This is a genomic window from Rhizobium croatiense (genome assembly GCF_019793465.1).
Classification (GTDB): domain Bacteria; phylum Pseudomonadota; class Alphaproteobacteria; order Rhizobiales; family Rhizobiaceae; genus Rhizobium; species Rhizobium croatiense.
In genome coordinates, this window is record NZ_JAILYJ010000001.1 from 115,344 (window position 1) to 172,336 (window position 56,993).

Here is a 56,993-nt window from a genome sequence, read left to right on the forward strand (position 1 = left end):
CCGATGGCCACACCGTCAGGCCCGATGCTGGTCTTCAGGCAGATGCCGTCGTCGGCCGTCGATATGCTGCAATCCTCGATGACGGCGCCGCGGCAGGCGTCGAGCACGATGCCATCGGTATTGGGAAGACGGCGATCGTTTTCGATCGTGACGTTGCGGACCGAAAGATCGGTGCAGCCGACGAAGTGCAGCGTCCACATCGGCGAGCGGCTGATGGTGATGGAACTGATCTCGACCTCGTCGCAGTCTTCGAAGACGACGACGCGCGGACGGAATTCGGCGGGGATGAAGGTGCCGACGCTCTCGTCATCTCCGATGATGAAGCTCTCGCAGCCGGCCTCGATGCGCCCTTCCCCGGTCAGCCTGATCCGTCGTGCGCCCTTGGCGACGATCATGCCGCGATCGGATTTTTCGGCGATCACCGAAACCGTGGTATGCGTGTAGGCCGCATAGTCGGGGACGGGACGCAGGACGGCGCCGGCTCCAAGATGCAGATCGACGCCCGAACGGAGCTGGAGCCCCCGGCAGAGGTGGATGCCCGCCAGGAGCTTCAGGCGTCCGCCGCCGGAGGCTGAAAGAGTGTTGATTGCCGCCTGCAGGCGATCGGTATTATCGCCGTCGAATGCCTCGATCGCGACGCGGGAGGTGGCACTCATTGGCGTCGGCCGCTCTCGATAAGGACTTCGGTCAGCAGCAGCATGGTCAGCGCCTGGCCATAAGGGGTCGGCAGGTTCGGAATGCGCCGATAGAAGTCGAGGTCATGGCCCATCGGCGTGCCGTCCGAAACGCCGTGGACGACGCCCTCCTCGTCGATCTGGGCGAGCACGGCCTTCAGCGCGCGCTCCGCATGGACCTTGTCGCTCTCGCCGAGAATACCGGCATCGATAGCGCGCAAGATGCCGTAGGCAATGCCCGCCGTGGCCGAGGTTTCCAGCGGCGAAGAGGGATCGTCGAGCAGCGTCGTGAACATGCCGTCGGGCCGCTGATATGCTTTCAGGGAACGCACCTGGCCGACGAGGACGTTCGACAGGAACCGCCGGTCCTTCTCGCCGAGCGTCGGCACGAGATCGAAGAGTTCGGGAATGGCGACGGTGATCCAGGCATTGCCGCGCGCCCAGAAAGCATTGGCGAAATTGTGCCGGCCGTTGAAGGTCCAGCCGTGATACCAGAGCCCGCTCACCGGATCGGAGAGATAGCGGGTGTGGATGACGAACTGATAAACGGCCTCGTCGATCCAGTCGTTGCGCTTGCAGAGCACGCCGGCGCGCGCCAGGAACAGGCAGGCCATGAACAGCGTGTCGTCCCACAATTCGCCGTCGTTGAGGCGTTCCTTGACGACGTGCTGGAAGCCGCCCTCTTCGGTCTTCGGCAGCTCCTTGACGAGCCACTCGGCCCAGTCCTCGACGAGGGCGCGGAAATCCGGGCGGTCGACATGCTCGACGAGGATCGCAAGCGGCAGCATCGGCGCCGTGCTGTTGATCTGGCGCGGCGGCAGGCCGCGGTCGATCTGGGCGCTGTACCAGACGACGAGCTCCTGCAGCGCCTTCTGGTCGTTGGCGGAGATCGCACGGCGCAGGAAGCCGTAAAGGCCGACGCCGACTTCCCAGTCCCATTCGTCGAACTGGATTCCCGAGGCGGCATTGTCGGTCACGAGGCCTTCCTTGATGCCCCTGAGCCGGCTGAAAGCCGTCGCCACGCGATCGATCGTCGTCAGGAGAGCGGCGTTGTCGACAGATGCTGTGTTCATGCTGAAATCCTATATTCTCAGGAGTAAAACGGCCCGTCAGCAGCGGCGCCGGAGGTCGCGCTGTCGTGGGTGAGGATCGGGTGCGGCTGATCATGCGTGAACGGCCGTGGCTTGCCGGCGATGGAAAGACCGTCGGCATAAGAGAGGGAGAGCGCCGGACCGCCCGGGGGCGTCAGGGAAAGACGCCGAAGTGCGGGATCGAAGGAAACCGCCGTCTGGGACAGGCGCTCGAGGAAGGCCTTGAAGTCATCGCCATTGCCGCAGGCTGCGATGGCCGCCCAGCCGCAAAGAGGTCCGTAGGAGCGCGCCTCGCGGCCGGCCGTCGGACCGTCGGTGACGAGCTCCAGGCCGTTCGATGCCCAGAGGGCGGCAAATCCCCGGCCCGACTGGGCAATCAGCCACTTGTCTTCGACGATCAGATCGTCGAGGCCGTCGCGGCCGATATAGGCATGCGTCCAAGCGTGCCGTGCGTCCCCAGTGTCCTCGATCAGCAGGGCGACATCGCGATGCTGGGCGACGCGCGGCAGGATGCCGTTTCCGGCCCAGTAGGACGGTCTTTGATTGCCCCACGGATCGTCTTCGCCGGGATGGTTGACCCACAGCCTCGCCATCGGATGGCCGGTCAGCCGGATATCCAGAACATGCTGCTGGTGCCCTTTCCGGCCGGTCTTGTGATCGACGACCGTCGAAAGCTGCGCGGCCTCGTTCTTGAAAAGCACGAGCTTTCCGCTCTCCAGCCCCTGGCTGTAACGCGCCTCGACGCTCCTTCCCCGCGACAGCGAAGCCAGCTCAACGAGATCGGCCGGCGGCTCATAATCGCCGGCGCAGAACATCGTCAGCGCCGCAACGCCGTTGTTCAGCCAGCCGGTGCCGAAGGCGACCTGGGCGAAGGGTGCAAGCTCGGTCAGCGGACCGGCGCGCAGCTCCTTGTCGTAAGCGCGCCCCTGGGAGCCGGCGGGAACGCCTGCTAGCGTGTGGAGCGCGATCATGCGGAAGATGAGGTCGATCTGGCCGCGGGCGCGATCGGCGATCCCGCTCTCCGCCCAGCGCTCCAGCGCCAGGAGTCCGATGAAATCGATCGGGTAATAGGCGGCCGAATTCCACTCCGCCAGGCCATGCGCCTCGACGCTGTCGAACCAGCGCCCGAGCCGCTCGACGGCGAGTTCCGCCTGCTGCCGTCCCGTGCGGCCCGAGGCCGAAAAGATCGCGTCCGGCAAGAGAAGCCCGGCCAAAAGCTGGCTCGTATGGAAGCAGAGCACATGGTTCTCGCTCCAGAACCACATCGCGTCATTGCCCGGCTCGTCGACCCAGTAGCGGTAGGAAAGGACGGAATGGCGGATGCGTTCGACCGTCGCCTCCGGCATCCGTTTGCCATAGGCGCCGAGGAGCCACAGGAGCGGCACCATGATGAAATCGGAGCAATCCTCGCGCGCATCGATGGAGGCGAGCGTCGCGTCGATGATGCGGTCGAAGCTTTCCTGGTCGAGATGGCCGGTTTCCATCATCGCGATCAGCCGCCCGGCGCGGTTGGCGCCGAAGCGGGCGCTATATTCCAGCGCCTGGCGCTTGCGGGCGGCAAGCGATGCCTCTTCAGGCAATGGCGAGATGCTGCTCATGAAGGCGGCATCGATGACGCGGGTGACGGAGCCAGGACCGGAGCCGATCGTCATGTGGATGCCATGATAACCGTCGGCAATGCCGCAGACATCCTCGGCGATCAGACGGCTCTGATGGGCACGCAGCGTTAGTTTCGCATGGGCGAGAACCGGCCGCTCGTGGCCGTGGCCGACGACCTTGATCTCCACCGGCAGATCCCGCTCGGGCGCCGTGTCGAAGATGATCTCCAGCGGCTGCTCCACGAAGACGTCGCGGGCCGGGCGCACGCCGCGCGAAAGCGCTTCCAGTTCGCGCACCTCGTCCTGATCGAGTGCTACCGGCAGCAGGACCGAGAGCGGCTCCTTGTCCAGCATTTCGAGTTCGAAGAACCAGGTCGTATCGCGTTCGGCGAGATCTTCGGTATGGACGAGAATCTCGTTGTCGCCGGCGTCGAGCGACAGCGCGATCTCGGTTGCGCTCTCAGTGTTGCGCTTGAACGGCTCGAAACGCACAGCCTCCTGGCCGTTGACCCATATGCGAACGCCGCCGCAGGTCTTGAGCGCGAGATTGAGCCGGCGCGGCGCGTCCGTCCTGAATGTGCCCTTCAGCCATCGGCTGACATGCGTCGGCACATGCCAGAAGCTGGTGAATTCGACACGGCGGTTCGAGCCGGGAAGATAGAGGCTTTCGGTCGGCCAGGAAGTGTCGGGGGCTAGTTCGCGGCCGACCATGGTGGACCAGAAGGCCTTGCGGCACGGCAGGTCGCCGACATCGACGAAACCGTTGATGAAACGATAGTTCACGCGATCATCTTCGGCCGGGGCCGGTTCGCCGGGAAAATAGCGCTCGATGAGGGCGGAGACGGCCCATGCCGTGATCGTCTGCCCCTCGGCGACGCTGTAGGCTGGCGCCGTGTCGTCCGGCTGCTTGATACTTTCCGTTTTCACAGATCGCCTCCTCCGCAATCCTATGAAAATATTTTCATTAGGTGATTTTGGCGCGTTATTTCTGAAAATTGCTCAAAAACATCGCTATTCGCTTAGAAAATAGCTTGACGGCACGAATGTCAAGTATATGAAATTCACTTATCGATGGCTGATGCCGCGATTGATGAAAATGTTTTCATGGGAGGATGAAAATGAAAACCTATCTCTCAGGGGCTTTCGCACTGGCGCTGGCCACAGTTTCTTTCGCCTGGTCCAGCGTGGCCATGGCTGAAACCCAGACGATCACCTTTCTCTTCACCGACGACGACCAGGCTTACGTCGAGCGGATGGAAGCGTTGAGCAAGGAATTCGAGACTGCGCATCCCGACATCAAGGTGAACTTCGTCTCCTCAGGTTATGATGCCGTCGCCAAGCAGCTGCCGGTGCAGCTCGCCATCGGCGAAGGTCCCGACATCGCCAAGATCACCGACTGGCAGCTGGCGCCCTATTACCTCGACATGCGCCCGCTGATGAAAGACCCGGACGGTTTCGCCAAGCTGCACGGCGATAGCCTGAACACGCTTCGTTTCCCCGGCGTCAACGATCCGAACTCGATCAACGGCTATGTCGCCTCGCAGACCTTCAATTTGCCCTTCGTCAACAAGACGCTCTTCGAACAGGCGAAAGAACCGCTTCCGAAGCCGACCGCCACGCTGAAGGAGATCGTCGAAGCCTCCGCGCGTGTTGCCAAGGCGACCGGCGCCCAGATCCCCTTCACGATGGACCGCTCGGGCCACCGCTTCTCCGGCGCTGCCTTCTCCTACGGCTCGAACTACGTCAAGGACGGCAAGTTCTCCTTCCCGGACGATGCCGCCAAGCGCTACATCACCGATCTCTACAACTGGACAAAGGACGGCTCTTTCCCGAAGGAAATGTGGGGGGCTGCCGGCGGAACCCAGTACAAAAACATGGGTGACGAGTTCGTCAACGGCAACGTCGTGACCTATCTCGCCGGCAACTGGATGGTCAATCCGTTCCAGAAGAAGATCGGCGACGCCTTCGACTGGACGGCGATCAGCGCGCCCTGCGGCGATGCGGGCTGCTATGCGATGCCTGGTGGTACCGCGATCGTCGGCTTCAAGCGCACCAAGCATCCTGAGGCAGTCGCCGCTTTCATCGAGTTCCTCGGTTCGGAAAAGATCCAGCGTGAAATCGCCGAAAACTACGTCATCCTGACCGGCGCCGACATCAAGGATCCGCAGTACAAGCTCGAGAGCCAGAATGCCAAGGACGCCATGGCCGTCTTCCTTTCGGCCCGCAACAGCGCGCCGAAGGCAGCCCGCGACCTCGAACGCCTGAAGGGCTCGTCCGCCATCTATCAGCTCATCGTCCAGCGGATGAGCCAGCTGATCGTCGGCGAACTTTCCCTAGAAGACACGTTCAAGGCGATAAGCGCGGACGTCGACAAGGTCAACGTGGCGCTCGCCGCTAACAAGTAACCGGCCGCGCCTGTCTCCCACAGATTGCGCGCTGCATCAGCCACGGCCTCGCAACAGGCCGTGGCTGATCGTTTTTGCCCCTCTGACGATCAGGTACCCGCCGCGGCAGATCGGCGCGGATAGGAGGGATGGTTCTTTGCCGTCGTGACACGGACTTCGCGAGCGGCTATAGCCGTGTCGGCCTGCGCGGCGCGCCGGCGTCAGGCTCAACTTACTGAAGCTGGCAAACCGGCGGCAGTCCAGCCCATTGAGGTGCATCTCCATGCCACTCGGCTCCGAGCATCCGCTGCGAAGGGAACTTCACAACGAGCTCCATGCGCGCCCGTCGCTTTATTTCGATGGCGATACCGATGTCTGGCACATCGCCATCGTCGGCGAGAACGGCCCTCCTTCGCTGCCGGATTCCCTGCCGGGACTGGAAGATGTGACCACAACCGGCGAGGGCAACCACGGCATCGGCCGCGTCGGCGACGGCCGGCTGAAATGGGAAGCCCATACCGAGTTCCTCACCCTCACTTTCGTCGTGCCGGCATCGGCCGAACCCGGCAGCAACCCGCCGGAAGCCTTTCGAGCCTGCTGCAGCCGGATTGGCGGCAAGATCATCGCCGCCGTGCGCGTGCTGGTGCGTGACGAAAAGGACGGGCGCATCCTGGAAAAACCCAAGCTCGACTATGTCGCTTCGCGGGTCGGCGGCGGCGACGCCGAGGTGCATTCGAACTTTCGACTGACCGATGGCGGGTTCCTCGAGTTCCTGTTCTTCAACCGCAACCTCAACGCCTATCGCACCGGCCGCATGGTCCGGCGTTTCCTGGAAATCGAGACATATCGGATGATGGCGCTGCTTGCGTTGCCGATGGCGCGCGAGACCGTGTCGAAGCTTTCCGCCTTCGACCAGCGCCTCGATCTCCTGATCGTCCATATGCAGAGCGCTGTCAAAGTCGACAAGGCGCTGCTGTCCGAGGTGACCAGGCTCTCCTCCGATGTGCTCAACTTCTCGGCGCTTGCCCGCCACCGCTTCGGCGCGACGAAAGCCTACGCCGAGATCGTGGCGAGCAGGCTGTCGGAGCTTCGTGAAGAGCGGGTCGAGCAAAGACAAAGGCTGGGTACGTTCATCGACCGGCGCTTCCAACCGGCTGTCCGCTCGGTCTATGCGGCAGAACGGCGCCTCGACGAACTGGCCGAACGCGTCAGCCTGGCCGGAGACCTGCTCAGAACCACCGTGCAGGTTCAGCTCGAAGATCAGAACGCCTCACTGCTGACCTCGATGGAAGAGCGGGCGCGCATCCAGGTGCATATCCAGCAGGCGGTCGAAGGCTTCTCGGTCATCGCCATCACCTATTATACCGTCGGCCTGGCGAAGATATGCCTCGAGAGCATCTCCGCACTGGGTGTCGATCCGCATGTGACGAAGCTCGCCGTTCTCGGAGCCATCCCGCTCGTGCTCTTCGCCGTCTGGACCGCGGTTCGCCATGTCCGCAAAAGCATCACGGGCACGCCGCACGTTCCGACAGCCGCAAGCCACTGAGACGACCGCCGCCTTTCGAGGCGGCGGCGTTCTCTTTGCTGCGTTAGAGCCTTTCCTGGTTAGATTGAAGCATTCTTGCGACGGCACCCCGTCTTTGTTTTCGAGGTATTAGCGCCCGCCGAAGCCGGAGCCGACGGTGATGCCCTTGTAAATCACCCGCTGCAGCACGATCGCGAGAATAACGCCCGGCACCATCGATATTGTCGCGCCGGCCATGATGTAGTTCCAGGAGGTGCCCTGCTGCGTCTGGAACAGAGTGAGGCCGAGCGGCAGGGTGGCTTTGTCGAGGCCGCTGGTGGCGATCAGCGGCCAGAGGAAACTCTTCCACTGGGCGATGAAGGTGAAGAGCGACAAGAGGCCGATCGCCGGCATGGCGAGCGGCACGATGACGGTGACCAGGATGCGCAGGCGCGACGCCCCGTCCATCATCGCCGCCTCGTCGAGGTCCTTGGGAATGCCGAGGATGAACTGCCGCAGCAGGAAGGTGCCGAAGGACGAGAAGGCGACCGGCAGAATCATGCCGTGATAGGTGTTGATCCAGCCGAGCTGGCTGACGAGGAGGAAGAGCGGGATGACCAGCATCACCTGCGGAATCATCAGCGCGCTGAGATAGGCGAGCAGCAGCCCTTCCCGTCCGGGAAACCGCAGGCGGGCGAAAGCATAGGCCGAGAGGCAGGAGACCACGAGTACGATCGCGGTCACACCGCAGGCGACGATGAAGGAATTCATCAGGAACGTGCCGAAGGGCAGCGAAACCAGCGCCTCGACGAAATTGCCCCACTGATATTCCTCCGGCAGGATGCGCACTGGCACGGCCAGCACTTCGTTATTGGAGCGCACCGCATTCGACACCATCCAGAAGAACGGAAAGAGGAAGAGCACCGCAATCAGCGAAAGGCCCGCATAGCTGATAAAGGTGCCGATCCGCCGCAGGATGCGGTGCCGGTTCCGGGACGGGGAATACGGATGCCGTGAGCTCGCGTCAGTCGTCATAATGCACCCATTTGCGCTGCATGTGGAACTGCAGGATGGTGAGGCCCATGATCATGACGAACATCACCCAGGCAAGCGCCGAGGCATAACCCATCTGGAAATTGGTGAAGCCCTTCTGGTAGATCGCAAAGCCGAGGGTGGCCGTTGCCGAGCCTGGACCGCCGCGCGTCATGGCGAAGATTTCGTCGAAAACCTGCAGCGAGGTGATGGCCGTCATGACGGTGGCGAAGAAAACCGTAGGCGAGATGAGCGGCAGGCGGATGCGCCAGAAGCGCCGCCAGGGCCCTGCCCCATCGATCATCGCCGCCTCGAGATAGTGCTTCGGCACTAGGTCGAGCGCGGCGTTGAACATCACGACGTTGTAGCCGACATTGGCCCAGAGCGTGACGAGCACGACCGCCTGCATGGCCCAGCTCGAACTCAGCAGGAAATTCGGCAGGCCGAGGCCGAGCCAGCGGATGACGTTGTCGGCGAGGCCGTCCGGCGTGAAGATCAGCAGCCAAACCACGGAGGCTGCGATCGTCGGGGTGAAGGTCGGCAGGAAGAAGATCACCCGGAAGATCGCCTTGCCGTGCTTGAGGCTCGATATCCAAGCAGCGAGCGTCAGCGAAACGATGATGTTCAGTGCCAGATATTCGACGGCGAAGAACAGCGTATTGCCGAGGATGGTGTAGAAAGCGGGATCGACGGTGAAGAGCTTGATATAATTCTGGAAGCCGACGAAGGACGGCGCCTTCAGCAGCTGCCAGTTGGTGAAGGACAGCGCCAGCGACGCCAGGATCGGCAGCGCCATGAAGATCATGAAGCCGAGGAAACTCGGCAGCAGGAACAGCATGGCCGTCTGCGTCTCCGGCTTCAGGAAGCGCCGTGACTGACCGGGCTGCAGGGTAATTTCGGCAACGGCGCTTTCCGACATGCCTTCCTCCATACGCGGCAACTTGTGCCGCCGCACTCTATTGCTGCGCGAGGCTCTGGATCGACTCCATCGTCTGCTTGGCGTCGGCGCTGCCGCCGAAGGCTGGCGGGAAATACTGGTTGAACAGGTTTTCCACCGCCGCCCAATTGTTGGTGATCACATAGGGCACCGAATGCGCCAAAGAATAATCGAGCGCTTCGCCGCCATTGGTGATGTCCTTGGCCGCCACCTTGTACCAGGAGGATTGCGAGGCCGTTCGTGCCGGCAGCGCGCGGCCCTGTTCGGCGAGATATTGCAATGCCTCCGGACTGGTCAGCACCTGGATGGCCTTCCAGGCCGCATCCTTGTTCTTGCTCGTCGTGGCGATGCCGAAGCCGGAACCGGCCGTGACCGCGGCGAGCTCCTTGGCATCATCGCGCGGCAGGGTGGTGAGGCCGATCTTGAATTTCGCCTTGTCCTTCATGCCGATGATCGACCAGGGTCCATCGACATACATGGCGACGTTACCCGAATTGAACCGGCCCTGGATAAATGTGCCGACATCGGCGCTCGACGGCACCAGCGGCGCGATCTTGTCCTTGGCGGGAAAGCCGATCACCCTGTCGGCGGCGGCGATGGCGCTGGGATTGGTAAGATCGAGCTCTCCGGCATCGTTGACATATTTATCACCCCAAGCCGCCGCCAGGACGGAATAGTTCTGCGGAGTGATCCCGAAGCCGTACTTGCCGTCTTTCGTCAGCTTCTTGGCAGCGTCGGTAAATTCGGCGAGCGTCCAGCCCGGCTTCGGCAGCGGGATACCTGCAGCTTCAAGCGCATCCTGGTTATAATAGACGACCCAGGGACCAACGTCATAGGGTAGACCATAAAGCTGCTTATCAACCGACATGCCGCCGATGATCGATGGCGTAAAGGCGCCGATGTCGAATTTGTCCGCCTCGATCCGTTCGTTCAGAGGTTCGAGCAAGGAATAGAAATTCGGCATGCGCAGCGACTGCATGGAAACGATGTCGGCGAGCTGGCCTGACGCCGCCAGCACCGGCAGCCGCGTCCAGTAATCGACCCAGCCCGTCGTCGTCAGCGTCACTTTGATATCGGGGTATTTGGCGGTCACCATGTCGGCCAGGTGCTGCCAGCCCTTGGTATCGGCCTCGGACCCGGTCCACATCTGCCAAGTCAGATTGATCTGTTCGGCCGACGCTGTTGTGGCAAAGAGGCTGCCGCCGACTGCGGCAAGCAAAAGCGTTTTCTTCAGAACCTTCATGGGTTTCTCCTCCCTCCATGACGCAATGAACACGCGAATGCGACCGAGTTCACGCCTTGAGGACGATCTCGATCACCGGGACGGTAACGTCAGGTCGCCGGACCGGCAGTTCGAGCGTGATCATGCCCTCCGGCACCATCACGCCGATATTGGAATCCACGTCTTTCGTCTGGCTGAGCCAACGCACTTCGCTGGCATCGTGCAGGAACTGCGCATAGGCGATCCTGTCGGCGAGGCCTTCGATATGAATGTGGCGGTAGGGCCAGTTGTAGACGTGCAGGTAGAGGCGGCTGCCGCGCTGGGTGTAGCGGCAACCGGCCGGCACCGGAAATTCGGACGGACCGGCGCCGTAGATCGAGCGTCCATTGACCTCCATCCAGTTCTGGTAAACCTCGAGCGCGGCGATGGCGCGGGCGTCGAAGGTGCCGCGGCCGGTCGGGCCGACATTCATGAGGAGGTTGCCGCCGAGCGCGACGGAATCGATCAGCAGCTGAATGATCTGCTCCGGGCTCTTCCAGCTTTCCTCGTCGCGGTGATAACCCCAAGAGCCGCTAAAGGTGTGGCAGGCTTCCCAGAGTACCCCCTGGCTGGCGATGGCAGGCGCCACGCGCGGCGTGTACTGCTCCGGCGTCGTCATGTCTGGCAGCTTGCCCGGCGGCAGGTCGAGTCGGTTGTTGACGATGATTTCGGGCTGCAACTCACGCACCAGCTCCAGCAGCCGCTCGCTCTCCCAGTCCGCGCGCCCCTTACCGGGCAGACCGCGATATTCGCGGCCGGGATAGCTGAAATCGAACCAGATGATGTCGATGCGACCGAAACCGGTCAGAAGCTCGCGCACCTGTTCACGCATATAGGCGGCGTAATTGGCGATGTTGCGCCCTGAATTAAGCGCCTTGGCATCGGGATGGTTGCGCAAGGGATGGTGGACGTCGATCGGAAAGTCAGGATGGTGCCAGTCGAGCAGCGAATAATAAAAACCGATCTTCAGCCCTTCGGCGCGAAACGCTTCGACCAGCGGCGTCAGCAGATCCTTGCCGCAGGGCGTGTTCGGAGCCTTGTAATCGGTGACCTTGCTGTCCCAGAGGCAAAAGCCTTCATGATGCTTGGTCGTCACCACGACATATTTCATGCCGGCAAGCCGGGCGCGGCGCGCCCAGGCCTTGGGATCGTAAAGATCGGGATCGAAATTCTCGAAATAACGCTGGTAATGGTCGTCGTTCAGCTCTTCGCGGTTCTTCAACCACTCATGCCGCGCCCCCAGAGCATAAAGGCCCCAATGGATGAACATGCCAAGGCGATCATGGCTGAACCAGGCGTGTTTGCCCGCCTCCAACGCTTCAGGATTTTCCGGCTGGCGTTCCGAACTCGTCACAGGTTTCTCCTCCCTGTTTTCCGGGTCGACGTCATATCGAACCGGTTCGGTAGCTGATCATCTTGCTTGATCCCGTGCCTGTCAAGCCGAAATTCGGAAATTGCCGAAAGCAGCCGAAAGGCATCGATTTTGGCCTAAAGACCGGGATAAGTTGCGCAGACCATGAAAATCTGACAAAAAGAAAGCTTTAGAACCGGTTCGATTGACATGACGACCATACGAGATGTCGCGCGCCTGGCGGGGGTTTCGATCTCGACCGTCTCGCTCGCTCTCAACAGCCCGAAACGGGTCGGCGCCGAGACGCTCGACCGCATCCAGCAGGCGATCAAATCGACCGGCTACCGCATCGATCCGGTGGCCCAGACGCTGGCGCGCGGGCGCAGCTCGCTCATCGGTTTCGTGTCGGCCAATCTCAGCAACATGTTCTTCGGCGATATCCGCCGCGAGATCGAGCATCAGGCGCTCGACCACGGCTATTTCGTCCTGATCGCCGACTCCTCCGGCCGCGCCGACCTCGAACGGGCGCTGTTGGAGCGGATGGAGGCGCAGAAGATCGCCGGTATTGCGCTGGCGACAAACGGCCACGGCGAGGAATACGCAGCCTTCTTGCGCGACTTCAAAACGCCGATCGTGATGTTCGATCAGAAGGTGGACGGTGCAGAGCGCGATTTCGTCGGTTCCGACAATCCGCTAACGACAACCATCCTGACCGAGCACCTGCTGCAGCTCGGCCATCGGCGCATCGCCTTCATCTCCGGCCCGAGCGGCCTGCACACCGCCGACGAGCGCCTGAAGGGCTTCATGGATACGATGGCGGCCGCCGGCGTCGATGTCGAGCCTTCACTGGTCACCGAAGGCGGCTATACCAGGACCGGCGGCCATACGCAGGCAATGCGGCTGCTCACCTGCCGCGACCGGCCGACCGCGATCATCGGCGCCAACAACATGATGGGGCTCGCGACGCTGCAGGTGATGCAGGAAATGGGTTTCCGCTGCCCTGAGGACGTCTCGCTGGCGATGGTCGACGACGTGCCCTGGAGCAACGTCATCACGCCGCGCATCACCATGGTGGTGCAGGATGCCCAGAAGCTCGGCGAGCTGGCGGCGCAGCGTCTGCTGGCAAGAATCTCAAGCCGCGAGGCCGCTGCCGAACCGCCGCAGGATTTCATCCTGACCCCAAGATTCGTGCGGGGGGAGTCGACCCGGCGGCTATGAGGATTTGCCGCTCGCCATTGCAAGATCCCAGGATTTGTCATACATGTGTGATGAATCGTAAATTTCGGAGTGCCGCCGGCATCCGGGATCAAGGCCGATGCGGGGGTGAAGGCGTGGCTATGCAAGGGAAGGATCGCGGCAGGGGCTCGGGGTCGCTGGTCTCACGGGTCGGCGAAAGCCTTCGGCAAGCCATTTTGAGCGGGCAGTATGCCGCCGGCGACAAGCTTCCGAGCGAGCATGAACTGACCGAAACGCACAGCGTCAGCCGAACCGTGGTGCGCGAGGCCGTCGCCGCGCTGCGATCCGACGGGCTGGTCGAGGTGCGCCAAGGTGCGGGAATTTTCGTGATCAGCCCCGACCCGGCGCTATCGGGCCGGAGGGTCGACAAGGCCCGCGTCGCTTCCGATCTCGAAGTGCTCGAAATCCGCACGCCCGTCGAAATCGAGGCAGCAGGACTTGCCGCGCTTCGCCGTTCGCCGGCGCAGGAAGAGGCGATCTTCGAATGCCACCGGAAAATCCTCCACTGCATCGAGGCTGATCAATCCATCCGCGAGGCGGATCTGGAACTCCATGTCGCCATCGCGGAGGCGACGAACAATCCGCTGTTCAAGCACTTCCTGGAATCTCAGGGCGCGGCGATCATTCCGCAGTCGCGGCTCGTCCCGGAAACCCGCACCGCCGAGCAGACGGCCTATCGCAAGCTGATCCACCGGGAGCATGAGGCGATCATCGTCGCGATCTCCGACAGGGACGATCAGGCGGCGCGCAACGCCATGCGCGAGCATCTGGTCGGCAGCCAGGCGCGATATCGCAACCTGCTGAAGGATCTGCGCAGCTTTACAAGCTGAGGCAGGCCCAGGCTCTCCCGCCATCATCACCCACCTCCCGCCGGTCGGCGTAAGTAAATCTGCTGGCCGATTGCCTCGTCGCGTCTATTGTAGGGATACTGCGCAGCCACATCCGCACGAGGCATGGACCGGCTCGTTTACCCGTCTGCGGCTGAAAGCTAGTTGAAAGCTTCGGCGTCATAGGAAAGGGCAGCATCGTGGAGGAGACACGGGTCAAAGGTGGCGAGACGACGATGCGGGTAAACCACAAGGAGGAGTTTTCCATGCGTTCTTCACGCAGCCTTTTTCACACCGTCGCTTTTTCCGCGCTGCTGACTGCGGCATCCTTTGCTTCAACAGCTGCCCATGCGGCCGACAAGATCACCATCATGGTCGGCGGCTACGAGAAGCAGATCTATCTGCCCGCCAAGCTCGCCGAATCCCTCGGCTACTTCAAGGACGAGGGGCTCGATGTCGAGCTCTTGAACGAGGCGGCCGGCGTCGATGCCGAAAACCAGCTGCTGGCGGGCGCAGTCCAGGGTGTCGTCGGCTTCTACGACCACTGTGTGGACCTGCAGGCCAAGGGCAAATTCGTCGAATCCATCGTCCAGTTCAGCCAGGCGCCGGGCGAGGTCGAGATGGTGTCGAGCAAGCATCCAGAGATCAAGTCGCCGGCCGACTTCAAGGGCAAGAGCCTCGGCGTCACCGGTCTCGGCTCCTCGACCAATTTCCTGACCCTTTACATGGCCTCCAAGGCCGGCCTGAAGCCCGGCGATGTCGTCACCATTCCCGTCGGCGCCGGCGGCACCTTCATCGCCGCCATGCAGCAGGATCAGATCCAGGCCGGCATGACGACCGAGCCGACGATCTCGCGCATGGTCAAGACGGGCGAAGCGAGCGTTCTCGTCGACATGCGGACGGTCGAAGCGACCCGGCAGGCGCTCGGCGGCACCTATCCGGCCGCCTCGCTCTACATGGAAACGTCCTGGGTCGATGAACACAAGGAAGAGGCGCAGAAGCTCGCCAACGCCTTCGTCAAGACGTTGAAATACATCAACACCCATTCGGCCGCCGAAATCGCCGACAAGATGCCGAAGGATTTCTACGTCGGCGACAAGGACGGCTACGTCAAGGCTCTCGACGAGGGCAAGGGCATGTTCACGCCGGATGGCGTCATGCCGGAAGACGGTCCGAAGACGGTGCTTGCCGTGCTCTCGGAGTTCTCCAAGAACGTCAAGGGCAAGCAGATCGACCTTTCCAAGACCTACACGACGGAATTCGTCAAGAACGTCAAGTAAGTCAGCCGCGCCGCTCCCGGCTCCCAAGCGGGAGCGGCCTCCGTTCGATCATGGGCATTGCGTGCGCGCCCTCAAAGCACGCCTCAGGTATCACCATGCAACAGGACAACAAACAGGTCCCGGCGATCGAACTGATCAATGTCAGCCGCCGCTTCGTCTCGCCGACCGGCAAGTCACTCACTGCGCTGCGCGATTTCAACCTGACAGTTGCCCGCGGCGAGTTCGTCGCCGTTGTCGGCCCCACCGGATGCGGCAAGTCGACGACGCTCAACCTCGTCACGGGCCTCGCACGCCCCTCCGCCGGTGAAGTCCGACTGATGGGCGGGCCGATCACCGGCATCGATCCGCGCGTCGGCTTCGCATTCCAGACCGACGCGCTCTTTCCCTGGAAGAACGTCATCGACAACGTCATGGCCGGGCCGCTGTTTCGCGGCAAGCCGCACACCGAGGCTGAGAAGATGGCCCGCGACTGGCTGGCGCGCGTCGGTCTTTCGAAGTTTCTCCACCACTATCCGCATCAGCTCTCCGGCGGCATGCGCAAGCGCGTCTCGCTGGCGCAGACCTTCATCAACGAACCTGAGATCCTGCTGATGGATGAGCCCTTCTCGGCGCTGGACGTGCAGACCCGCACCGTCATGCACGAGGAACTCCTCAAGCTCTGGGCGGAGCGAAAGGCTTCGGTGGTGTTCGTCACCCACGATCTCGAAGAGGCAGTGGCGCTTGCCGACAAGGTCTATGTGCTGACGGCCGGCCCGGCCACGGTCAAGTCGGTCTACACGATCGATCTTCCCCGGCCGCGCATCGTGTCGGAGATTCGCTACGAACAGAGCTTCATCGATTACTGCAAGACGATCTGGGAAGACCTGCGCGAAGAGGTCGAGACCAGCTACCGCCGCGCAAGCGAAGCGGCCTGAGGGAGGGTATCATGGCACACATCACATTCGAGGCCGGTTCGGCCGTGCCCTTCCGCCCGGGCACATCCGATGCCGAGATCGAAGCCTCCGCATTGAAGGCGATGCGCCGGCGCAACACGCTGGTGCGCTTCTGGCAGATCGCCATCCTGGTCTTCGTGATCGGCATGTGGGAGCTCTCCTCCCGCCTGCAATGGATCGACCCGTTCTTCTATTCGAGCCCCAGCGGCGTTCTCGAGCGCCTTTACGAATGGGCGACCGAGGGCACGACCGAAGGCTCGCTCTGGTACAATCTCTGGGTAACGATGGAAGAGGCGCTGATCGGCTTCTTCGCCGGCTCGATCACCGGCGTCTTCGTCGGCATCGGCCTCGGCCGCAACCGCTTTCTGTCGGATATCTTCTCCGTCTACATCAAGGCGATCAACTCGATCCCCCGCGTGGTGCTGGCTCCGATCTTCATCATGATCATGGGCCTCGGCCTGCCGTCCAAGGTGGCGCTCGCCTTTATCATGGTGTTCTTCGTCGTCTTTGCCAACGCCTTCCAGGGCGTGCGCGAGGCAGACCGCAACATGATCGCCAATGCCCGCATCCTCGGCGCCTCGGACTGGCAGGTGACCCGCACTGTCGTCATCCCCTCGGCGATGAGCTGGATCTTTGCGAGCCTCCACGTCTCCTTCGGCTTTGCGATCATCGGCGCGATCGTCGGCGAATTCGTCGGCGCCCGCTTCGGCATCGGCCAGTTGATCTCGATCGCCAAGGGCACCTTCGACGCGGCCGGCATGTTCGCGGCAATCCTCCTCGTCATGGTCGTGACACTCGTTGCCGAATACATCATGACGCTGATCGAGAACCGCCTGGCGAAATGGCGCCCGCATCAGCAGCTCGATACGCAATAATCGGACCTGCTTCCTCCCAAGGCAGATCGAAGGGAAGGCCGGGCGCAAAGCCCGGCCTTCGTTTTTTGATGGCAAACTCGGCCAACTTCCCTTTCGTCATGCTCGGCCTTGTGCCGAGCATCTGCCTCCGGTCGATAGGGCAGCAGATCCTCGGCACAAGGCCGAGAATGACGCCGGGTAGAGAGCGAGGAGCGTCATTAACCGGGGACGGCGCTATACCCGGCCTTATTTCATTCGATGAGCCTCCGATCTAAGCAAGCGGCAGCCGCACCGTCACAATGAGACCGCCGCCTTCCGCATCGCCGAGCGACACCGAACCTCCGGCGCCTTCGACGACCTCGCGGACGATCGCAAGCCCGAGGCCACTTCCCTCGCTTTCGGTCCCCATGATCCGGTAGAAGCGTTCGAAGACCTGTTCACGCTCGGCGACGGGAATACCCGGCCCGTTGTCTTCGACGGTGATGACTGCGCTTCCGTCCGACTGCCCGACCGAGACGGTCACCCGTCCATCCGCAGCGCTGTAGCGGATCGCATTGTCGATGAGGTTGACCAGCATCTCCCGCAGCATCGTTCCGTCGCCCTCGACGGTGACGGGGCCGTCCGCTTCCAGGCCGACATCGATGTTGCGTTTCAGCGCCTCTTCGGCATGCGCTTCCAATATTTCGCGGGCGGCCTTGCTGAGATCGGTCACGTCGCCGCGCGGCCGCCGGCTCCCGGGCTCGGCCCGCGACAAGGTCAGGAGCTGGCCGGCGAGGCGCGAAATCTGCCTGGTGCTGGTGCGAAGTGCGGCAAGCGCCTCGTCGCGGCGAGCCGCATCGTCTTCGCGGGCGGCCACGCTCGCCTGCGTCGAAATCAGTGCGAGCGGCGTTCTGAGCTGATGCGCCGCATTCGATACGAACCGCCGCTGCGCGGCCATCTGGTTCTGGACGCGCTCCATATGGTCGTTCAGCGCATGGACGAGCGGGCGCAGCTCGCTTTGTACCATCTCCGGCGGCAGCGGATCGAGACGGTTGCGGCCGCGCGCTCGCACGGCGTCCCGCAATCTCAAAGCCGGCGCAAGGCCACGCTGCAGCCCGAGGATCGTCACCAGGCTCGCCAAGAAGACGAGCACGAACTGCTTCGCAAAATCCGAAAGCCACAGCTGCTTGCGCATCGCATATTGGCTGTTATGCGTCACCGCGACCGTCACGGAAATCGTGCCGTCATCGGGAAGCCCGACGACGGGATGGTCGAGCATCAGGACGCGCACATCGGCACCGTGGAAGACGCGATCCTCGCCGACACGCTGGGCCGCCGGCAGCGGCAAATCGGGAAAGCCGCTCACCAGATTACCCCACACGGTGATGACCTGGTAAAAGACGCGGTCGCCGAACCCCGTATCGAACATCTCGAGCGCGGCAGGCGGCACATCGACCTGGACATTGCCGCCCTCGTCGACGCGCACCGCCTCGGCAATGACGCGGGCCGAGGCCAGAAGCGTGCGGTCCGTCACCAGTTTCGCCGTCGCATCGGCCGACCAGAAGCTGTCGTAGAGATTGAAGCCGATCGCGCCGAACAGCGTCAGCAGCACCAGCGACAGCAATTGCACCCTGAGGCTCTGGCTGAGCCGGCCGATGGCGGCGACGCTTTTGTTGAAGACGCTACTGAACATGTCTGAGGAGATAGCCGAGCCCGCGCAACGTCGCGATCTGCACGGAGCTGGCCTCGAGCTTCTTTCGAAGCCTGTGGACATAGATTTCGATGGCGCTCGGATCCGCCTCGTCGTCGAAACCGAAGACACTTTCGGAAAGGGCGGCCTTCGAGACTGTATTGCCCAGCTTCATGACCAGCTGCTCGAGAACGGCATATTCGCGCGGCGTCAATTGCAGCGGCTCGCCTTCGACGAAGAACTGCCGCGTCCCGCCGGAAAAGCGCAGGTTCCCGACGGTGATCTCGGACGATGCCCGGTCCTGCCCGCGGCGTACCACCGCGCGGATCCTGGCTTCAAGTTCGGCGATTTCGAAGGGCTTGGCGAGATAATCGTCGGCGCCGCTGTCGAGCCCCGCCACGCGGCCGTCGAGACTCGCATTGGCGGTCAGGATGATGATGGGGAGCTTGTTGCCCGATTGTCTCAGCCGCTTCAGAAGCGTCAATCCGTCGAGCTTCGGCAGCGAAAGGTCGAGGATCATCGCCGAATATTCCGCCACCCTGAGCAGATGCTCCGCGTCCTCGCCGTCATAGGCAATGTCGATCGTATATTGCGCCTGCCGCAGGGCCTTGCCCAGCCAGGCCGCCAGATCCTTGTTGTCCTCCACCACAAGCAGTCGCATCCGATCCCCTTAGCACGTGCGGAGGGGCTCGCGGAAGCGGGCGCATGGAAGGGCGGCCATATTCGACATCGCCTGCTGCTCCGAGTAGCTGAGTGTCCTCAACCGTCATTGGCGCGAATTGTCCGCTATTTGTCCGGCCCGTGCATTTTCCTCTGTCCAGGGATCGCCGAATATGGCTTCATGATCAACATCCACGGAGCAAGAAATGTCCGGCCATGATACCGTCCTTCTCGTCATCGACGCTCAAGAGTCCTTCCGGCAGCGCGATTATTGGGATGAAAGCCTCGCATCCGCCTATATCGATCGCCAGCAGGCTGTGATCGACGGCGCGGCCGCAAGCGGGATACCCGTCATTCAGATCTTCCATGTCGATGGAAGCGGTCCGTTTTCGGAAAACTCGGGCTTCGTCAGGACGCTCGCCCCGCTCAGGATCGCCCCCGACGCGACCTTCAGGAAGAGCCGTCACAGCGCCCTCGTCGGCTCCGGGCTCGACGTCTGGCTGACCGAGAACGGCGTGCGTCGCATCATTGTCTCAGGCATCCGCACCGAACAATGCTGCGAGACCACGACTCGCCACGCATCGGATCTCGGCTACCAGGTCGATTATGTCAGCGAAGCGACCCTGACTTTCCCGATGACCGACGCGGCGGGACGCACCTGGAGCGCCGGGGAAATCCGCGGCCGCACGGAACTTGTCCTTTCGGACCGTTTCGCCAGGATCGCCACCGTCGAACAGGCGCTGGCGGGGCGCGGGAAGTCGCTCGCCGCATGACGGAAGCCGCGCAGCCCTTCGATATCTCCGTCTTCGTCGTCGTGCCGCCGCGCGTGCTGCTGCTCGACGTCGCCGGCCCGATCGAAGTGCTGCGCAAGGCGAATCTAGAACAGCAGGCGGTGCGCTTCAGCGTTACCTATATCGGCCCGTCGGCAACGGTCGGCAGCTCGATCGGCCTTGCCGTCACAGGCGTCGCCGCCCTGCCGGAGCGCTTGCCGGATCAGGCGCTCGTCGTCATCGCCGGCAGCGCCGACGCGCCGATGGAGAACAACCGTCCCTGGGACGAGCAGGAGCGCGCCGCGCAGGCGGCCATCGTCGCGTGGCTGAAACGCGCCATCCGGCCGGGGATTCGATTGATCTCGATCTGCTCCGGCGCCCTTCTCGCCGCCGAGGCCGGGATGCTCGACGGCCGCGAATGCACCACGCATCACGGCTGCATGGAGGACCTGGCCAGGCTCGCGCCCACCGCGCGCATCCGGGACAACCGGCTCTATGTCGAGGACGGCGAGCGTCTCACCAGCGCCGGCATCACCGCCGGCATAGACCTCATGCTGCATATCGTCGCCCAAGCGGCGGGACATGCCTGCGCGCTTGCTGTGGCCAGATATCTCGTCGTCTATCTCAGGCGCGGCGGCTCGGACCCGCAGCTTTCGCCTTGGCTCGAAGGCCGCAACCATATCCACCCGGTCATTCACCGTGCACAGGATGCGGTTGCCGCCGATCCCACTCGCGACTGGTCGGTTGCCTCGCTTGCGCGCCTCAGCGGCGCCAGCGCGCGGAACCTCTCGCGGCTGTTCAACGAGCAGACCGGCATGAGCGTCACGGATTTCGTCAACCGCATGCGCGTGGCTCTCGCCCGCGAAATGCTCGCCGGCTCTCGGCTGGATATGGAGGCCGTGGCCTTGCGCGCCGGCTTCGGCTCGGCCCGGCAGCTGCGCCGAGCTTGGAATCGGCTGCACGATAGCCCGCCGAGCGCGGCACGGCCGAGGCCGGCCTTCAGTTCATAGAGGAAGAGAAAGAGCGGCGTGCCCGGCCTGATCTTCGGCAGCGACGGCTGCAACACCGAGCGCCTCCGTCCCCCAGATTTCGATCTGCGTCAGCGCCGGAAAAGGCGAGCCGTCCTCGGCCTTGATAAGCCCGTGCAGTTCCACCCATTCGACGGTGCAGGGCTCGATGGAAAAACGCTGCGCCGTGCCGGATTTCACCAGCGGAAAAGAAGAGGTTCTGCCGTTCGAGAAGGTGACGCTTGCCTCTTCCCACCAGGAATCATGCGGGAAATCAGCCCTGAGGTAGAAGACGATCTCGTCGATCCGTACCGGCCTACCGAACTCCACCGTCAGCGCGGCTTCGGGATCGCGATTGATGCCCCAGCTGGTGTAAGGCCAGAATCCATGATTGTCGTTGGCCTTTTCGCCGTCGATCGCGTTGCGCGCGGCGAAGACCGCTTCGCCGCGGGTCTCGACATTGGCGCGCGCATGCGGGAAGAGCGCCCGATTGGCATGATCGTCCCAGGGATTTAGAGCGAGATTGCGCCGCTGGGTGAGTTCGTCGGGCCGCGCACTTCTCGCCGAAAGCCGGTGAATATCGCCCTTAAAGGCATTCGGCGAATAGGACTTGCGCTTATCGCCGAAAGGCACGGCCAGCGAGTAAGCGCTTTCCTTGATGTAGACAAAACCGGGGTGGATCGCGCTGTCCAAAGCGAGAAAGAGATGCCCGGGTTCGGAAGCCTCGACGACGACACAGTCGCCCTCGCGATAATCCTGGCGATAGACCAGGAAGGTCTCGTCCCGCCCTGTGGAACTTGCCCGCACGAATCCGTCGGCATCCACGATCTTCAGCGTCAATTCCATGCTCGACCTCCTCAGAGCATGATGCCGAAAACTGTAAGCGGTTTTCAGACGACATCATGCTCTAACTTTTTAATTTATCCGCAATCTCAGGCGCTTGCCGGCAAGCGGCAGACGCAGCCGGTAGAGCTTCTCGGGCCAGGCTGATCTCAGCCTCATGTCATTCACCTCGATCTCGTCGATTTCGATTTCGCCGGCGCCATCGATAAAAATGCTGCCGAGATCGGCGAGATCGATCCTGTTCTCGGTGATAACAGGCGTGAGGCACGTCATCAGCGACAGGACCGCCGGCCGGTCGCCGTCATGGGTATCGACGATCTCGACATGGCGGCCACGTTGCAGGGAAACCGTGCGCCGATAGCTGCGCAGTTGCGCTTCCTCGGGATAGGCGCCTGAAATTTCGAGGGATATGCGCGCGTTCGCCTCGCTGAATTCGACCTCGATATCCCTTGCGCCAAAGACTTCGCCGGCGGACTGCATGATGCCGGAGAAAGTCGGCAGGTTGTGATAGGCCGACTGCATCGTCCAGATCTCGTAACGCCGCGGCGAGAAGGTCTTGGCGGTATAGGTCTCGACGCCGACGTCGATCAGGAAAGGGCGACCGTTCTTGTAGAGCGTCACGCTACCGACATCGTTGTGATTGTGGCCTTCGCCGTTGTTGCCGCCCTTCACCGCAAGCGAAAACTGACCGTCGCGGGCGACGAACAGGCCGATGCCGGGATAGAAGATATCCCGACCGCACGCCGCATTCGGTTCGATCTTTGGAATTGCCTGCCCGGTCAGCAGCTCCTGCACGCGATACCAGAGGTTCCATTCCCCCGGCAGGTGCGGGCTCTCGGCGTCAGCCCGGTCGGTCGCGGCGAAGGCCGCCAGCATCTCGGAGCCGACCGCCTTGCCGAACAGATATTCCCGCGCGCTGCAGGGTTCGACCACGGCGGAGGAATCGGCGAAGTTGAAATAATGGCGGCCGGCCACATGCATCTGGGCGATATATTCGGCCATGTTGCGGATCTTTGGCTGCCGCCAGATCTTGCCGAACAGGCCGGGCGCCACGCTATCGAGCACGGTCAGCGCGCCGTGCAGGCAGAGTGCGGCATGGCGGTAATAGACCACGCCTTCCTCGCAGGCGCCGTCCTCGGCATAATCCTTCAGGAAAGCATTGAGGCTGCCGAGCGCCCTTTCGATAACGGCGCGGCGCGTCGGCTGATCGGTCTTCAGCGAGAAGGTGGTCAACAGGATGTTCTGGGTTATCCAGGCGGTCCAGTTGTTCATCCGCTCGTCGCCGCTGCCCATCCACCAGAAATGCCGGCCGAGATAGGGCGTCAGGATGCGGGCCTCGATCTCGCGTTTCACACGCGCCGCAATTTCAGGGCTGATGTTGTCGAGCGGATCGCCGAACAATGCGACGATCGTTGCCAGAAGGGCTGCCGTTTCGGCCGCGAAGAGATCGACGACCGGCTGCGAATTATCGGGCAGCGGCAGACGCGGACCGCCGCGCCCATAGGCATTATGCGCCGGAAGCTGCCAGCCGCTTTCCTCCGCGATCAGGAAGATGCCGTCGACGATCCCCGGCAGGAATCGCCCGCTCCCTTCGACGAGTTCACCCAGCACCAGATCGTTGAGCATCCGCCGCCGCGTGAAATAAAGCTCCTCGAAGCGCGAACGATCGCCGGCCGCCGTGTATTCCCGGTAATCCGAGGCCGTGATCAAAGGCCATGCGCGCGCAAGCGCGGCCTCGGCGTCGCGGACAACCACGTCCCGCACGGTCTGCGGCACCGCTTTCCATCTCTCGCGATCGGCGTAGACCGCTCCCGGCGTGAAATCGCCGAGGATGTCCGGCAACGCGCCTGAAATCTCGCTGAACATGTCCCTCCCCGCACTGGAAAAGCATCGACGGGCGTCTGGCCTTCACTTCCACCTATCATATGTTTCCGACGCATGCCATAAAATTTGTATGATCTATCCAGAACTTGTTTGACCAATACCGGAGATGTGCTATGTCCTTGGCAGGAGGAAGAACAGGCGGCACCCATCCGCCCGAACGGCTCTGAATTTAGGCTAGAGAAGCCCAAAAGCCGCCAGCTGCAGAATGCCCGACCAGGAGGAAGCATCGGTGTCCATATCGAATTCGGTCATCGCGACGGATGGCGCCCCGGCAACTCCACGCCGGAAGGTCGCGGTTCTGTCCAAGCGCCAGCGCAAGATCCGCAGCGCGCTGGTCGCCTATTCCTTCATCGCGCCGAATTTCCTCGGCTTCGCCGTCTTCACGCTCGGCCCGATCCTCTTCGCCTTTGCGCTCGCCTTCATGCATTGGGACGGCTCGAATGCGATCACATTCGCGGGGCTCGACAATTTCTGGCGGCTGTTCGACGATAAGGCCTTCGTCGCGGCCTTCTGGAACACGATCATCTATACGGTCGCCTCGGTGCCGGCGACGCTGCTCTGCGCCCTCGGCCTCGCCGTCCTCCTCAACCAGAAGATCGCCGGGCGCGATTTCTTCCGCACGGCGATGTTTTTTCCCTATGTCGCCTCGCTGGTCGCCGTCGCCGTGGTCTGGAACATGATCTTCAACCCCGAGATGGGACCGGTGAACATGATCCTCTACACGCTCGGCCTCGACCCGAAGAACATGCCGGGATGGGCGGCCGACCGACATTGGGCGATGGTGACGGTGATCCTGTTCGGCATCTGGAAGAACATGGGCTATTACATGGTCATCTACCTGGCCGGGCTGCAGGGCATCAATTCCGAACTCTACGAGGCCGCCGATCTCGACGGCGCCAATTCCTGGCAGAAATTCATCCATGTCACCGTGCCGCAGCTCGGGCCGACGACCTTTTTCGTCACCGTCATGCTAACGATCCAGTCCTTCAAGGTGTTCGATCAGATCTTCATGATCACCCAGGGCGGCCCCGGCACTTCGACGCTCGTGCTCGTCTATCACATCTATAACGAGGCGTTCATTTCCTGGGACCTCGGCTATTCCAGCATGATTTCGCTGGTTCTGTTCTTCCTCGTGCTCGCGGTCACGGTCTTCCAGTTCCGCCGCCAGAGGGAGGACGAGGCATGAGGATCGCCGGACGCAAGATCACCGTCAAAACGGTCCTCCTCTATGCGATCGTCATCACGGTGACGGTTGTCATGCTGATGCCCTTCGCCTGGATGCTTTCTGCATCGCTGAAGCTCAGCCGCGACGTCTTCGCCTTCCCGATCGAGTGGATACCGTCGCAGCCGCAATGGCAGAACTACGTCGACATCTGGACGAAGATCCCGCTTGCGCTCTTCATCTACAACACGTCGAAGCTGACGATCATCGTCACGCTGCTGCAGCTCTTGACCTCCAGCTTTGCCGCCTACGCCTTCGCCAACCTGAATTTCCCCTATAAGAACACGCTGTTCCTCGGCTATATCGCCACCATCGCCATGCCCTGGCAGGTCTATATGGTGCCGCAATTCCTGCTGATGCGCGAGTTCGGCCTCAACAACACGCATCTGGCGCTGATCTGCCTGCAGGCCTTCACCGCCTTCGGCGTTTTCCTGATGCGGCAGTTCTACATGTCGATCCCGACCGAGCTCTGCGAGGCGGCACGCATCGACGGTATGAACGAATATCAGATCTGGGCGCGCATCATGCTGCCGCTCTCCAAACCTGCGCTCTCGACCCTGACGATCTTCACCTTCGTCAGCACTTGGAACGACTTCCTCGGCCCGATGATCTATCTCACCAAGACCGAGCTGAAGACCGTCCAGATCGGCCTGCGCATGTTCATCTCGCAGTATTCGGCCGAATACGGGCTGATCATGGCGGCCTCCGTCGTCGCCCTCGTTCCCGTTCTCATCGTCTTCCTCGCTCTGCAGCGCTTCTTTGTCGAGGGCATCGCCTCGACGGGACTGAAGGGGTAAAGCCATGAATGCCGTTTCAACAGGCGCCCCGCAGCCGATCACCGACAAGGAAGTGAACGCCGCGCTCGATCTCGCCGTCGCGCAGGTCAGGCGCAACCTTCCTCAGTTTACTTACGCTGCGCAGAACCATTCGAGCGTCAACAATGTCTATCCCGCCGTTGCCAACGACCAGTGGACGGCCGGCTTCTGGCCGGGGGAGATGTGGCTCGCCTTCGAGCATAGCGGCGATCCGGTGTTCCGGCATGCCGCGCAGATCCAGGTCCAGTCCTTCGTGCATCGGATCGTCAACCGCATCGAGACCGATCATCACGACATGGGCTTCCTGTATTCGCCCTCCTGCATCGCCGCCTGGAAACTCGTCGGCGACGAGGACGGCCGCAAGGCCGCGATCCTGGCCGCCGACCAGCTGATCGAGCGCTTTCAGCCGATCGGCCAGTTCATCCAGGCCTGGGGCCGCAAGGGCAGACCGGAAGAATACCGCTACATCATCGACTGCCTGCTGAACCTGCCGCTTCTCTATTGGGCAAGCCACGAGACGGGTGATCCGAATTACCGCGAGATTGCGCTCACCCATGCCCGCACCACGCTCGCCAATTCGGTGCGGCCGGATGATTCCACCTATCACACTTTCTACATGGACCCGGTCACCGGCGCGCCGGTGCGCGGCGCTACCAAGCAGGGCTACAGGGACGACAGTTTCTGGGCGCGCGGGCAGGCCTGGGGCATCGCGGGCATGGCGCTCTCCTACCGCTATGAGCGGATCGAGGAATATCGCCAGACCTTCGATCGGCTGCTTGCCTTCTATCTCAACCGGCTGCCGGCCGACATGGTGCCTTATTGGGATCTCGTCTTTTCGGATGGCGACGGCGAGCCGCGCGACAGCTCCTCGGCCTCGATCACCGCCTGCGGCCTGCTTGAAATGGCCGATCTCGTCGACGCCGACACCGCCGAACGCTACCGCATGCTGGCGCGGCGCATGGTGAAGAGCCTTGCCGATCACTATGCGGTCAAGGACCCCGCAGTCTCCAACGGCCTGGTGCTGCACGCCACCTATTCGAAGAAATCGCCCTTCAACACCTGCCGTGGCGAGGGCGTCGATGAGTGCGTCTCCTGGGGAGATTATTATTACATGGAAGCTTTGACGCGCCTTTCGCGCCGTTGGTCTTCCTATTGGTGACGTCAGGAGAACCCGATGGCCAGCATTTCGCTTAAAGAGCTGAACAAATCCTACGGCGCGCTCACGGTCGTCCACGATATCGATCTTGAGATCGCCGATAAGGAATTCATCATCCTGGTCGGCCCGTCCGGCTGCGGCAAGTCCACGACGCTCAGGATGATCGCCGGCCTCGAGGAGATCTCGGGCGGGGAGCTCCGGATCGGCGGCGACGTCATGAACGACGTCCCCTCCAAGGATCGGGACATCGCCATGGTCTTCCAGAACTATGCGCTCTATCCGCATATGACCGTCTACAAGAACATGGCCTTCGGGCTGCAACTGCGCAAAGTGTCGCGCGATTTCATCGACAAACAGGTGCAGGACGCCGCCAAGATCCTCGACATCACCCATCTCCTGAACCGCAAGCCGAAGGCGCTTTCAGGCGGGCAGCGCCAGCGCGTGGCGCTCGGCCGCGCCATGGTGCGCAACCCGGCCGTCTTCCTGCTCGACGAGCCGCTGTCCAATCTCGACGCCAAGCTGCGCGGCACGATGCGCTCAGAAATCACCAAGCTGCACAAGCGCCTCAACGCCACCTTCATCTACGTCACTCACGACCAGGTGGAAGCCATGACGATGGCCGACCGCATCGTCGTCATGAAGGACGGCCATATCCAGCAGGTCGACACACCGCAGAACCTCTACGACCGCCCCGTCAACATGTTCGTCGCCGGCTTCATCGGCGCGCCGCAGATGAACATGCTGCCCTCGATCATTCAGCGCCGGGGCGAGCGCTATGTCGCAATCTTCGATGGCCGGGAGCTGCCGCTGCCTGACCATTTCGACAAGAGCAGGATCGCGTCCTATGAGGGCCGCGAACTGGTGCTGGGCATCCGCCCGGAGAACTTCCACGAACTCCCGCCGGCCGACATTCCGGCCGAGAACCTGGCCCCTGTGAAGGCGGTGGTGGAACTTGCCGAACCGATGGGCTCGGAAGTGCACCTGAACATGGTGGCCGGCGGGCGCAATCTCATCGCCCGCGTATCGCCGCGCTTCCGGCCCGATATCGGCGAGGAAGCGACACTCGTCGCCGACATGAGCAATGCGCAGCTGTTCGACAAGGAAACCGAACGATCGATTCTCTACTGAGCGCCTGGGGAGACGGCAATGCAGTGGTTGCGGGACATGTGGACGAAGGAGGGGCCGGGCATTCCGAAGGATGCGCCTGCGAAGACCGGCCTTGCCCTGTTCGCCGATATTCTCGCCCGCGAATGGTGGGAGATGGTCAAGCTCAACATTCTGTTCATCCTGGCCTCGCTCTTCGTGGTGACGCTGCCGGCAGCACTCGCCGCCATGGCCCGCGTCTCGGTCGCCTTCGTCGAAGATCGCAACACCTATCTGCTGCGTGATTTCACCGACGCATTCCTGCGCTATTTCTGGCGCGCCACCGCCTGGGGCCTGGCATTGGCAGGCGCGCTTGCGATCGGCGTCCATGCGATCGTCACCTATGCCGCTGGCGCGCGTGACAATCTGATGCTCGCCGCACCGCTGGCGATCGCGCTCGTCGCGACCGCCTTCCTCGCCGTGCTCGCCTGCCATCTCATCGTGTTAATGGTAATGCGCGACCTGCCGGCGCTGCGGCTCCTTCGCCTCGCCGCGCTCGCCTCCGTCGCCCGCCCGCTGCCGGCGCTTGCCGCGCTCGCGGTCAACGCCACGCTGTGGCTGGCGCACATCCTCTTCTATCCGGTTTCCGTGTTCATGCCGGCGACCTTCAATTTTTCACTCGGAATGTTCGCCGTCGTATTCGGCGTCCATCGGACAGTGGTGTTGGTTCTGGACCTGCCAGAGGCAATGCGGCCGCACCGACACTTCATAAAATAACTGATCCAGAGACGATCCAGGGAAGGAGAACAGGAATGTATTTGGACAAATTCGGGAGGGCGGTGAAACTTGCCGTGGCAGGTTTCACTCTGGCCGCGACGACGGCCGGCGCAGCGCTTGCTCAAGACGCCGTGACGCTCAAATGGGCGTTGTGGGACTGGGACAAGACCGCCTATTACAAGCCGCTGATCGAGGCCTATCAGGCTAAGCATCCGAACGTGAAGTTCGAGCCGATGGATCTCGGCTCGCAGGACTACCAGCAGATGATTTCGACGCAGCTGACCGGCGGCTCGAAAGATATCGACATCGTCACCATCAAGGACGTGCCGGGCTATACCAATCTGGTGCGCGCCGGCAACATCGCCGATCTCAGCGGCTTCGTGAAGGATCAGAAGATCGATCCGGCGCCTTATGGCGGCCTGATCGAAGAGCTGACCATCGACGGCAAGATCTATTCGCTGCCGTTCCGCTCCGACTTCTGGATCGTTTATTACAACAAGGACATTTTCGACAAGGCAGGCGTCCCCTACCCCACCAACGACATGACCTGGGCGCAGTTCGACGAGACCGCCGAGAAGCTCGCGGGCGGCATGGGCACCAACAAGACCTATGGCGCACTGCTGCACACCTGGCGTTCGACCGTCCAGCTGCCCGGCATCCTCGACGGAAAACATACGCTGGTTGATGGCGACTACGCCTTCTTGAAGCCCTGGTACGAGCGCGCGCTCACCCTGCAGAAGGACGGCGCCATTCCCTCCTATGCCTTCCTGAAGACATCGAATACGCATTATTCGGCGCTCTTCTTCAACGGCACGATCGGCATGCTGCCGATGGGCACCTGGTTCGTCGGCACCCAGATCGCCAAGGTCAAGTCGGGTGAATCGAAGAGCAAGAACTGGGGCATCGTGAAGTTCCCGCATCCTGATGGTGTGGCCGCCGGCACGACGGCTGCGCAGATCTCGGGGCTCGCGGTCAATGCCAATTCCGCCCACAAGGATGCCGCGCTCGATTTCATCAAGTTCGTCACCGGCCCGGAGGGCGCGGCCGTCATCGCCTCAACCGGCACCTTCCCGGCGCTGAAGACCGCCGATGTCAGCGCAAAGATCGCGTCGACGCCCGGTTTCCCGCAGGATGAGGCCAGCAAGGAAGCGCTGATACCGGCCAAAGCCTATCTGGAAATGGCCGTCAATCCGAACGCCGCGAAGATCGAGGTGGTGCTCAACCGCGCCCACGACGCGATCATGACCGACAACACCTCCGTCGATGACGGTCTGAAGGAAATGACTGAAGGCGTGAAAGCCATCAAGTAGCCTCACAAGATGTCGGCGGCCGCGGGTCAACATCGGCCCGCGGCCGAATTTGTTTTTACGAAATTCCGAGTTGACGATGATCTACGATCCCACCAAGGCCAACCCGCTTTCCGGCAATCCGCTGACGACACGCGACGATCTGGCCAAGGCCGTCATCGACCTCTTCAAACCGCTTCTGCCCTATTTCTCCGAAGGCGGCGCACGTGTGCGCCTGGGCGCTGCTGGCGCGATCTTCGACCGGGCGGCAGCGGATCTGGAGGGATTTGCACGGCCGCTCTGGGGCATCGTTCCGCTCGCCGCCGGCGGCGGCCATTTTCCGCATTGGGATCTCTATCGGCAGGGGCTGGCAAACGGCACCAATCCCGATCATCCCGAATATTGGGGTGATCTCGCCGATCGCAACCAGCGGCTGGTCGAGCTTGCCGCCGTCGGCTTTGCGCTGGCGCTCGTGCCCGAACATATCTGGGAGCCGCTTGCTGACAACGAGAAGAAGACGGTCTCCGCCTATCTTGTCGCCGCGCGGAACCTGGAATTCATCGACAACAACTGGAAATTCTTCCGCGTCCTCATCGATCTCGGGCTGGAGCGTGTCGGTGTGGCGTTCGACCACGGCAAAACCGTCGCCTATCTCGACGAACTGGAAGCTTTCGATCTCGGCGACGGCTGGTATCGCGACGGGCCGGTCCGGCGGGTCGATCACTACATCCCCTTCGCCATGCATTTCTACGGCCTGATCCACACCGTGCTGGCGCGCGGCGACGAGGCGCGCAAGGACCGCTTTCGCGATCGCGCCCGGACCTTCGCCGCGGATATCCGTCACTGGTTCGGCCCGGATGGCGCAGCCCTTGCCTTCGGCCGCAGCCAGACCTACCGCTTCGCCGCCGGCGGCTTCTGGGGTGCGCTCGCCTTTGCCGGCGTCGAGGCGCTGCCGTGGGCTGAGATCAAGGGCTATTACATGCGCCATATCCGCTGGTGGTCGGCGCTGCCGATCGCCGACCGCGATGGCGTTCTGTCCGTCGGCTATGGCTACCCGAACCTTCTGATGAGCGAGAGCTATAACTCTCCCGGCTCGCCCTATTGGGCGCTGAAATTCTTCTTGCCGCTTGCCCTTCCTGAAGATCACCCCTTCTGGGCCGCCGAAGAGGCGTCGCAGCCGGAATTCTCAGAGCCGGTGGTTTTGAAGCCGGCCGGCATGGTCGCCATGCATACGCCGGGAAATGTCGTCGTGCTCTCTTCCGGCCAGCAGCACGACAAGATGCGCGGTGCAAACGAGAAATATTCGAAATTCGCCTACTCCACCCGCTATGCCTTCAACATCGAGGCCGACGACCGGAACTTTGCCGCCGCCAGCTTCGACGGCATGCTCGGCCTTTCCGACGATGGGGTCCACTTCCGCATGCGGGAAACCCTCGAAGAAGCGCTGATAGCGGGCGACCGGCTCTTTTCGCGCTGGCGCCCCTGGCAGGACGTCAGCATCGAGACCTGGCTTCTTCCCGCAAACCCCTGGCACATCCGCATTCACCGCATCGTCACACCGCGGGCGCTGAGCACCGTCGAAGGCGGCTTTGCGATCGAGCGTGCCGATTTTAATGTCGACCGATCCGATGCAAGGGAAGGCAGGGCCGTCTGGTACGGCCAGACGGATGTCAGCGCCATCGTCGATCTGTCATCCCGTCCGAGGGCCGGTCACACGATGAGCCCGATCCCCAACACCAACCTCATCCGCGCCAAAACTCTGCTACCGCAATTGCGCGGCGAACTCGGCCCTGGAACCGCCGTGCTGGTCACCGCGGCTATGGCCCTGCCCAGCCGCGAGAACTGGGCCGAGGCGCTGGGCAATCCGCCGGCTAGACCGGACATTGACGAGCTGGAGCGGCACTTCCGTGAAAACGGCGTTTGCGTGCCGGCATTCGCCCTGAAGCTTTAGGTTTGTATACCTGAAGCGCGAGGAGCGAATCTGAACGATCTCGACGCGCTTTAGCCCGCCGCACGCAGCTCATCGTACACCTCCGCGCCGATCGGGATCCTGAGGGTAAACATCGTGCCATTCCCGCGGCTGCTCGCCACCTCGATCGTGCCACCGTGAAGCTCGATGATCTGTTTGACGAGATTGAGGCCGATGCCGGTGCCGGCAATGCCTGTGGAGCTTCTGGCGCGGAAGTAGCGCTGGAACATTTTCGGGAGGTCGTCGGCGTCGATACCGATGCCTTCGTCGCGCACGGTAATGCAGACGCTTTCTCCTTCCTGCCATCCTGTGACGTGGACGTTTGGAGAATCCGGCGCGTATTTGACGGCATTCGAGAAGAGGTTGCTGAAGACCTGATCGAGCGCGGGGCGATCGCCATAAATGGTCTGAGGAATCCGGTCGAGTTCGAGCAGAAAGCGATGGGACCGCCGAATGCTTTCCTGACGCGCGCTGCAGGTTTCGATGATTTCGGCAATTGAGCACGGCTTGGGCACGATGGAGATCCGGCCATGATCCAACCGCCCGGCGGCAAGAATGCTTTCCATCAGTTCGAGCATACGGGAAACCGAGCTGCGGATCTGGTCGGCCTTTTCGGCAAGGAATTCCGGCGTCGCCGCCTCCTTGCGCCGAATAAGCCGCTGCGCCGCGCCGTCTATCACCGCCAGCGGGGTGCGGAACTCATGCGACGCCATCGAGACGAACTGGCGCTGCAACTCGTTGATCTGCTTCTCCTGTTCGAGCATGCGTTCGAGTTCTTCCGCCTGCCGCGCCAGTTCGACAGTGCGGGAGCGCACCATCTCCTCAAGCGTATCGCGGTGCTGCAGCAATGCCTTTTCGGCACGCTTGGCCTCGGTGACGTCGACGACGGCCATCAGCGATGCCGCCTTGCCCTTGTAGTTCAAGCAGGTGGAATAAACGGTGACTTCAATGGCGCCGCCATCTCCCTTGAGGTGGCGGGAGGAGCAGGTCGTGGCGGCTGGATCCTCGGCGTCGAAGACGGCAGACGTTGCCCGTCCGGCGTCCTGCGGCGCCTGGATGTCACGCAGCGTCATGGTCAGGAACTGCTCCAGACGATAGCCATAGTGATCGATGGCAGCCTGGTTGACATGGAGGAACTTCAGGGTATCGCGGTCATACACCCACATCGGCATCGGGTTGCCTTCGAACAGCAGCCTGAACGACGCCTCCTGCATCTTGAGATCGGTGATATCGACTCGGATGCCGACGCTGCCCCCTTCGGAGATCCGGCGTTCCTCGATCCGGATCCACCGGTTTCCGGGCAGACGCTGCTCGTGTTTGCTGGTGGGCTCGGCATGATGGGCCAGCCGCTCCTCAAGCCATTCCTCTTCGCGCCCGACCGCCTCCGGATACTGGCCGCGGTCGAGGCCCGCACGCAGGCGGTCTTTGAAGCGCATCCCTTTGACAAGCATATCGCCGCTTTCGGCGTAAAGCTGTTCGTATCGCCGGTTCCACAGGACGAAGCGGTCTTCGGCGTCGAACAGGACGAGGCCTTCCGGGACGACTTCGAAGGCTGCCAGAAGCCGGGCATGCGCCGCCCGCGCCTCCTGCTCGGCGCGTTCTGCCTGGGCGTGCGCCTCTGCGAGGGCTTTTTCCGCGAACCAGGCCTGTGTGATATCCTCATGGGTCGATACCCAGCCGCCCCCTGGTGTCCGCTGATGATAGCCGCGGATGATCTGGCCGGATTTGAGTTCCTTGATCCAATCCTGGGGCACGTCACCTATATTGGTCGCTTCGGCCCAGGCGAGATAGTCCGACGTGGAGGTGGCGGGAACGGCGCCGACCGCATGTCTAAGTTTCAGGATGTCTTCCAGGGACTGCCCCGGATGGATGACGGCGGGATCGAGCCCGTAAACCTCAGCATAACGATTATTCGAAAGGAGCAGCCGGCCGCCCTCGTCAAACAGGCATACGCCCTGTCCCATGCTGGCAAGCGCGGTGTCGAGTTGCTCGTTGCGCCGCTGCAGTCGCGCCTGCGCCGCGCCGAGCTCGAGATGTCGCTTGATGCGGGCGACGAGCTCGGCGGCGGACACGCGGTTGGAGACACAATCCACCGCACCGGCGCCAAAGCCCGCAATCTTGCTTTGCTCGTCCTGCGGCGAGACCAGGATAATCACAGGGATATCACGCGTTACGGCGTTTTCCTTGAGACGCCGGCAGTCTTCGAGACCGCGACCCTCCGACGATAGGGCGTCGAGCAGGATAAGGTTCGGTAACGGCCGTTTGGCGACGCATTCGTGAAATTCATCTCGATCGACGTGAACGTTGAGCACGATATCGAGTTGATCAAGGCAATCGCCAAGTCCGGGCAGGCCCGTCAACGCACCATCCATTGCAGAGATAATGTGCAGCTCGTCGGACAAGACTACTCCCCCGTTCGCCCAAGTAGCCGCGACTATAAGTCGTATGAGTTAATAAGCGACTTACCGCTGGTCGTCTCGCTATCGCGGTCTGTTTCATCGTCAGGAAATGGTCAGCGGGTGGCTACTTCTTGAAATTCCGGAAGTTTAGCGCTTGCTCCGGTTGCATCGGCCCATCGATGCCATGACGGGAACACAGTATCTGCCGGTGCGTTCAGCAAAGCACCGGCTTCAGGAGTTCCCATGTCAGCCAATGTTGCCACGTCAGCCTCCGATCTCGAACCGCGCAAGGGCAGTCCCAGCCCGCGGCTTGACGAGCATGAATTCAAGCGGCGCTTTCTCAATCAATTTCAGGATCCGGCCTACGGCAAATTGCAGGAAGAGCTTGCGCGACTCGCTTCGGCAGCCTGGGAAGCCTACGCAAATTCGCGAAAAAGCCCGAAGACCCGCAAGGCCGGCCCCGGCTTCGCCGATCCCGATTATGATCTGGCTGAAGACTGGCTGGCGGCCCGCGATGCCATCCGTGACGCGGAAAAGCGGCATGACGATCCGAACGGGCCTACCCGTCTGCTTCTCGTCAACGGCTCGACGCGCAGCGAACACACCTGCCCGGGCGAGATTTCGAAGAGCTACCGCATGGTCGATATCGCCAGGGAGATGCTGGAGCAGCAGCGCCATGTGAAGATCGAGATCCTCGATTTGAGCCGGATCGCCTCGGAATACGGCCGGCAGATCCATCCGTGCAAAGCCTGCTTCTCCACTGCGGCGGCTCTCTGTCACTGGCCCTGTTCCTGTTATCCCAACTATTCGCTCGGACAGATCCATGACTGGATGAACGAGATCTATCCGATGTGGGTCGAGGCGCACGGCATCATGATCGTTACGCCGGTGCACTGGTATCAGGCGCCGTCATCGCTGAAGCTGATGATCGACCGGCTTGTCTGTGCCGACGGCGGCAACCCGGATCCGACAAGCACCCACGGAAAACATGCCGACCAGGCAAAACAGCTGGAGATGAACGGATGGCCCTATCCCCGACATCTGGAAGGCCGTCTGTTTTCCGTCATCGTTCATGGTGACACGGAAGGTTCGGAGGGCGTCCGGCGGAACCTCTCGGACTGGCTGAGATCGATGGATCTTGTACCGGCCGGCCCGCTTGCGGAAATCGACCGCTATATTGGTTACTGGGAACCCTACGCGACAAGCCATACGGCATACGAGAAAGACCAGGCGATGCAGGAGGAAATCCGCAATGCGGCGCGAACGCTATACGAAGCCGCTGTCGCCAGGCGCCAAGGCCGCCAGATCGCTGCCGGCGCCGGCTTGCGGCAGCCGCGTCAGAAATAGCGACACGAACGCCTCTTGCCGGCCCTTCACTGCGGCCACCAGAAGGAAACACTATTGTCCGTTCTCGATATCGCGCAGCAGATCCAGGCCGGTTTGATATTTTTGCTTGTCTTTACCGGCCTGTTCGGCTTGGCGCAGATTGTCCTCGAGGTCGGCCCGCTTGACGGGCAAAGCGAGCGGGTTTGCTGCCGCACGTCTGACGAATTCCTCGTCCGGCTCGTCGGGCCGCCGGGTCAATGCATCCACGGCAGAAATGATTGCCGGCGGGAAGCCTTCCTCTTTCAACCTGTCGAGCGTCCAGCCATTGCCTTTTTCGGCGACGTCGTGAAGGTAGGCGACGGTTCGCGCCTCGTCGCCCGGCACGAGAAGCGCGACTCGCTGACAGTGCTCGAAGAAGGGCCGGCCGGTTTTGTCCGTCTGGCCGTCATGTGCCTCCATGGCGATCTGCATGGCGTGGTCGAGATGCTGCATGACGATTACGGTCCTTCGGTCTCTCTGATCTTCTGCCGGGAAGGCTTCTCCCCCGTGGTTATCTCGATATCGGGCGGCGTCGCCCCGGCACCTTGACCAAGTCCGGGGCGAGGCCGGTCGAGATCGCCGCTTTCCCCGGCGCCTTGAAGCAGCGCCGCGTCATCCCTGTCGTCTTGATCGAGCAGGTCCTGCAGCGTCTCATACTCGTCCTCGCCGGCCAGCTCGTCGCAGGCTTGCATCCAATGACGCAGGTCCGCCCCTTCAGGGCGGCCTTCGGCCTCCCAGATTTCGTAGGCCCGCCGGCGTATCTGTTCGTGTTTGTCCGTGGCCATGATCTTCTCCAGTCCCGCCCAGAGCTCGCAGTTTTGGTTTCGCCTCGAGCGGCAGTGTTTCAAGGCGTGTTGATCGTGGGAAGAAAATCCTCCACCTGCTTGCGCTCAGCCTTTGAAAGCGTCTCCACCCGCTCCTGCCAGAAGCGTTCGGCCGCCGGCGGATCCTCCTCCCATTGGCGAACAGTGGTGATGTTGTCGTCGATCTTGGACCGGCGGCGCCCGCCGAGGCTCAGATACTCTTTCGCGAGTTTCAGGCTTGGCGTTTCGCTGCCGATGTCGCGATCCGATGTCGAACTCGCATTGCGCCGGGCTGCGTCCGATGCTCTCTGGCGATCGATCTCGGCCCGTTGCGTGTCGAAGGAGCGCGCGTCGTCGGTTCCGCTTTCGGTTGGTGTATTGGTTTTGGAAGTCGTCATGGATCACCTTTCGATGCTGTGATCCATTAACCTTCGCCAGCTGTGAGAGTTCCGCACGCCAGCGATTGATTTGAGCGGGCAATCAGTGAACGGCCATGCTTACCATGCGATAGGGATGCACGGCCTCGAACTGCGAGATCATCGCCGTCGCCTGGAGCAATACGCGCTCGGCATTCTCGGGATCGTCCCGAGCGAGTTCGTCGGCGTTGACGCGGATCGCTTCGGCCATGTTGTTCGACAGTACAGCGAAGTGCATATTGCCCTCGACGAGGGCCTCGCGCGCCGTATCCTCCAGCGTACGAGCGATGTCGACGAAGATTTCCTCGCGTTCCTCGATAGTGAGGTCTTTGATTATATTGGTCTTCTCTTCCATGTCACTCACTCCTAAAGACGTGGGACGGATCGAGCTCATCGAGCCTCGATCGCCTGAGAGCTAGGAACGCCGAAATCCGGATTCAAGCCGGAGCACAGTTTTGAACTCGTCTTCAAGACGAAGGGACGACCATCGTCATTAGTTCGAACGCAGGAGCCGGTCTTCTGTTCCCGGCGGGGCCATTAGCAGTCGCCGGCAGCGAGTGCTAATTTTTCCGCGCCGCCCCTTGAAATCGAAAAACCGTCGAACCAGATCAATCCCGCAAGGCGCGCGACCTTGCACCCGCCCGGACCTCGTCATCCGGTCCGGTCTGGCGAACAACGTCATCATTGTTTGTCGATGGAGGAAGACATGTCGTTCCGACCGCTTCATGACCGCATTCTCGTCCGCCGCGTCGATTCCGAGGAAAAGACCAAGGGCGGCATCATCATTCCCGACACCGCCAAGGAAAAGCCGCAAGAAGGCGAGGTCATCGCCGTCGGTCCCGGCGCCCGCAGCGATGCCGGCCAGATTCAGGCGCTCGACGTCAAGGTCGGCGATCGCGTCCTGTTCGGCAAGTGGTCCGGCACGGAGATCAAGATCAACGGCGAAGACCTGCTGATCATGAAGGAAAACGACGTGATGGGTATCATCGAAGCCCAGAGCGAAGGAAAGCAGGCCGCCTGAACCCTCAGGACGTGGTCAATGCTAGCTGCCTAGTGAAGGAGTGAGGACATGGCTGCTAAAGAAGTCAAATTCAACGTCGAAGCCCGCGAGAAGCTGTTGCGCGGCGTCGACATCCTGGCCAACGCCGTGAAAGTGACCCTTGGCCCGAAGGGCCGTAACGTCGTGATCGACAAGTCCTTCGGCGCGCCGCGCATCACCAAGGACGGCGTTTCGGTCGCCAAGGAAATCGAACTCGAAGACAAGTTCGAGAACATGGGCGCCCAGATGGTCCGCGAAGTCGCTTCGAAGACCAGCGACATCGCCGGCGACGGAACCACGACTGCGACGGTTCTCGCCCAGGCCATCGTCAAGGAGGGCGCGAAGGCCGTCACCTCAGGCATGAACCCGATGGACCTGAAGCGCGGCATCGATCTCGCCGTCGTCGCCATCGTCGCGGAACTGAAGGCCAACGCCCGTAATATCTCCAACAATTCCGAGATCGCCCAGGTCGGCACGATCTCAGCCAATGGCGATGCTGAAATCGGCCGCTTCCTGGCGGAGGCGATGGAAAAGGTCGGCAATGACGGCGTCATCACGGTTGAAGAAGCCAAGACCGCCGAAACCGAACTCGAAGTCGTCGAAGGCATGCAGTTCGACCGCGGCTACCTCAGCCCCTATTTCGTCACCAATGCCGACAAGATGCGGGTCGAGTTCGAGGATCCCTATATCCTCATCCACGAAAAGAAGCTCTCGAACCTGCAGTCGATGCTCCCGGTTCTCGAAGCCGTTGTCCAGTCCGGCAAGCCGCTCCTGATCATCGCTGAAGACGTCGAAGGCGAAGCCCTTGCAACGCTCGTCGTCAACAAGCTGCGCGGCGGCCTGAAGATCGCTGCCGTCAAGGCCCCTGGCTTCGGCGACCGCCGTAAGGCCATGCTCGAAGACATCGCCGTGCTCACGGCCGGCACCGTCATCTCCGAAGACCTCGGCATCAAGCTCGAGAGCGTCACGCTCGACATGCTCGGTCGCGCCAAGAAGGTGTCGGTCGAGAAGGAGAACACCACGATCGTCGACGGTTCGGGCGCCAAGTCCGACATCGAAGGCCGTATTGCCCAGATCAAGGCCCAGATCGAAGACACCACCTCCGACTACGACCGCGAGAAGCTGCAGGAACGCCTTGCCAAGCTCGCCGGCGGCGTTGCCGTCATCCGCGTCGGCGGCTCGACGGAAGTCGAAGTGAAGGAAAAGAAGGACCGCGTCGACGACGCGCTTCACGCAACCCGCGCGGCGGTCGAGGAAGGCATCCTGCCGGGCGGCGGCGTGGCGCTGCTGCGCAGCGTCAAGGCGCTTGGAAAAGTTCAGACCGCCAATGACGATCAGCGCGTCGGCGTCGACATCGTTCGCCGGGCCATCGAGGCACCGGCTCGTCAGATCGCCGAGAACGCCGGAGCGGAGGGCTCGGTGGTCGTCGGCAAGTTGCGCGAAAAGACCGACTTCTCCTATGGCTGGAACGCCCAGACGGGCGAATATGGCGACCTCTATGCGCAGGGCGTCATCGATCCGGCCAAGGTCGTTCGCACCGCGCTTCAGGACGCGGCATCCATCGCCGGTCTTCTCGTGACGACGGAAGCCATGATCGCCGAGAAGCCCAAGAAGGATGCCCCTCCGGCAATGCCGGGCGGCCCCGGTATGGACTTCTGAGACGAAAGGTCGCCGGCCCGCCCCGACAGGATGATGTCCGGGCGGGCTGTTTTCCGAGGGAATTGAGATGGTTCAAACGATCACAAACCGATCGCAGGTGCCGCTGGACTCCCGCGATCTTGCAACCTGCCAGCGCGTCTTCGACACGCTCAGCGCCGATTATGCGATAGCAAGGGACAGCGCCGAGGCCGAACGAATGGCGAGCATCATCATCGAGCTCTACCGACAGGGCGTGCGCGACCCCAACCACCTGCAGTCGATGGTCGAGGCAGCGCGCGGCCTCTTCGAAGCGGACGGCCCTGTCAACCGGTCAGCGGCCACGCCGACCGGTTGACAGGCCGCTGACGACGCCTTCCGATTTTCGGGCCGATGCGCTAGTGACAAGGCTCGAGTGCATTCTGAAGGTTTCGAAATGATCCCATGCCTCCAGCCGAAGGCTCCCATCCCGCTTCCCGCCGCGGGTTTTTTCCAGCGGCTCGTCGAGGCGGGATTTGACGGCGATATAGAGACCAGTGCGGCGAGCCGGACCGTATTTTCAACCGACAATTCCATCTACCAGGTTGAGCCGGCCGGCGTCCTTTTTCCGAGGAGCGTCGAAGACCTGCAGGTCGTGGCGGCCGTGCTGTCGGAATCGGCCTTCCGGGAGATAAACATCGCGCCGCGCGGCGGCGGCACCGGCACGAACGGTCAATCCCTGACATCGGGCGTCGTGGTGGACTGTTCGCGGCATATGAAATCCATTCTCGACATCGACCCCGTCCGAAGGATTGCGCGTGTCCAGGCGGGCGTTGTCAAGGATGAGCTGAACCGGGCTCTGAAGCCCTACGGCCTGTTCTTCGCGCCCGAACTTTCCACCTCCAACCGCGCCACCATCGGCGGCATGATCTCCACCGATGCCTGCGGCCAGGGTTCATGCCTCTACGGCAAGACCAGCAACCACGTCCTCGGATTGCGTATCGTGCTGATGGACGGCTCCGATTTCTGGTCGCGCCCGCTTGAAGCGGGGGCGCTCGCGGAGATCGCCGCACGCAAGGATCGCGTTGGTGAGATCCACAGGAGGGTCGAACGGATCGCGCTGGAGAAGCGCGAGCAGATCGCCGAGATCTTTCCGAAGCTCAACCGCTACATGACCGGCTACGACCTCGCCCATATCAGGCGTGGTGACGGACGCTTCGACCTCAATGCCGTTCTTTGCGGCTCGGAGGGAACGCTGGCGATGATCGCCGAAGCCGAACTCAACCTTCTACCGATCCCGGCCCATGCAGCGCTGATCAACATCCGCTACGGCGATTTCAACACCGCCCTGGAGGACGCGCGCAACCTCGTGGCGCTGAAGGTGGCCTCGGTGGAAACGGTCGACGAGAAAGTGCTCGGCCTCGCGAAGGGCGATATCGTCTGGACCGGCATCGCCCGCTTCTTTCCCGACGATCCGGGCAGCGCCACGAACGGCATCAACATCGCCGAAGTGCTGGCCGACAATGAAGACGAACTCGAGCGCAAGCTTGCGGAGGTGACCGCCGCGCTCGACATGGGCGCTAATGCCCGCCATGCCGGTTATACGATCGCCCGGGGCCATGCCGATGTCGAGGCGATCTGGTCGATGCGCAAGCGCGCGGTCGGCCTGCTCGGCAATGTGGAAGGGCCGGTCAGGCCCGTCGCTTTCGTCGAGGATACGGCCGTGCCGCCGGAGAATTTGGCGGCCTATATTCGCGAGTTCCGCGCGCTTCTCGATGGCGCCGGCCTTTCCTACGGCATGTTCGGCCATGTCGATGCCGGCGTCCTGCATGTGCGGCCGGCACTCGACCTCACCCGCGCTGATCACGCCCGGCTGGTTCGAGAGGTCAGCGACACCGTCGTGGCGCTTACCCGCAAATATGGCGGGGTGCTCTGGGGAGAGCATGGCAAGGGCGTGCGTTCGGAATATGTGCCGGAGTTTTTCGGCGATCTTTATCCCAGCCTGCAGGAGATCAAGCGGGCTTTCGATCCTGAGAATCGGCTCAATCCGGGCAAGATCGCAACTCCTTCCGCGCAAGTGCTGACGAAGATCGACGATCTTCCACTGCGGGGAGATGTCGACCGCATCATCGGAAACGAGATCCGCTCCGCCTTCGACAACGCCGCCTACTGCAACGGCAATGGCGCCTGTTTCGATTTCGACGAAACGAGCCCGATGTGCCCCTCCTATAAGGCGACGCGCGACCGGCGCTTTTCGCCCAAGGGGCGCGCCGCCCTGATGCGGGAATGGCTGAGGCTGCTTGCCGAGAAGGGCATCGATCCCCGCCAGGAGGCGATGCGCCTGCGGCGGAGCATTCCGCTCGCCAGCTTGGCGCGGCGCGCCTTCAATTCGCTGAATCCGGCAAACCGCGATGACTTTTCCCACGAGGTGCGCGCGGCCATGGACACGTGCCTGGCCTGCAAGGCCTGCGCGGGGCAGTGTCCGGTGAAGGTCAGTGTGCCGGCCTTCCGCTCAAAATTCCTGGAACTCTATTACGGACGCTACCTCCGCCCGCTGAAGGATCCGCTGGTCGCGGCGATCGAAACCACCCTGCCGCTCGTCCGGCGCATCCGGCCTGCCTATAATCTGGTCGTGGGCACGCGCGCCGGCAGAACGATAATGCGTTTCGCCGGGCTAACCTCCCTGCCGCACCTGCCGCGAATCTCACTCGCCAGGGAAGCCGCCCGCCTCGGCGTGCCGCTTGCGACGCCGCAATCGATCGACGCCCTGTCGCCGCAGGAAAGGCAGCGGAGCGTGGTTTTCGTCGCCGACGCTTTTACCGCCTATTTCGATCCCGATGTTGCGCTCGCAGCCATCGGGCTCGCCCGGAAAATGGGACTGGCGCCCCTTCTTGCGGCGTCCCACGTCAACGGTAAGGCCCTGCATGTTCATGGCTATCTCGGACGCTTCGAGGCTGCGGCGAAGCGCACCGCGCGTTATCTGCAGCGACTGGATGAAGCGGGCGTCGCGCTCGTCGGGCTCGATCCGTCCATGACGCTCGCCTTCCGCAGCGAATATAAGGGATTGCTGAAGGCGACGGTCCTGCTCCCACAGGAATGGCTCGCCGCCAACCTCGACCGGCTGACCGCTTCGCCTTCTGCCATTAAGGCCAGCAGCTTCCGACTGATGGCCCACTGCACCGAACGCACCAATGCGCCGGCCTCCGTCGCACAATGGCAAAAGGTGTTCGACGGCCTCGGCGTCGATCTTCAGGCGGCGCAAACCGGCTGCTGCGGCATGGCCGGCACCTTCGGGCACGAGGCTCGCAACCGACCGATCGCAGAGCGCCTTTATGCGCTGAGCTGGAAACCGGAGCTCGATGCGGCTGGCGATGCCGATATCCTCATGGCGACCGGATATTCCTGCCGCTCCCAGGTGAAGGAAATCGACGGCAGGCGCATCCCGCATCCGCTCCAGGTCATTGCCCGGATAGTGTCGGAAAATCCGGCAATCCCGCGGTCACTCACGGCGTCCCCACCGAACTGACGACGAAGCATGTGGCGTGATGCCAAAGACCGGCTTGCGGCAGCCGAGCCGCTCCGCGAGGTCATGCCACGGCCGCGATCGCCTCGCCCTCACTCGGCAGCAGCCGCGCCACGGCGCTCAGCAGATCGGTCTGCGATATCAGGCCGAGGATCCGATGATCGTCATCGACAATGATGACGGCATGCGTGCGCCCGTCCGTCAGAACGGGCAGCAGCGACAGAGCGGCATCCGAAGCTCTCGCCACCGCCGGCTTGGAGATCGCATGGGCAATCGTATCGCCGCTCGCGAACAACTCCCGCAGGCCGACGGTGCCGACGAGACGGCCCTCCTGATCCTTCACCGGCAACGTCCGGATATTATGCTTCAGGAGAAGATGCCGTGCGGCATCCGGTTCCGAAGCCTCGCCGATAGCGATCACATCGCGCGACATGATGTCGGCACAGCTGATCTTGCCGTTGGAGCGGATGGCGGCTTGCAACTCGACCTGCTGCAGCAGCCGCCCGAGATCGGCCCGATCGATATCGAAGGTTTCATCGAGCGCTTCCAGGGCGGCATCGAGATCCTCCTCGCGAAAGCCCACCCGCACCGCAGACGGCAGGTCGACCGTCTGATGGGTATTCTCCGCCGACTTCGGCACGACATGCGGATAATTCCGCCTGGAAAGCTTGTGGAACAGCAGGCCAAGGGCGACGAGAATGCAGGAGTTCAAGGCGACGGGCACGAAGGGAAAGAGAAACCCCCAGCCGGCAACGATGGGACCGCCGAGCACTGCGGTCAGCGCCGCGGCCCCTCCGGGCGGATGGAGGGATCGCGTAAACGACATCGCGCCGATCGCCAGTGAAACTCCGACGCCGGTTGCGATGATCGGGTCGCGAATGAAATAAGCGGCAATGATGCCCATCATGGCGGAAATGGTGTTGCCGCCGATGATCGACCATGGTTGCGCCAGCGGGCTTGCTGGCACTGCGAAAAGCAGCACTGCCGAGGCGCCCATCGGCGCGACGATCAAGGGAAGATGCGGCCCCTGGCCGAACAGATAGCCGCTGATGACGCCGGTGAGCCCGATGCCCACCAACGCGCCGAAACAGGCGATCAGCCGCTCTCTCAGCGTCGCACCGGCCAGGATGGGCGAAAACAGGCGAAAGCGGCTCTGCCCCATCTTTGGGGAAACGGGATATTGCATGCAAAGACCAATTGTAAGCGAGGATTGTCTGGCGGGCGAAGGAGGAAGACGGAGAAACTAGTTTGTCGCCAGCCTCATGTCTCTGCTTTTGGTCGCGCTGAGGACTTCATGGAAGGCGCTGAAGGCGCTTGGGCGGTTATCCCTGCGGGACACCAGCAGCGTCTCGACGGGGCCGAGCTGATGGGTCGGGAGAACCGCCGGCCAGTGCATGAGGTCGAGCACGGATTTCGGCATCACGCCTGCGGTATTGCCGGTCGCAACGCTCGCCAGGATCGCGTGGTAGGAGCCGAGCTCGCTCGTCGGCAGGGCGCTCGATTGACGCGCCCAGTTTTCGGCGATCCTGCGATAAGTGCAGCCGGGCTCCAAAGCGGCGAGCGCCCCGACACGCAGGTCGGCGGCGGATTTGATGGCGGGATGCCCGGACGGCAGCACGATCAACAGATCTTCAACGAAGACCGTCTCCATCGCCAGCGCCTCGAGCTCGGCATCGAAATCGCGGTCATCTTGGCGCACCGTCTTCGGCGGCCGGGCAATTAAGGCGCAATCCAGTGCGTCGGCCAGAACATCGCGGGCGAGATCGCGGGACGCGCCCATCGTCAGCTGCAGCGACACGTCAGGCCACATCTGGTTGAATTGCGTCAGCGCCGCCGGCAGCCTGCTTGCCGCCGTGCTCTCCATCGTTCCGACCCGCAATGTTCCCGATGGGGCGAGTGGCCGCACGGCTTGGCGCGCTTCGAGCGCAAGCGCCATAAGCCTGTTGGCATAGGTGAAAAACGTTTCGCCCTCCCGCGTCAACGTCATCTTCTTTCCGTCACGGCAGAACAGGCAAGCGCCGAGGTCTTCCTCCAGCTGCTGGATACGTGTCGTCACGTTCGACGGCACCCGCCCGACGGCCCTGGCGGCCTTTGTAACGCTCCGGTCGCTGGCGACGGCGAGGAATATCTCGATCGAGGAAAGATCCAATGAAAATCTCTTTTTCAGAATTTGGATGATTTATCATTCTCTATATAAAAATCATTTCATCCGCTCAAGCAGGTTTCTGCGTCGCACAGTTCCGCCTCGCCATCCCGGCTGTGGGTCTGGCATGCGCGCTATTCAGCGCGTGGACAAGCCGGCGATGCCGAAAAAAGGATCGCGCCGCCGCCGAAATAGCCATAGAAGCCCCAGCCTTGCCGCTGCGGCAGGGCAATCGCGGCTGGCATGGCGTTTGCATCTGAAAGATATCTGCAGAGCGATCGTCGACGACCAATGTTGCACCTTATTTTGACCTGCCTTCTTCTGAGCGTCGCTTCAGGCTTGAGCATGCGACGTTTTCTCCTGCCGTATTTTTCTGGGGGTGATCTCGCCGAGAAATCCGCTCCCGTCACGATGGTCGCTAGTGCGGTCTTTCTGGCGGCTGTCGCCTTCACCCTCTCCGATCAGGCTCTTTGGGCGAAATCGGTCATCCTGATGCTCTGCCTTTCGCTGGCGGCAATGTTCGACGATGCCAGACCCAGGCTGACCATCAGCCTTTCCGCCGTCTGCTTGGCCGCTTATCTCGGGCTGCGCTCGATCAACTGAGCATCCGCTCTGCCTCATGACCCGGCAGACGGCGATGGAGCCGTTGCGAAAGTCGTTCTCATTCCATCACGCGGCTCGCAGACTCCCCCGCAAACAGGTTGTGCCCATCCATATCGTGCGGAATTGCCTCATTGGGTGAAGGACAATTTTGACTAATCCCAAAAGGATCTTCGTAGAAGAATAGTTTTGTAATATTATTCTCATCCTCTGAATATTTGTCGGGCGGACCGCTCTGGAAAGAGAGGGGGCGATGAGAGGAAACGAACAGGAAAGAAAGATCTGGTCACAGTGGTATGCTTGGCATCCCGTCTTGCCGCTCGACGACACCATCTACTGGCTCGAGACCGTATACCGGCGAGAATCTCCAGACGGTTTCTGGCAATATCGCTCATTCCGGCCCGAGTGCGAGCGCGCTCTGGCTCAGGCATCGCTTCCCCTCTGTCCCGGCGCTTAATGCATGTCGCCCGGAAGTTTGCAGCGATTCCGGGACAACGACATGCATAAAAACAAAGAGCTAAAGCGCGTTGCGTGAATCATATTTGATGCGACGCGCTTTAGAGCTCGTCCAGGTCAGCCGAGCGTGTGACTGACGAGCGCATAGGTCTTCGGCTCGTGCATCCCTCGGCGTCCCGGAACCGGGAGCCAAGGCTCGCCCCGCGACATGGTCGTCACGATATCATAAATGGGAAGACCGCAGCGGGAGAGGAAATCGGCAAATGTCCCACCTTTTTCGCGTGTGTCGAGGCGCAAAAATCCTCCAGCATGCTCCACCGCATGCGGATGGACGACGGCGATCGCATCGGCGTCATTGCTTGCCACGACCGGACCGATGACATGGCCGCGCCCGAACCTTCGGCAAAGCGAGAAGGCCTCGATCCGGCCGGCGCGGATTAGGACGACACCCTTGGAATTTGCAAGGAGCCGAGCCAGGAGCAGCGTGCGATCGGCGCCGAAGGCCAAAGAATCCAATGCCGCAATCGCCTCCAGGTCATCGGCTTCCACGGCCCGTATCGCGGCACCTGGCGGCAGTTCCACATCCGGTGGCAAGATCGCTTCGCCATGGCATTGGAAGACAGACGCCTCGCGAACAAAATTCAGCGACATATAAAGGCGCCGGGCCGCCCGCGTCGCGTTCAGCCCGAGATTGCGCCCGGCAACCTGATCGAGTGCGTGGCCCATCAGCCACTGCCCGGCGCCGTTGGCCTGCAGGCGCGGCGAGGTGATGACCATGCCGATCGTCGCGAATCGGCCGCCATAGGGAAACCACATCGCAGAGCCGAAGATACGGCCGATTTCATCGATCGCCGCAATGCCCTGGCCGAAGTCGCGCAAGAACTGCCAGTCTTCGCGGCGATGCGGCCAGGCGACCGACATTGAGAGCGCATGCAGCTTATCGATATCGACGCTGTCGATGTCGGCAATGCGCGTCTCGAAACTGTCGACAAACCTGGATTCGGATGTCAGTGCGCTCACTCCCGCCCTCCTGCCGCATTTCTGGCAAAGTTCCCCAGGGAAAGCTGCCCCACTTCGTTATCGAGATTAGGACGGATCGCGCGATACAATTCACTGGCGACGCCCGCGCAAACACAACAATCGACCAAATCCGATGCGCTTTCGGCAAATAAAGCCTGAGCCGGTCTTTACAGTCATTGGCCAGACCCCGACCGGCCGACGGCGCCGTTGACCGCAAGAGCCCGGTTGCACCCCGACATCCCGTGCCGTGAGGACGCCCATGCAGGCAATTGAAATTCTCGAAAGGCTGGTCGGCTTTCCCTCCGTCGTCGGCACGCCGAACGGCGAAATCGTCGCTTGGATCCGGCACTATCTGCAACGCCACGGCATCGTCGCCACCGAGCTTCCCGGCCCCGATGGTGACCGCTCGAACCTCTTCGCGACGATCGGGCCGGTCGAGGTGCCGGGCTATATCCTCTCCGGCCATATGGACGTGGTCCCCGCCGCCGAGGTCGGCTGGAGCAGCGACCCGTTCCGCCTGCGCGCCGAAGCGGACCGCCTCTACGGCCGCGGCGCCACCGACATGAAGGGCTTCCTGGCTGCCGTTCTTGCCGCCGTCCCGATGCTCGCGGCGACGCAGCTCCGCCGGCCCATCCATCTCGCCTTCTCCTACGATGAGGAGGCCGGCTGCCGCGGCGTCCCGCACATGATCGCACGCCTGCCGGACCTCTGTGCGCCCCCGCTCGGCGCGATCATCGGCGAGCCGAGCAACATGCGGGCAATCCGCGCCCACAAGGGCAAGGCCGCCGCCCGGCTGACGGTCAGGGGTCGGTCCGGCCATTCCTCCCGCCCGGATCAGGGACTGAACGCGATACATGCCATGAGCAGCGTCCTGGCTTGCGCCAATGCCGAAGCCGCCCGGCTGACACACGGCCCATTCGAAGATGTGTTCGAGCCACCCTATTCGTCTCTTCAGGTCGGCACGTTGAAGGGCGGCCAGGCGGTCAACATCATTCCCGACACCTGCGAGGCCGAGTTCGAGGCAAGAGCCATTGCCGGCGTCGATCCGGCCATATTGCTGGCGCCGCTGCGAGCGGCGGCCGAGGCGCTGCCGCATCGCGGCTTCGAGGTCGAATGGCGCGAACTCAGCGCCTATCCGGCACTGTCGCTTGCCGCCGATGCGCCGCTTGCGCGCCTGCTTGGCGAACTGACCGGCATCGAACCGCTTGCCGCCGTCAGCTACGGCACCGAGGCCGGCCTTTTCCAGCGCGCCGGCATCGATGCGATCATCTGCGGGCCGGGCGATATCGGCCGGGCCCACAAGCCAAACGAATTCATTCTCGCCGGCGAAATCCTGGCCTGCCAGGCAATGGTCGAAGCCCTCGCCCGCCGCTGCACCGCCTGACTTGAGATTAAGGAGCCGATGCAATGACCTTTCTCTTCAATTCCGACGCGAAGCGCGGCGCCATATTCGCCGAAGCCTTCGCGAGCGAACTGCCGGACATCGCCTTTTCCATGGATCCGGCATCGGTCGAACCGGAGGCTGTGCGCTACCTGATCACCTGGACCGTGCCCGACGATCTCGCGCGCTATAGCAATCTCGAAATCCTGTTCTCGATCGGCGCCGGCGTCGACCAGTTCCGCATCGATGCCGTGCCGGCGCGGGTCAAGGTGGTGCGCATGGTCGAGGACGGCATCGTCAGGATGATGCAGGAATATGCGACGCTCGCTGTCCTTGCACTCCATCGCGACCTGCCGGCCTATCTCGACCAGCAGCGACGCGGGCTCTGGCAGCCGATCGCACCGGTACAGGCCGCGGAACGCCGCATCGGCGTGCTCGGTCTCGGTATGCTTGGAGGCGCGGTGCTCGAACGTCTGCAGCCCTTCGGCTTCCCGCTTTCCGGCTGGAGCCGCAGTCCGCGCACGATCGGCGGCGTCCGGTGCCTGAGCGGCGGCGAAGGTCTCGACACCCTGCTTGCAACCACCGACATTCTCGTCTGCCTGCTGCCGCTGACGGAGGAGACCCGCGGCTTCCTGAATGCCGAGCTCTTCGCAAGGCTGCCGGCCGGCGCCGCGCTCGTCCATGTCGGCCGCGGCGCGCAGCTCGATCATCAGGCGCTCGTCGACGCGCTCGATGCCGGGCATCTCTCCGGCGCCGTCGTCGATGTCACCGATCCCGAGCCGCTGCCTGCGGACCACGCCTTCTGGCGCCATCCGCAAATCCTGCTGACGCCGCATATTGCCAGCGTCACCCAGCCCGAAACCGCCGCGGCGGCCGTGATCGACAATATCAAACGGCATCGGGCGGGCCTTGACCCGATCGGGCTGGTCGACCGCAGCCGGGGCTATTGAATCATCCCCCCAAACGTAAACCCCGAAAGGAAAGCCATGACCCTGCTCAAGACGATCGACACCAACCCATCCCAGGCGCCGCGCGAGTCTGGCCCCCTGCCCGAGCGCCTGATCTCGGGCAATCCCACCTTCAAGACCTGGGCGCAGGATGTCGCCCGCGCAGAGAGTGTTCATACCGGCGTGTGGGAGGCAACGCCCGGCGAAACGCGTTCGATCAAGGGCGAGACGTTCGAGTTCTGCCACATCCTTTCCGGCCTGGTCGAGCTGACGCCGGACGGCGGCGAGCCGGTGGTCTACAAGGCCGGCGACAGTTTTGTCATGAAGCCGGGTTTCGTCGGCGTCTGGAAGACGATCGAGACGGTGCGCAAGATTTACGTGACGGTGTCATGACGCCGATGCCGCGCGCCGCGCCCGCCTGCGGAGCAGGCGTTTCCCGACCGCAGACAGCCCGGCATGGGCGCCGGCCACCCGCCATAGATTTGACTGGCCGCGGCGGGCAAAACGCAATTTTCGGCCGCCGCAGCGCGATCGATCGATGCATGCTGCTCGCCTTCCCCGGCTAGGCTTGTCCTCGGTTCATTCCGAGGACGCGCAATGACACTCAGCTTCGATCCGAACACGATCTCCCTGCCCGTCGGACATTTCATCGGCGGCCGACTGGTTCCGGCCAAAGCAGTTATCGACATGCATCGGCCGTCCGACGGCAGGGCCTATGCGGGCTGCCCGCTTGCCGACGAGGCCCTTGTCGACCACGCCGTCGAGACGGCCGGAGCGACGTTGAAGACCAGTAATTGGGGTGGCGTACGGCCGCGGGAGCGCACCAGCGCGCTGCAGCGCTGGGCCGACCTGATCGAAGCCGAGGCGGAAACCCTCGCCAGGCTCGAAGCGCTCTCCTCGACCCGCCCGGTCGGCCAGCTCGTCGCCGGCGATATCGCCGTCACCGCCGAGCAGATCCGCTTCTTCGCCGAATTCGCCGACAAGGAAGGCGGCGATCTCGTCCCGACCGACGACGAAAATTTCGGCATGATCGTGACGGAACCCTATGGCGTCGTCGGCGCCATTACGCCGTGGAATTTTCCTTTGTCGATGGCAGGGTGGAAGCTTGCTCCGGCGCTGGCGGCGGGCAATGCGGTGGTTTTGAAGCCATCGGAGATGACGCCGTTTTCGACGCTCTACCTTGCCGAACTTTCGGTGCGGGCCGGCCTGCCCGCCGGCCTCGTCAACGTCGTCCTCGGCGACGGTCCGACCACCGGAACCGTCATCACCGGCCATCCGGGAATTTCCAAGGTCAGCTTCACCGGCTCGACCGCGGCCGGCGCGGCGATCATGGCCAATGTCGCCCGGACCGGCGTGAAGCCGATGACACTGGAACTCGGCGGCAAGAGCCCGCAGCTAGTCTTCGCCGACGCCGATCTCGAACTCGCCGCAGGCGCCATCGCCGGCAGCATTTTGTCCAATGCCGGCCAGGCCTGCGTTTGCGGATCCCGCCTCATCGTCGAGGCGAAGGTGGCCGATGCGCTTGTGACGGCACTGCTTAGCAGGCTGGCGGCAATCCGCCCCGGTCCCACCTGGGAAGAAACGACCGACTATTCGCCCGTCATCTCCGAACGCCAGATTGCCCGTATGGATGGCATCATCCGCGCCGCGATCGACGGCGGGGCCGAGTGCCTCACAGGCGGCCACCGCCTTGACCGCGACGGCTATTTCTACGCACCGACGCTGATTTCCGGCGTCACGGCAACATCACCTGCGGTTCTCGAGGAAATCTTCGGACCGGTGCTGACGATCCAGACCTTCGAGGATGAGGAGGAGGCGTTGAGCTTGGCCGATCATCCGGCCTATGGGCTCGCCGCCGGCCTCTTCACCCGCGATCTCTCACGCGCCATCCGCCTCACCCGCCGCCTGCAGGCGGGCACCGTCTGGGTCAACCGCTACGGCCGCTCGCGCGACCATATCCTGCCGACCGGCGGTTACAAGCAGTCGGGCATCGGCAAGGATCTCGGCCGCGAAGCCTATCACGCCAACCGCAAGAGCAAGAGCGTGCTCATCAGCCTTTAAGGAGCTGCGATGAAGACCTACAAGATCGCCCTTCTGCCTGGAGACGGCATCGGCCGCGACGTGACGGAAGCAGCCTGGACCGTGCTCGAAAAGACGGCCGGATCGAGCGGATTATCTCTTGAGGCAACCCGCCTCCCCTGGTCCTGCGACTACTATCTCGAAAATGGCAGCATGATGCCGGCCGACGGCATTGAGACGCTGCGGTCTTTCGATGCCATCCTGCTCGGCGCCGTCGGGTGGCCGCGAAAAGTGCCGGATTCCGTATCGCTGCATGGGCTGCTGCTGCCCATCCGCAAGGCCTTCGTGCAATATGCCAATATCCGCCCGCACCGACTGTTGCCGGGCGTACAGGGGCCGTTGCGGTCGGACGGTTTCGACATCCTCTGCATCCGTGAAAACACCGAGGGCGAATATTCAGGCGCCGGCGGCCGCGTCCATCAGGGCACAGACAACGAAGTGGCTGTCGAGACCGCGATCTTCACCCGCACAGGGGTCGAGCGCATCCTGCGTTTCGGCTTCGAGCAGGCGCGCCGGCGGCGCGGCAAGCTTGCCTCGGTGACGAAATCCAATGCGCAGAAACATTCGATGGTCTTCTGGGACGAGATCACCCACGGCCTCGCTGCGGAATATCCCGATGTCGAAGTGACCAGCTATCATATCGACGCCATGGCCGCCCGCATGGTCATGGCGCCCGAAAGCCTCGATGTCGTGGTCGCCTCCAACCTGTTCGGCGATATCCTGACCGACCTTGGCGCGGCGATCCAGGGCGGGCTCGGCTTTGCGGCATCCGCCAACATCAATCCCGATCGATCGGCGCCCTCCATGTTCGAACCCGTCCACGGTTCGGCGCCCGACATCGCTCATCTCGGGATCGCCAATCCGATCGCCGCCATATGGTCGGGCGCGATGATGCTGGAACATCTCGGCGAGACGGCCGCCGCCGAAAAGGTGATGGCCGCAATCGAGGCGACGACGGTGCGCGGCATCGGCGCAATTCCCGGCAAGGACAAAACCGACGCGATCACGGCATCAGTGCTTTCCGAACTCGGTTAGCGCGTCGCGCAAACTGGGCAGTAATTTAAAGCTTTGACGAAAGGGGAGAAAATGAACGGATTGAGAGACGGCAGCCTGCTTCGCCAGCAAGGTCTCATCGACGGCGAATGGTGCGGGGCCGCAGCCGGCCGCACGATCGAGGTGGCCGACCCGGCGACGCAACAGGTTCTGGGCACGGTGCCCGATATGGATGGAGCCGATACGCGGGCCGCAATCGCGGCGGCGGAAAAAGCCTTTGGCCCATGGCGGGCAAAGACCCATGCCGAGCGCGCCGCCTTGCTGGAAGCCTGGCATGATCTGATGCTCGACAATATCGAGGACCTGGCGCTGATCCTCACCAGGGAACAGGGCAAGCCGCTTGCCGAAGCGCGCGGCGAAATCCGTTACGGCGCCTCGTTCGTCAAATGGTTTTCCGAGGAGGCGCGCCGCATCGGCGGCACAACCATTCCCTCACCGACAGCAGATCGGCGCATCGTCGTCCTCAAGGAGCCCGTTGGGGTATCGGCGATCATCACGCCGTGGAATTTTCCCAATGCGATGATCACCCGCAAGGTGGGACCGGCGCTCGCGGCAGGCTGCACTGTTGTCATCAAGCCATCGGATTTGACTCCATTTTCGGCGTTGGCGCTGGGCGTCCTGGCGGAGCGCGCCGGCATCCCCAAAGGCGTGATCAATATCGTCACCGGCATGCCGGCCGGCATCGGCGACGAACTGATGGCCAACCAGACCGTCCGCAAGATTTCTTTCACCGGCTCGACCCGCGTCGGTTCGCTGCTGATGCGCGGCGCGGCCGACAGCGTCAAGCGGCTCAGCCTCGAACTCGGCGGCAATGCGCCCTTCATCGTTTTTGACGATGCCGATCTCGATCTTGCCGTGGAAGGCGCAATCGCCTCGAAATTCCGCAATGGCGGCCAGACCTGCGTCTGCGCCAACCGCCTTCTCGTCCAGTCCGGCGTTTACGAGGCCTTTGCCGCCAAACTTGGCGCGCGGGTCGCGGCCATGAAGGTCGGGGCCGGTACGGATGCCGGTACGGATATCGGGCCGATGATCAACAAGGCCGCGATCGAGAAGATAAAGCGTCACGTCGACGACGCGGTCGAAAAGGGAGCAAAAATCCTCGCCACGGCGGGTTCGATGCCGGCCGGCGATCAATATGCGGCGCCGATGGTGCTTGGCAGTGCGACGACCGACATGCAGCTCGCCAGCGAAGAGACATTCGGGCCGGTTGCGCCGCTCTTTCGCTTCGACACAGAGGAAGAGGCGATCCGCATCGCCAATGCCACCCCCTTCGGCCTTGCCGCCTACTTCTACACCGAGAGCCTGAAGCGCTCCTGGCGTGTCGGCGAAGCGCTCGAATTCGGTATGATCGGCCTCAACACCGGCGCCATTTCCACCGAGGTCGCCCCGTTCGGCGGCGTCAAGCAATCCGGCCTCGGTCGCGAGGGCGCGCAATGCGGCATCGAGGAATATCTGGAAATGAAGAGCTTCCACATCGGCGGGCTTTCCTGACCCGCGCAAAAACAAAGGGCGCCGGAAATTCATCCCGGCGCCCTTGCTACATCTATCCTCTGGAAGGATTGAACCGCTCTCGCGTGCGCGCCGCTTACTTGAAGCGATCAAGCGTCTTGTAATAAAGCCCGACCATCGGCAGGAACCATGGCTTGCCGAAATGACCGGGAACGGCGGGCCATTCAAGCCCTTTTACCGGATTGCGGTCCGCCTTGCCCATCATGGCATCGGCCATGATCATGCCGAGATGGGTGGAAAGCTGGGCGCCGTGGCCGGAATAGCCCATGGCGTACCAAACGCCGTCGACATAGCCCGCACGCGGATAACGGTCCTTGGTCATATCGACGAGACCGCCCCAGCAATAATCGACTTCGACGCCGGCAAGCTGCGGGAATATCTCGGCGAGACTGGCACGCAGAATATCGCCGCTCTTTGCGTCCGATTGTTGATCCGACGTGGCGGAAAAGCGGGCGCGACCGCCGAAGATCAGCCGCTTGTCCGGCGACAGCCGGAAATAGTTGCCGATGTTCATCGACGTGACGCAGGTCCGGTTTCCCGGCATCGTCGCGGCGATTTCGGCATCGCTCAGCGGACGGGTGGCGATCAGGAAGCTGCCGACGGAAATGATCCGGCGGCGGAAATAGCTAAAGAGCGACGGCGTGTAGGCGCCGGTCGCAACTAGCACGTGATCGGCGGTAACGGTGCCCCGCGCGGTCTGAAGGCTGTGGCGGCCGTTACCCTGCCTGTGGGCGGCCACCGCAGCCTGTTCGAAGATGGTCGCGCCGTGGCGGACGGCCGCGGTTGCAAGCCCGGCGACATAGCGGCCCATATGCATCATCGCGCTCTTCTTCGAGAGCATGGCGCCGTGGAAAGGCGACCCGACCTCGCTCTTCAGCTCGTTTGCCGTCAGAAGCGCCGTATCCGGATCGACTTCTCTGTGCACAGCTTCGAAATTGCGCGCAATCGCCTCGAAGTGCTGCGGCTTGGAGGCAAGCTTCAGCTTCCCGGCACGACGGAAATCGCAGTCGATCCCCTCTTCGGTGATGATCGTCTCGATCGTATCGATGGAATCGTCGAACGTGCGGTAGAGCGCAACGGCCCGCTCCGGGCCCAGCGCGGCCTTGGCGGACAGGAAGCTATGCGCAAGTCCGTTGTTGAGATGGCCGCCATTGCGTCCCGATGCTCCCCAGCCGACGCGTTCGGCCTCCAGCACGACGACCTTGACACCGGCTTTCGCAAGCTGGCGCGCCGCGGCAAGCCCGGTGAAGCCGGCACCGATGATGGCGACGTCGTAATGTCCCTCGACAGGACCTTGGGCCGCATCGGCAAAAGCGCGGGCCGTGTCGTGCCAGTAGGATTGGAACTGCATCCGTTTGTCTCCGTCAGAGGCCGACGACGCCAGGCAGGCCCGAGATGTGAGGGATTTCGACATAGCCGTAATAAGGATTGGCCGGCTCGTGGCCGCGATTGACCCAGACCTTATTCTTGATGCCGAGATCATGCGCCGACATCAGATCGTAGCGGAAGGAAGACGAGCAGTGCAGCACGTCCTGCGGCCCGCAGCCGAGCATGTCGAACATATATTCGAAGGCTTGGAAGCGCGGCTTATAGGCATTTGCCTGCTGAGCCGTATAGACCGCGTGGAAGGGGGCGCCGAGCTTTTCGACATTCGACATGATCTGAGCGTCCATGGCGTTGGACAGGATGACCAGCGGAATTTCCCGCGCAACCCTGGCAAGGCCCTCGGGTACGTCGCGATGCGGACCCCAGGTCGGTACACGCGCGTAAATCATTTCCGCGGCTTCGTCGCGAAAGGTCACGCCGTTGCGCTTGCATGTCCGCTCGAGCGAATTGTGCACGACTTCCGCATAGGGCTTCCAGGCGCCCATGATCTCGTCGAGACGATAAGCGGCGAAATTCTTGATGAACTCCGCCATGCGCGGCTCGTTGAGCTGGTCGCCGTAAAGGTCGCGGGCTGCTTCCGCCATCTGAAAATTGGTCAGCGTGCCGTAGCAATCGAAGGTGATGTATTTCGGACGGAATGTGGTCATCTGCATATCCTCGAACGATCGGAACTAGGGGAAACCTGTTCACCATCATAGGCACCGCTTTGCTCATGGCTTGCCTGAATTGGCGGCATCGGAAGCAGAATCTATCGTATCGGAAGCGGGGTTTGGCAGAAGGTTGCGCGCTGCCGCAAACGGATCATGCCGTCACGCTCGATGGTCCACGAAACGAGGACGGGTTCAATCGTGATCGTGGTGATGATGCGAGGGAAGATCGAGGCCGAAGGTCTTGACGAGATCGGCCACCTGCTCCGGGCTGAGGAAGCGAGGATTGAGGTTGCGCAGCAGCAGATAGAGCTTCGCCGTTTCCTCCAGTTCCTCGGTTGCGAAAACCGCCGCCCCCAGACTGTCACCGGCGACGACGGGTCCATGATTGGCCAGAAGCACCGACGAATATTTGCCGGCCAGCCCGCGGATCGCATCGGCCACCGCCGGATCGCCGGGGCGATAATAGGGCACCAGCGCCGTTTCGCCGGCGCGCATGAGATAATATGGC

Annotated in this window: 52 protein-coding genes (2 of these 52 cut by a window edge); 29 read left to right on the top strand and 23 right to left on the bottom strand. The window is 62.4% G+C overall.

Going from position 1 to position 56,993, the window contains the following annotated elements; all coding sequences use genetic code 11:
* The 3 genes in view from pglB to K6M89_RS00550 are tightly spaced (at most 17 nt apart) and all read right to left on the bottom strand, a layout consistent with a single transcriptional unit that may run on beyond the window.
* Positions 1-656: the beginning of a polygalacturonase PglB gene (pglB, locus tag K6M89_RS00540; protein WP_222138030.1), read on the bottom strand. It extends 709 nt beyond the left edge of the window; only the first 656 of its 1,365 coding nucleotides appear in the window; the start codon lies at positions 654-656; its stop codon lies beyond the left edge, outside the window.
* On the bottom strand, positions 653-1,747 hold the full coding sequence (bglB, locus tag K6M89_RS00545; RefSeq protein ID WP_222138031.1) for a beta-galactosidase BglB: 1,095 nt from the start codon (positions 1,745-1,747) through the stop codon (positions 653-655). Before bglB ends, pglB begins: the two co-directional genes overlap by 4 nt.
* 17 nt (positions 1,748-1,764) lie before the next feature.
* Entirely contained in the window at positions 1,765-4,290 is a 2,526-nt protein-coding gene (locus K6M89_RS00550; protein ID WP_222138032.1) for a hypothetical protein, read from the bottom strand.
* A 191-nt stretch (positions 4,291-4,481) separates the two neighbouring features.
* Here K6M89_RS00550 and K6M89_RS00555 point away from each other — a divergent pair, with 191 nt between their 5' ends.
* Positions 4,482-5,768: an ABC transporter substrate-binding protein gene (locus tag K6M89_RS00555; RefSeq protein ID WP_222138033.1), complete on the top strand. Its 1,287-nt coding sequence runs from the start codon at positions 4,482-4,484 to the stop codon at positions 5,766-5,768.
* Positions 5,769-6,030: 262 nt separating this feature from the next.
* Positions 6,031-7,293, top strand: coding sequence for a DUF3422 domain-containing protein (locus tag K6M89_RS00560; protein WP_222138034.1), 1,263 nt, complete (start codon positions 6,031-6,033; stop codon positions 7,291-7,293).
* Between the two features lie 108 nt (positions 7,294-7,401).
* Here K6M89_RS00560 and K6M89_RS00565 read toward each other — a convergent pair whose 3' ends face one another.
* Genes K6M89_RS00565 through K6M89_RS00580 form a run of 4 tightly spaced genes read right to left on the bottom strand, consistent with a single transcriptional unit; the run spans position 7,402 to position 11,835 of the window.
* Positions 7,402-8,286 carry a carbohydrate ABC transporter permease gene (locus K6M89_RS00565; protein ID WP_222138035.1) on the bottom strand — a complete coding sequence of 295 codons (885 nt, stop codon included), beginning with the start codon at positions 8,284-8,286 and terminating at the stop codon, positions 7,402-7,404.
* Positions 8,276-9,202: a carbohydrate ABC transporter permease gene (locus K6M89_RS00570; protein ID WP_222138036.1), complete on the bottom strand. Its 927-nt coding sequence runs from the start codon at positions 9,200-9,202 to the stop codon at positions 8,276-8,278. Before K6M89_RS00570 ends, K6M89_RS00565 begins: the two co-directional genes overlap by 11 nt.
* 37 nt (positions 9,203-9,239) lie before the next feature.
* On the bottom strand, positions 9,240-10,463 hold the full coding sequence (locus K6M89_RS00575) for an ABC transporter substrate-binding protein (RefSeq protein ID WP_222138037.1): 1,224 nt from the start codon (positions 10,461-10,463) through the stop codon (positions 9,240-9,242).
* 49 nt (positions 10,464-10,512) lie between these two features.
* Positions 10,513-11,835 carry an alpha-L-fucosidase gene (locus K6M89_RS00580; protein WP_222138038.1) on the bottom strand — a complete coding sequence of 441 codons (1,323 nt, stop codon included), beginning with the start codon at positions 11,833-11,835 and terminating at the stop codon, positions 10,513-10,515.
* 207 nt (positions 11,836-12,042) lie between these two features.
* Between K6M89_RS00580 and K6M89_RS00585 the strand changes: the two genes are divergently transcribed.
* The 5 genes from K6M89_RS00585 (at position 12,043) to K6M89_RS00605 (ending at position 16,982) form a co-directional block, all read left to right on the top strand.
* Entirely contained in the window at positions 12,043-13,050 is a 1,008-nt protein-coding gene (locus K6M89_RS00585; RefSeq protein ID WP_222138039.1) for a LacI family DNA-binding transcriptional regulator, read from the top strand.
* Positions 13,051-13,169: 119 nt separating this feature from the next.
* Entirely contained in the window at positions 13,170-13,898 is a 729-nt protein-coding gene (locus K6M89_RS00590; protein WP_222138355.1) for a FadR/GntR family transcriptional regulator, read from the top strand.
* A 263-nt stretch (positions 13,899-14,161) separates the two neighbouring features.
* Entirely contained in the window at positions 14,162-15,175 is a 1,014-nt protein-coding gene (locus K6M89_RS00595; RefSeq protein WP_222138040.1) for an ABC transporter substrate-binding protein, read from the top strand.
* A 95-nt stretch (positions 15,176-15,270) separates the two neighbouring features.
* Complete coding sequence (locus K6M89_RS00600) at positions 15,271-16,089, top strand: ABC transporter ATP-binding protein (protein ID WP_222138041.1); 819 nt, start codon at positions 15,271-15,273, stop codon at positions 16,087-16,089.
* Positions 16,090-16,100: 11 nt separating this feature from the next.
* Positions 16,101-16,982: an ABC transporter permease gene (locus K6M89_RS00605; protein ID WP_222138042.1), complete on the top strand. Its 882-nt coding sequence runs from the start codon at positions 16,101-16,103 to the stop codon at positions 16,980-16,982.
* Positions 16,983-17,232: 250 nt separating this feature from the next.
* Here the strand turns inward: K6M89_RS00605 and K6M89_RS00610 are convergent, their stop codons facing one another.
* Together K6M89_RS00610 and K6M89_RS00615 are read right to left on the bottom strand one after the other, a co-directional pair.
* Positions 17,233-18,633: a sensor histidine kinase gene (locus tag K6M89_RS00610; protein WP_222138043.1), complete on the bottom strand. Its 1,401-nt coding sequence runs from the start codon at positions 18,631-18,633 to the stop codon at positions 17,233-17,235.
* A complete protein-coding gene (locus K6M89_RS00615) occupies positions 18,623-19,291 on the bottom strand; it encodes a response regulator (protein ID WP_222138044.1) in 669 nt (222 codons plus the stop codon). The genes K6M89_RS00610 and K6M89_RS00615 overlap by 11 nt, the downstream gene beginning before the upstream one ends.
* Positions 19,292-19,496: 205 nt before the next feature.
* Here K6M89_RS00615 and K6M89_RS00620 point away from each other — a divergent pair, with 205 nt between their 5' ends.
* Positions 19,497-20,063, top strand: coding sequence for an isochorismatase family protein (locus K6M89_RS00620; RefSeq protein ID WP_222138045.1), 567 nt, complete (start codon positions 19,497-19,499; stop codon positions 20,061-20,063).
* Positions 20,060-21,070, top strand: coding sequence for a GlxA family transcriptional regulator (locus K6M89_RS00625; protein ID WP_222138046.1), 1,011 nt, complete (start codon positions 20,060-20,062; stop codon positions 21,068-21,070). Before K6M89_RS00620 ends, K6M89_RS00625 begins: the two co-directional genes overlap by 4 nt.
* On the opposite strand, the gene K6M89_RS00630 is transcribed toward K6M89_RS00625, so the two are convergent.
* A complete protein-coding gene (locus K6M89_RS00630; protein ID WP_222138047.1) occupies positions 21,065-21,913 on the bottom strand; it encodes a carbohydrate-binding protein in 849 nt (282 codons plus the stop codon). The two genes, K6M89_RS00625 and K6M89_RS00630, sit on opposite strands and share 6 nt — an antisense overlap.
* 69 nt (positions 21,914-21,982) lie before the next feature.
* Positions 21,983-23,776, bottom strand: coding sequence for a heparinase II/III domain-containing protein (locus tag K6M89_RS00635; protein ID WP_222138048.1), 1,794 nt, complete (start codon positions 23,774-23,776; stop codon positions 21,983-21,985).
* A gap of 223 nt (positions 23,777-23,999) precedes the next feature.
* Between K6M89_RS00635 and K6M89_RS00640 the strand changes: the two genes are divergently transcribed.
* From K6M89_RS00640 to K6M89_RS00670, 7 genes are all read left to right on the top strand, one after another.
* Positions 24,000-24,980, top strand: a complete 981-nt coding sequence (locus K6M89_RS00640; RefSeq protein WP_170964800.1) for a carbohydrate ABC transporter permease — start codon at positions 24,000-24,002, stop codon at positions 24,978-24,980.
* On the top strand, positions 24,977-25,813 hold the full coding sequence (locus tag K6M89_RS00645; protein WP_222138049.1) for a carbohydrate ABC transporter permease: 837 nt from the start codon (positions 24,977-24,979) through the stop codon (positions 25,811-25,813). Before K6M89_RS00640 ends, K6M89_RS00645 begins: the two co-directional genes overlap by 4 nt.
* A 4-nt stretch (positions 25,814-25,817) precedes the next feature.
* Positions 25,818-26,990 (top strand): glycoside hydrolase family 88 protein, encoded by a 1,173-nt coding sequence (locus tag K6M89_RS00650; RefSeq protein ID WP_222138050.1) that lies wholly within the window; start codon positions 25,818-25,820, stop codon positions 26,988-26,990.
* 15 nt (positions 26,991-27,005) lie between these two features.
* The gene (locus tag K6M89_RS00655; RefSeq protein WP_222138051.1) at positions 27,006-28,115 is read left to right on the top strand and encodes an ABC transporter ATP-binding protein; all 1,110 of its coding nucleotides are present in this window, start codon (positions 27,006-27,008) and stop codon (positions 28,113-28,115) included.
* Positions 28,116-28,133: 18 nt separating this feature from the next.
* A complete protein-coding gene (locus K6M89_RS00660; protein WP_222138052.1) occupies positions 28,134-28,847 on the top strand; it encodes a DUF624 domain-containing protein in 714 nt (237 codons plus the stop codon).
* Positions 28,848-28,882: 35 nt separating this feature from the next.
* Positions 28,883-30,157: an ABC transporter substrate-binding protein gene (locus tag K6M89_RS00665; protein WP_097581007.1), complete on the top strand. Its 1,275-nt coding sequence runs from the start codon at positions 28,883-28,885 to the stop codon at positions 30,155-30,157.
* Positions 30,158-30,233: 76 nt separating this feature from the next.
* Positions 30,234-32,084: a DUF2264 domain-containing protein gene (locus tag K6M89_RS00670; protein ID WP_222138053.1), complete on the top strand. Its 1,851-nt coding sequence runs from the start codon at positions 30,234-30,236 to the stop codon at positions 32,082-32,084.
* A gap of 50 nt (positions 32,085-32,134) precedes the next feature.
* Here K6M89_RS00670 and K6M89_RS00675 read toward each other — a convergent pair whose 3' ends face one another.
* Positions 32,135-34,504 carry a PAS-domain containing protein gene (locus K6M89_RS00675; RefSeq protein WP_438826575.1) on the bottom strand — a complete coding sequence of 790 codons (2,370 nt, stop codon included), beginning with the start codon at positions 34,502-34,504 and terminating at the stop codon, positions 32,135-32,137.
* A 240-nt stretch (positions 34,505-34,744) separates the two neighbouring features.
* Here K6M89_RS00675 and K6M89_RS00680 point away from each other — a divergent pair, with 240 nt between their 5' ends.
* Positions 34,745-35,848 (top strand): flavodoxin family protein, encoded by a 1,104-nt coding sequence (locus K6M89_RS00680; RefSeq protein ID WP_222138054.1) that lies wholly within the window; start codon positions 34,745-34,747, stop codon positions 35,846-35,848.
* Between the two features lie 51 nt (positions 35,849-35,899).
* On the opposite strand, the gene K6M89_RS00685 is transcribed toward K6M89_RS00680, so the two are convergent.
* The 4 genes from K6M89_RS00685 to K6M89_RS00700 all read right to left on the bottom strand — a co-directional run bounded on the left by K6M89_RS00685 (position 35,900) and on the right by K6M89_RS00700 (position 37,440).
* Positions 35,900-36,319 carry an HD domain-containing protein gene (locus K6M89_RS00685; protein WP_097581009.1) on the bottom strand — a complete coding sequence of 140 codons (420 nt, stop codon included), beginning with the start codon at positions 36,317-36,319 and terminating at the stop codon, positions 35,900-35,902.
* A gap of 5 nt (positions 36,320-36,324) precedes the next feature.
* Positions 36,325-36,651, bottom strand: coding sequence for a DUF2934 domain-containing protein (locus K6M89_RS00690; protein WP_222138055.1), 327 nt, complete (start codon positions 36,649-36,651; stop codon positions 36,325-36,327).
* A 59-nt stretch (positions 36,652-36,710) separates the two neighbouring features.
* The gene (locus K6M89_RS00695; RefSeq protein WP_097581011.1) at positions 36,711-37,067 is read right to left on the bottom strand and encodes a hypothetical protein; all 357 of its coding nucleotides are present in this window, start codon (positions 37,065-37,067) and stop codon (positions 36,711-36,713) included.
* 82 nt (positions 37,068-37,149) lie between these two features.
* Entirely contained in the window at positions 37,150-37,440 is a 291-nt protein-coding gene (locus K6M89_RS00700) for a hypothetical protein (protein ID WP_010032737.1), read from the bottom strand.
* Positions 37,441-37,791: 351 nt separating this feature from the next.
* On the opposite strand from K6M89_RS00700, the gene groES reads away from it, so the two are divergent.
* The 4 genes from groES to ydiJ all read left to right on the top strand — a co-directional run bounded on the left by groES (position 37,792) and on the right by ydiJ (position 43,264).
* On the top strand, positions 37,792-38,106 hold the full coding sequence (gene groES, locus K6M89_RS00705) for a co-chaperone GroES (RefSeq protein ID WP_222138056.1): 315 nt from the start codon (positions 37,792-37,794) through the stop codon (positions 38,104-38,106).
* 48 nt (positions 38,107-38,154) lie between these two features.
* The gene (gene groL / locus K6M89_RS00710; RefSeq protein WP_222138057.1) at positions 38,155-39,783 is read left to right on the top strand and encodes a chaperonin GroEL; all 1,629 of its coding nucleotides are present in this window, start codon (positions 38,155-38,157) and stop codon (positions 39,781-39,783) included.
* A gap of 67 nt (positions 39,784-39,850) precedes the next feature.
* Positions 39,851-40,117 (top strand): hypothetical protein, encoded by a 267-nt coding sequence (locus tag K6M89_RS00715; RefSeq protein WP_097581014.1) that lies wholly within the window; start codon positions 39,851-39,853, stop codon positions 40,115-40,117.
* Positions 40,118-40,195: 78 nt separating this feature from the next.
* Positions 40,196-43,264: a D-2-hydroxyglutarate dehydrogenase YdiJ gene (gene ydiJ, locus K6M89_RS00720; protein WP_222138058.1), complete on the top strand. Its 3,069-nt coding sequence runs from the start codon at positions 40,196-40,198 to the stop codon at positions 43,262-43,264.
* A gap of 61 nt (positions 43,265-43,325) precedes the next feature.
* Here ydiJ and K6M89_RS00725 read toward each other — a convergent pair whose 3' ends face one another.
* The 3 genes from K6M89_RS00725 to K6M89_RS00735 form a co-directional block, all read right to left on the bottom strand.
* A complete protein-coding gene (locus K6M89_RS00725; RefSeq protein ID WP_222138059.1) occupies positions 43,326-44,447 on the bottom strand; it encodes an HPP family protein in 1,122 nt (373 codons plus the stop codon).
* A 57-nt stretch (positions 44,448-44,504) separates the two neighbouring features.
* On the bottom strand, positions 44,505-45,410 hold the full coding sequence (locus tag K6M89_RS00730; protein WP_222138060.1) for a LysR family transcriptional regulator: 906 nt from the start codon (positions 45,408-45,410) through the stop codon (positions 44,505-44,507).
* A 128-nt stretch (positions 45,411-45,538) separates the two neighbouring features.
* The gene (locus K6M89_RS00735; protein ID WP_222138372.1) at positions 45,539-45,751 is read right to left on the bottom strand and encodes a hypothetical protein; all 213 of its coding nucleotides are present in this window, start codon (positions 45,749-45,751) and stop codon (positions 45,539-45,541) included.
* Between K6M89_RS00735 and K6M89_RS00740 the strand changes: the two genes are divergently transcribed.
* Positions 45,696-46,007, top strand: a complete 312-nt coding sequence (locus K6M89_RS00740; protein WP_097581017.1) for a hypothetical protein — start codon at positions 45,696-45,698, stop codon at positions 46,005-46,007. The two genes, K6M89_RS00735 and K6M89_RS00740, sit on opposite strands and share 56 nt — an antisense overlap.
* A 250-nt stretch (positions 46,008-46,257) precedes the next feature.
* Positions 46,258-46,461, top strand: coding sequence for a hypothetical protein (locus K6M89_RS30860; protein WP_097581018.1), 204 nt, complete (start codon positions 46,258-46,260; stop codon positions 46,459-46,461).
* Between the two features lie 116 nt (positions 46,462-46,577).
* Here K6M89_RS30860 and K6M89_RS00745 read toward each other — a convergent pair whose 3' ends face one another.
* A complete protein-coding gene (locus K6M89_RS00745; protein WP_222138061.1) occupies positions 46,578-47,480 on the bottom strand; it encodes a GNAT family N-acetyltransferase in 903 nt (300 codons plus the stop codon).
* Positions 47,481-47,739: 259 nt separating this feature from the next.
* Between K6M89_RS00745 and argE the strand changes: the two genes are divergently transcribed.
* The 6 genes from argE to K6M89_RS00775 all read left to right on the top strand — a co-directional run bounded on the left by argE (position 47,740) and on the right by K6M89_RS00775 (position 54,431).
* Entirely contained in the window at positions 47,740-48,864 is a 1,125-nt protein-coding gene (gene argE, locus K6M89_RS00750) for an acetylornithine deacetylase (protein WP_222138062.1), read from the top strand.
* 23 nt (positions 48,865-48,887) lie between these two features.
* A complete protein-coding gene (locus K6M89_RS00755) occupies positions 48,888-49,811 on the top strand; it encodes a 2-hydroxyacid dehydrogenase (RefSeq protein ID WP_222138063.1) in 924 nt (307 codons plus the stop codon).
* A 36-nt stretch (positions 49,812-49,847) separates the two neighbouring features.
* A complete protein-coding gene (locus K6M89_RS00760; RefSeq protein ID WP_097581022.1) occupies positions 49,848-50,201 on the top strand; it encodes a cupin domain-containing protein in 354 nt (117 codons plus the stop codon).
* Between the two features lie 204 nt (positions 50,202-50,405).
* A complete protein-coding gene (locus K6M89_RS00765) occupies positions 50,406-51,869 on the top strand; it encodes an aldehyde dehydrogenase family protein (protein WP_222138064.1) in 1,464 nt (487 codons plus the stop codon).
* Between the two features lie 9 nt (positions 51,870-51,878).
* Complete coding sequence (locus K6M89_RS00770; protein WP_222138065.1) at positions 51,879-52,922, top strand: tartrate dehydrogenase; 1,044 nt, start codon at positions 51,879-51,881, stop codon at positions 52,920-52,922.
* A gap of 51 nt (positions 52,923-52,973) precedes the next feature.
* On the top strand, positions 52,974-54,431 hold the full coding sequence (locus tag K6M89_RS00775) for an NAD-dependent succinate-semialdehyde dehydrogenase (RefSeq protein WP_222138066.1): 1,458 nt from the start codon (positions 52,974-52,976) through the stop codon (positions 54,429-54,431).
* A 94-nt stretch (positions 54,432-54,525) separates the two neighbouring features.
* Here K6M89_RS00775 and K6M89_RS00780 read toward each other — a convergent pair whose 3' ends face one another.
* From K6M89_RS00780 to otnC, 3 genes are all read right to left on the bottom strand, one after another.
* Positions 54,526-55,800 (bottom strand): NAD(P)/FAD-dependent oxidoreductase, encoded by a 1,275-nt coding sequence (locus K6M89_RS00780; RefSeq protein WP_222138067.1) that lies wholly within the window; start codon positions 55,798-55,800, stop codon positions 54,526-54,528.
* A 13-nt stretch (positions 55,801-55,813) separates the two neighbouring features.
* The gene (locus tag K6M89_RS00785; RefSeq protein ID WP_222138068.1) at positions 55,814-56,482 is read right to left on the bottom strand and encodes a haloacid dehalogenase type II; all 669 of its coding nucleotides are present in this window, start codon (positions 56,480-56,482) and stop codon (positions 55,814-55,816) included.
* A gap of 195 nt (positions 56,483-56,677) precedes the next feature.
* A protein-coding gene (gene otnC / locus K6M89_RS00790; protein ID WP_097581027.1) for a 3-oxo-tetronate 4-phosphate decarboxylase crosses the window boundary here: on the bottom strand, positions 56,678-56,993 show its 3' portion. Its footprint extends 353 nt past the window's final position; 316 of the gene's 669 nt are visible here — the last part of the coding sequence; its start codon lies off the right edge, out of view; its stop codon occupies positions 56,678-56,680.

Bases quoted from the DNA above. Each gene is read 5' to 3' on its own strand.
- bglB (WP_222138031.1), bottom strand. From the start codon at position 1,747: ATGAACACAGCATCTGTCGACAACGCCGCTCTCCTGACGACGATCGAT.
- K6M89_RS00555 (WP_222138033.1), top strand. From the start codon at position 4,482: ATGAAAACCTATCTCTCAGGGGCTTTCGCACTGGCGCTGGCCACAGTT.
- K6M89_RS00560 (WP_222138034.1), top strand. From the start codon at position 6,031: ATGCCACTCGGCTCCGAGCATCCGCTGCGAAGGGAACTTCACAACGAG.
- K6M89_RS00565 (WP_222138035.1), bottom strand. From the start codon at position 8,286: ATGACGACTGACGCGAGCTCACGGCATCCGTATTCCCCGTCCCGGAAC.
- K6M89_RS00570 (WP_222138036.1), bottom strand. From the start codon at position 9,202: ATGTCGGAAAGCGCCGTTGCCGAAATTACCCTGCAGCCCGGTCAGTCA.
- K6M89_RS00575 (WP_222138037.1), bottom strand. From the start codon at position 10,463: ATGAAGGTTCTGAAGAAAACGCTTTTGCTTGCCGCAGTCGGCGGCAGC.
- K6M89_RS00585 (WP_222138039.1), top strand. From the start codon at position 12,043: ATGACGACCATACGAGATGTCGCGCGCCTGGCGGGGGTTTCGATCTCG.
- K6M89_RS00590 (WP_222138355.1), top strand. From the start codon at position 13,170: ATGCAAGGGAAGGATCGCGGCAGGGGCTCGGGGTCGCTGGTCTCACGG.
- K6M89_RS00595 (WP_222138040.1), top strand. From the start codon at position 14,162: ATGCGTTCTTCACGCAGCCTTTTTCACACCGTCGCTTTTTCCGCGCTG.
- K6M89_RS00600 (WP_222138041.1), top strand. From the start codon at position 15,271: ATGCAACAGGACAACAAACAGGTCCCGGCGATCGAACTGATCAATGTC.
- K6M89_RS00605 (WP_222138042.1), top strand. From the start codon at position 16,101: ATGGCACACATCACATTCGAGGCCGGTTCGGCCGTGCCCTTCCGCCCG.
- K6M89_RS00610 (WP_222138043.1), bottom strand. From the start codon at position 18,633: ATGTTCAGTAGCGTCTTCAACAAAAGCGTCGCCGCCATCGGCCGGCTC.
- K6M89_RS00615 (WP_222138044.1), bottom strand. From the start codon at position 19,291: ATGCGACTGCTTGTGGTGGAGGACAACAAGGATCTGGCGGCCTGGCTG.
- K6M89_RS00620 (WP_222138045.1), top strand. From the start codon at position 19,497: ATGTCCGGCCATGATACCGTCCTTCTCGTCATCGACGCTCAAGAGTCC.
- K6M89_RS00625 (WP_222138046.1), top strand. From the start codon at position 20,060: ATGACGGAAGCCGCGCAGCCCTTCGATATCTCCGTCTTCGTCGTCGTG.
- K6M89_RS00630 (WP_222138047.1), bottom strand. From the start codon at position 21,913: ATGGAATTGACGCTGAAGATCGTGGATGCCGACGGATTCGTGCGGGCA.
- K6M89_RS00635 (WP_222138048.1), bottom strand. From the start codon at position 23,776: ATGTTCAGCGAGATTTCAGGCGCGTTGCCGGACATCCTCGGCGATTTC.
- K6M89_RS00640 (WP_170964800.1), top strand. From the start codon at position 24,000: ATGCCCGACCAGGAGGAAGCATCGGTGTCCATATCGAATTCGGTCATC.
- K6M89_RS00645 (WP_222138049.1), top strand. From the start codon at position 24,977: ATGAGGATCGCCGGACGCAAGATCACCGTCAAAACGGTCCTCCTCTAT.
- K6M89_RS00650 (WP_222138050.1), top strand. From the start codon at position 25,818: ATGAATGCCGTTTCAACAGGCGCCCCGCAGCCGATCACCGACAAGGAA.
- K6M89_RS00655 (WP_222138051.1), top strand. From the start codon at position 27,006: ATGGCCAGCATTTCGCTTAAAGAGCTGAACAAATCCTACGGCGCGCTC.
- K6M89_RS00660 (WP_222138052.1), top strand. From the start codon at position 28,134: ATGCAGTGGTTGCGGGACATGTGGACGAAGGAGGGGCCGGGCATTCCG.
- K6M89_RS00665 (WP_097581007.1), top strand. From the start codon at position 28,883: ATGTATTTGGACAAATTCGGGAGGGCGGTGAAACTTGCCGTGGCAGGT.
- K6M89_RS00670 (WP_222138053.1), top strand. From the start codon at position 30,234: ATGATCTACGATCCCACCAAGGCCAACCCGCTTTCCGGCAATCCGCTG.
- K6M89_RS00680 (WP_222138054.1), top strand. From the start codon at position 34,745: ATGTCAGCCAATGTTGCCACGTCAGCCTCCGATCTCGAACCGCGCAAG.
- K6M89_RS00685 (WP_097581009.1), bottom strand. From the start codon at position 36,319: ATGCAGCATCTCGACCACGCCATGCAGATCGCCATGGAGGCACATGAC.
- K6M89_RS00690 (WP_222138055.1), bottom strand. From the start codon at position 36,651: ATGGCCACGGACAAACACGAACAGATACGCCGGCGGGCCTACGAAATC.
- K6M89_RS00695 (WP_097581011.1), bottom strand. From the start codon at position 37,067: ATGACGACTTCCAAAACCAATACACCAACCGAAAGCGGAACCGACGAC.
- K6M89_RS00700 (WP_010032737.1), bottom strand. From the start codon at position 37,440: ATGGAAGAGAAGACCAATATAATCAAAGACCTCACTATCGAGGAACGC.
- groES (WP_222138056.1), top strand. From the start codon at position 37,792: ATGTCGTTCCGACCGCTTCATGACCGCATTCTCGTCCGCCGCGTCGAT.
- groL (WP_222138057.1), top strand. From the start codon at position 38,155: ATGGCTGCTAAAGAAGTCAAATTCAACGTCGAAGCCCGCGAGAAGCTG.
- K6M89_RS00715 (WP_097581014.1), top strand. From the start codon at position 39,851: ATGGTTCAAACGATCACAAACCGATCGCAGGTGCCGCTGGACTCCCGC.
- ydiJ (WP_222138058.1), top strand. From the start codon at position 40,196: ATGATCCCATGCCTCCAGCCGAAGGCTCCCATCCCGCTTCCCGCCGCG.
- K6M89_RS00725 (WP_222138059.1), bottom strand. From the start codon at position 44,447: ATGCAATATCCCGTTTCCCCAAAGATGGGGCAGAGCCGCTTTCGCCTG.
- K6M89_RS00740 (WP_097581017.1), top strand. From the start codon at position 45,696: ATGTTGCACCTTATTTTGACCTGCCTTCTTCTGAGCGTCGCTTCAGGC.
- K6M89_RS00735 (WP_222138372.1), bottom strand. From the start codon at position 45,751: ATGCTCAAGCCTGAAGCGACGCTCAGAAGAAGGCAGGTCAAAATAAGG.
- K6M89_RS30860 (WP_097581018.1), top strand. From the start codon at position 46,258: ATGAGAGGAAACGAACAGGAAAGAAAGATCTGGTCACAGTGGTATGCT.
- argE (WP_222138062.1), top strand. From the start codon at position 47,740: ATGCAGGCAATTGAAATTCTCGAAAGGCTGGTCGGCTTTCCCTCCGTC.
- K6M89_RS00755 (WP_222138063.1), top strand. From the start codon at position 48,888: ATGACCTTTCTCTTCAATTCCGACGCGAAGCGCGGCGCCATATTCGCC.
- K6M89_RS00760 (WP_097581022.1), top strand. From the start codon at position 49,848: ATGACCCTGCTCAAGACGATCGACACCAACCCATCCCAGGCGCCGCGC.
- K6M89_RS00765 (WP_222138064.1), top strand. From the start codon at position 50,406: ATGACACTCAGCTTCGATCCGAACACGATCTCCCTGCCCGTCGGACAT.
- K6M89_RS00770 (WP_222138065.1), top strand. From the start codon at position 51,879: ATGAAGACCTACAAGATCGCCCTTCTGCCTGGAGACGGCATCGGCCGC.
- K6M89_RS00775 (WP_222138066.1), top strand. From the start codon at position 52,974: ATGAACGGATTGAGAGACGGCAGCCTGCTTCGCCAGCAAGGTCTCATC.
- K6M89_RS00780 (WP_222138067.1), bottom strand. From the start codon at position 55,800: ATGCAGTTCCAATCCTACTGGCACGACACGGCCCGCGCTTTTGCCGAT.
- K6M89_RS00785 (WP_222138068.1), bottom strand. From the start codon at position 56,482: ATGACCACATTCCGTCCGAAATACATCACCTTCGATTGCTACGGCACG.